Origin of the sequence: Caloramator australicus RC3 (assembly GCF_000297115.1) — a bacterium.
In the GTDB taxonomy this organism is placed as follows: Bacteria; Bacillota; Clostridia; order Clostridiales; family Caloramatoraceae; genus Caloramator; species Caloramator australicus.
Genome location: NZ_CAKP01000113.1, coordinates 1 through 57671, shown reverse-complemented (window position 1 = coordinate 57671; position 57671 = coordinate 1). Strand labels below are relative to the sequence as shown.

At 33.8% G+C, this 57671-nt stretch carries 60 protein-coding genes, 1 tRNA gene and 1 riboswitch (1 of these 62 running past the window's edge); of the genes, 49 read left to right on the top strand and 12 right to left on the bottom strand.

The window, feature by feature from the left end:
• The 9 genes from CAAU_RS11040 to CAAU_RS11000 all read left to right on the top strand — a co-directional run.
• Positions 1-425, top strand: the 3' portion of a protein-coding gene (locus CAAU_RS11040; RefSeq protein WP_008909522.1) for a branched-chain amino acid ABC transporter permease. Its footprint begins 454 nt before the window's first position; the window shows 425 of its 879 coding nt (coding positions 455-879); its start codon lies beyond the left edge, outside the window; the stop codon is at positions 423-425.
• A gap of 15 nt (positions 426-440) precedes the next feature.
• Entirely contained in the window at positions 441-1325 is an 885-nt protein-coding gene (locus tag CAAU_RS11035) for a branched-chain amino acid ABC transporter permease (RefSeq protein ID WP_008909521.1), read from the top strand.
• Positions 1326-2123: an ABC transporter ATP-binding protein gene (locus CAAU_RS11030; RefSeq protein ID WP_008909520.1), complete on the top strand. Its 798-nt coding sequence runs from the start codon at positions 1326-1328 to the stop codon at positions 2121-2123. It begins immediately after the preceding gene.
• Complete coding sequence (locus CAAU_RS11025) at positions 2116-2829, top strand: ABC transporter ATP-binding protein (protein ID WP_008909519.1); 714 nt, start codon at positions 2116-2118, stop codon at positions 2827-2829. The genes CAAU_RS11030 and CAAU_RS11025 overlap by 8 nt, the downstream gene beginning before the upstream one ends.
• Before the next feature lie 602 nt (positions 2830-3431).
• The gene (locus CAAU_RS11020) at positions 3432-5150 is read left to right on the top strand and encodes a hypothetical protein (protein ID WP_008909518.1); all 1719 of its coding nucleotides are present in this window, start codon (positions 3432-3434) and stop codon (positions 5148-5150) included.
• A 104-nt stretch (positions 5151-5254) separates the two neighbouring features.
• Positions 5255-6697, top strand: a complete 1443-nt coding sequence (locus CAAU_RS11015) for a hypothetical protein (protein ID WP_008909517.1) — start codon at positions 5255-5257, stop codon at positions 6695-6697.
• 15 nt (positions 6698-6712) lie between these two features.
• Complete coding sequence (locus CAAU_RS11010) at positions 6713-9211, top strand: Athe_2463 domain-containing protein (RefSeq protein ID WP_008909516.1); 2499 nt, start codon at positions 6713-6715, stop codon at positions 9209-9211.
• Between the two features lie 132 nt (positions 9212-9343).
• Entirely contained in the window at positions 9344-9793 is a 450-nt protein-coding gene (locus tag CAAU_RS11005) for a helix-turn-helix domain-containing protein (protein WP_008909514.1), read from the top strand.
• A gap of 147 nt (positions 9794-9940) precedes the next feature.
• The gene (locus CAAU_RS11000; RefSeq protein WP_008909513.1) at positions 9941-10135 is read left to right on the top strand and encodes a hypothetical protein; all 195 of its coding nucleotides are present in this window, start codon (positions 9941-9943) and stop codon (positions 10133-10135) included.
• 30 nt (positions 10136-10165) lie between these two features.
• On the opposite strand, the gene CAAU_RS10995 is transcribed toward CAAU_RS11000, so the two are convergent.
• Positions 10166-11320: a serine-tRNA(Ala) deacylase AlaX gene (locus CAAU_RS10995; protein ID WP_008909512.1), complete on the bottom strand. Its 1155-nt coding sequence runs from the start codon at positions 11318-11320 to the stop codon at positions 10166-10168.
• Between the two features lie 139 nt (positions 11321-11459).
• On the opposite strand from CAAU_RS10995, the gene CAAU_RS10990 reads away from it, so the two are divergent.
• The 14 genes from CAAU_RS10990 (at position 11460) to CAAU_RS10925 (ending at position 28511) form a co-directional block, all read left to right on the top strand.
• On the top strand, positions 11460-11765 hold the full coding sequence (locus CAAU_RS10990) for a MarR family winged helix-turn-helix transcriptional regulator (RefSeq protein ID WP_008909511.1): 306 nt from the start codon (positions 11460-11462) through the stop codon (positions 11763-11765).
• 226 nt (positions 11766-11991) lie between these two features.
• Positions 11992-12348 (top strand): carboxymuconolactone decarboxylase family protein, encoded by a 357-nt coding sequence (locus tag CAAU_RS10985; protein ID WP_008909510.1) that lies wholly within the window; start codon positions 11992-11994, stop codon positions 12346-12348.
• Positions 12349-12391: 43 nt separating this feature from the next.
• Positions 12392-14122: a dihydrolipoyl dehydrogenase gene (gene lpdA, locus CAAU_RS10980; protein ID WP_008909509.1), complete on the top strand. Its 1731-nt coding sequence runs from the start codon at positions 12392-12394 to the stop codon at positions 14120-14122.
• Positions 14115-15107, top strand: coding sequence for a lipoate--protein ligase (lplA, locus tag CAAU_RS10975; protein WP_008909508.1), 993 nt, complete (start codon positions 14115-14117; stop codon positions 15105-15107). The genes lpdA and lplA overlap by 8 nt, the downstream gene beginning before the upstream one ends.
• Before the next feature lie 166 nt (positions 15108-15273).
• Positions 15274-16830 (top strand): murein biosynthesis integral membrane protein MurJ, encoded by a 1557-nt coding sequence (gene murJ, locus CAAU_RS10970; protein WP_008909507.1) that lies wholly within the window; start codon positions 15274-15276, stop codon positions 16828-16830.
• A gap of 161 nt (positions 16831-16991) precedes the next feature.
• Entirely contained in the window at positions 16992-18908 is a 1917-nt protein-coding gene (locus tag CAAU_RS10965) for an OPT family oligopeptide transporter (protein ID WP_008909506.1), read from the top strand.
• 85 nt (positions 18909-18993) lie between these two features.
• Positions 18994-19347, top strand: a complete 354-nt coding sequence (locus tag CAAU_RS10960) for a PqqD family protein (RefSeq protein ID WP_008909505.1) — start codon at positions 18994-18996, stop codon at positions 19345-19347.
• Between the two features lie 12 nt (positions 19348-19359).
• A complete protein-coding gene (gene pepV, locus CAAU_RS10955; RefSeq protein ID WP_008909504.1) occupies positions 19360-20748 on the top strand; it encodes a dipeptidase PepV in 1389 nt (462 codons plus the stop codon).
• Between the two features lie 57 nt (positions 20749-20805).
• On the top strand, positions 20806-21771 hold the full coding sequence (locus tag CAAU_RS10950) for a dipeptidase (protein WP_008909503.1): 966 nt from the start codon (positions 20806-20808) through the stop codon (positions 21769-21771).
• A 156-nt stretch (positions 21772-21927) separates the two neighbouring features.
• Positions 21928-23838 carry an OPT family oligopeptide transporter gene (locus CAAU_RS10945; RefSeq protein ID WP_008909502.1) on the top strand — a complete coding sequence of 637 codons (1911 nt, stop codon included), beginning with the start codon at positions 21928-21930 and terminating at the stop codon, positions 23836-23838.
• 176 nt (positions 23839-24014) lie between these two features.
• On the top strand, positions 24015-25541 hold the full coding sequence (gene hutH / locus CAAU_RS10940) for a histidine ammonia-lyase (protein WP_008909501.1): 1527 nt from the start codon (positions 24015-24017) through the stop codon (positions 25539-25541).
• Positions 25542-25969: 428 nt separating this feature from the next.
• Positions 25970-26476 carry a GAF domain-containing protein gene (locus CAAU_RS10935; protein ID WP_008909499.1) on the top strand — a complete coding sequence of 169 codons (507 nt, stop codon included), beginning with the start codon at positions 25970-25972 and terminating at the stop codon, positions 26474-26476.
• Positions 26477-26486: 10 nt separating this feature from the next.
• Positions 26487-28205: an Eco57I restriction-modification methylase domain-containing protein gene (locus tag CAAU_RS10930; RefSeq protein WP_008909498.1), complete on the top strand. Its 1719-nt coding sequence runs from the start codon at positions 26487-26489 to the stop codon at positions 28203-28205.
• 81 nt (positions 28206-28286) lie between these two features.
• The gene (locus CAAU_RS10925) at positions 28287-28511 is read left to right on the top strand and encodes a glutaredoxin family protein (RefSeq protein WP_083852876.1); all 225 of its coding nucleotides are present in this window, start codon (positions 28287-28289) and stop codon (positions 28509-28511) included.
• 28 nt (positions 28512-28539) lie between these two features.
• Here the strand turns inward: CAAU_RS10925 and CAAU_RS14680 are convergent, their stop codons facing one another.
• Positions 28540-28680 carry a hypothetical protein gene (locus CAAU_RS14680; RefSeq protein WP_008909497.1) on the bottom strand — a complete coding sequence of 47 codons (141 nt, stop codon included), beginning with the start codon at positions 28678-28680 and terminating at the stop codon, positions 28540-28542.
• Positions 28681-28794: 114 nt separating this feature from the next.
• Here CAAU_RS14680 and CAAU_RS10920 point away from each other — a divergent pair, with 114 nt between their 5' ends.
• Both CAAU_RS10920 and CAAU_RS10915 read left to right on the top strand, forming a co-directional pair.
• A complete protein-coding gene (locus tag CAAU_RS10920; RefSeq protein ID WP_008909496.1) occupies positions 28795-29658 on the top strand; it encodes a DUF4438 domain-containing protein in 864 nt (287 codons plus the stop codon).
• An 11-nt stretch (positions 29659-29669) separates the two neighbouring features.
• On the top strand, positions 29670-30218 hold the full coding sequence (locus CAAU_RS10915) for a tetratricopeptide repeat protein (protein WP_040306550.1): 549 nt from the start codon (positions 29670-29672) through the stop codon (positions 30216-30218).
• Positions 30219-30227: 9 nt separating this feature from the next.
• Here CAAU_RS10915 and speE read toward each other — a convergent pair whose 3' ends face one another.
• On the bottom strand, positions 30228-31055 hold the full coding sequence (speE, locus tag CAAU_RS10910; protein ID WP_008909494.1) for a polyamine aminopropyltransferase: 828 nt from the start codon (positions 31053-31055) through the stop codon (positions 30228-30230).
• 137 nt (positions 31056-31192) lie between these two features.
• Positions 31193-31346, top strand: a riboswitch (yybP-ykoY riboswitch).
• A gap of 12 nt (positions 31347-31358) precedes the next feature.
• Between speE and CAAU_RS10905 the strand changes: the two genes are divergently transcribed.
• From CAAU_RS10905 to spoVAEA, 9 genes are all read left to right on the top strand, one after another.
• The gene (locus tag CAAU_RS10905) at positions 31359-32003 is read left to right on the top strand and encodes a TMEM165/GDT1 family protein (RefSeq protein WP_008909493.1); all 645 of its coding nucleotides are present in this window, start codon (positions 31359-31361) and stop codon (positions 32001-32003) included.
• A 414-nt stretch (positions 32004-32417) separates the two neighbouring features.
• A complete protein-coding gene (gene spoIIAA / locus CAAU_RS10900; RefSeq protein WP_040306549.1) occupies positions 32418-32753 on the top strand; it encodes an anti-sigma F factor antagonist in 336 nt (111 codons plus the stop codon).
• Positions 32754-32767: 14 nt separating this feature from the next.
• On the top strand, positions 32768-33193 hold the full coding sequence (spoIIAB, locus tag CAAU_RS10895) for an anti-sigma F factor (RefSeq protein WP_008909491.1): 426 nt from the start codon (positions 32768-32770) through the stop codon (positions 33191-33193).
• A 16-nt stretch (positions 33194-33209) separates the two neighbouring features.
• Complete coding sequence (gene sigF, locus CAAU_RS10890) at positions 33210-33962, top strand: RNA polymerase sporulation sigma factor SigF (protein ID WP_008909490.1); 753 nt, start codon at positions 33210-33212, stop codon at positions 33960-33962.
• Positions 33963-34039: 77 nt separating this feature from the next.
• Complete coding sequence (locus CAAU_RS14675; RefSeq protein ID WP_008909489.1) at positions 34040-34183, top strand: hypothetical protein; 144 nt, start codon at positions 34040-34042, stop codon at positions 34181-34183.
• A 4-nt stretch (positions 34184-34187) separates the two neighbouring features.
• Complete coding sequence (spoVAC, locus tag CAAU_RS10885) at positions 34188-34652, top strand: stage V sporulation protein AC (protein ID WP_008909488.1); 465 nt, start codon at positions 34188-34190, stop codon at positions 34650-34652.
• A 5-nt stretch (positions 34653-34657) separates the two neighbouring features.
• Positions 34658-35680, top strand: a complete 1023-nt coding sequence (spoVAD, locus tag CAAU_RS10880) for a stage V sporulation protein AD (protein WP_008909487.1) — start codon at positions 34658-34660, stop codon at positions 35678-35680.
• A complete protein-coding gene (gene spoVAE, locus CAAU_RS10875) occupies positions 35680-36036 on the top strand; it encodes a stage V sporulation protein AE (protein ID WP_040306560.1) in 357 nt (118 codons plus the stop codon). Before spoVAD ends, spoVAE begins: the two co-directional genes overlap by 1 nt.
• An 11-nt stretch (positions 36037-36047) precedes the next feature.
• On the top strand, positions 36048-36620 hold the full coding sequence (gene spoVAEA / locus CAAU_RS10870) for a stage V sporulation protein SpoVABEA (protein WP_008909485.1): 573 nt from the start codon (positions 36048-36050) through the stop codon (positions 36618-36620).
• A gap of 11 nt (positions 36621-36631) precedes the next feature.
• On the opposite strand, the gene CAAU_RS10865 is transcribed toward spoVAEA, so the two are convergent.
• On the bottom strand, positions 36632-38875 hold the full coding sequence (locus CAAU_RS10865; RefSeq protein WP_008909484.1) for a transglycosylase domain-containing protein: 2244 nt from the start codon (positions 38873-38875) through the stop codon (positions 36632-36634).
• A 292-nt stretch (positions 38876-39167) separates the two neighbouring features.
• Between CAAU_RS10865 and CAAU_RS10860 the strand changes: the two genes are divergently transcribed.
• Both CAAU_RS10860 and yunB read left to right on the top strand, forming a co-directional pair.
• Complete coding sequence (locus tag CAAU_RS10860; RefSeq protein ID WP_008909483.1) at positions 39168-40589, top strand: glycosyltransferase family 2 protein; 1422 nt, start codon at positions 39168-39170, stop codon at positions 40587-40589.
• A 74-nt stretch (positions 40590-40663) separates the two neighbouring features.
• The gene (yunB, locus tag CAAU_RS10855) at positions 40664-41338 is read left to right on the top strand and encodes a sporulation protein YunB (protein ID WP_008909482.1); all 675 of its coding nucleotides are present in this window, start codon (positions 40664-40666) and stop codon (positions 41336-41338) included.
• A gap of 15 nt (positions 41339-41353) precedes the next feature.
• Here the strand turns inward: yunB and CAAU_RS10850 are convergent, their stop codons facing one another.
• From CAAU_RS10850 to hpt, 3 genes are all read right to left on the bottom strand, one after another.
• A complete protein-coding gene (locus CAAU_RS10850) occupies positions 41354-42199 on the bottom strand; it encodes an NAD(P)/FAD-dependent oxidoreductase (protein ID WP_008909481.1) in 846 nt (281 codons plus the stop codon).
• Entirely contained in the window at positions 42199-42522 is a 324-nt protein-coding gene (trxA, locus tag CAAU_RS10845) for a thioredoxin (RefSeq protein ID WP_008909480.1), read from the bottom strand. Before trxA ends, CAAU_RS10850 begins: the two co-directional genes overlap by 1 nt.
• Positions 42523-42964: 442 nt before the next feature.
• Positions 42965-43492, bottom strand: coding sequence for a hypoxanthine phosphoribosyltransferase (gene hpt / locus CAAU_RS10840; RefSeq protein WP_008909478.1), 528 nt, complete (start codon positions 43490-43492; stop codon positions 42965-42967).
• A 122-nt stretch (positions 43493-43614) separates the two neighbouring features.
• Here hpt and hflX point away from each other — a divergent pair, with 122 nt between their 5' ends.
• On the top strand, positions 43615-45420 hold the full coding sequence (hflX, locus tag CAAU_RS10835) for a GTPase HflX (RefSeq protein ID WP_008909477.1): 1806 nt from the start codon (positions 43615-43617) through the stop codon (positions 45418-45420).
• 18 nt (positions 45421-45438) lie between these two features.
• On the opposite strand, the gene CAAU_RS10830 is transcribed toward hflX, so the two are convergent.
• On the bottom strand, positions 45439-47115 hold the full coding sequence (locus CAAU_RS10830; RefSeq protein WP_008909476.1) for a flavin monoamine oxidase family protein: 1677 nt from the start codon (positions 47113-47115) through the stop codon (positions 45439-45441).
• 107 nt (positions 47116-47222) lie between these two features.
• Here CAAU_RS10830 and CAAU_RS10825 point away from each other — a divergent pair.
• Together CAAU_RS10825 and CAAU_RS10820 are read left to right on the top strand one after the other, a co-directional pair.
• Positions 47223-47298 (top strand) — tRNA-Gln (locus CAAU_RS10825).
• Positions 47299-47402: 104 nt separating this feature from the next.
• Positions 47403-48692, top strand: coding sequence for an amidohydrolase (locus tag CAAU_RS10820; RefSeq protein ID WP_008909475.1), 1290 nt, complete (start codon positions 47403-47405; stop codon positions 48690-48692).
• On the opposite strand, the gene CAAU_RS10815 is transcribed toward CAAU_RS10820, so the two are convergent.
• Positions 48687-49697: an alkaline phosphatase family protein gene (locus CAAU_RS10815; RefSeq protein ID WP_008909474.1), complete on the bottom strand. Its 1011-nt coding sequence runs from the start codon at positions 49695-49697 to the stop codon at positions 48687-48689. The genes CAAU_RS10820 and CAAU_RS10815 overlap by 6 nt on opposite strands.
• Before the next feature lie 105 nt (positions 49698-49802).
• Here CAAU_RS10815 and rd point away from each other — a divergent pair, with 105 nt between their 5' ends.
• The 5 genes from rd (at position 49803) to pdxR (ending at position 53543) form a co-directional block, all read left to right on the top strand.
• Entirely contained in the window at positions 49803-49961 is a 159-nt protein-coding gene (gene rd, locus CAAU_RS10810; RefSeq protein ID WP_008909473.1) for a rubredoxin, read from the top strand.
• An 82-nt stretch (positions 49962-50043) separates the two neighbouring features.
• The gene (locus CAAU_RS10805; RefSeq protein WP_008909472.1) at positions 50044-50283 is read left to right on the top strand and encodes a hypothetical protein; all 240 of its coding nucleotides are present in this window, start codon (positions 50044-50046) and stop codon (positions 50281-50283) included.
• 85 nt (positions 50284-50368) lie between these two features.
• Positions 50369-51262, top strand: coding sequence for a nucleotidyltransferase domain-containing protein (locus CAAU_RS10800; protein ID WP_008909471.1), 894 nt, complete (start codon positions 50369-50371; stop codon positions 51260-51262).
• Positions 51263-51276: 14 nt separating this feature from the next.
• The gene (locus CAAU_RS10795; protein WP_008909470.1) at positions 51277-52122 is read left to right on the top strand and encodes a DegV family protein; all 846 of its coding nucleotides are present in this window, start codon (positions 51277-51279) and stop codon (positions 52120-52122) included.
• Between the two features lie 8 nt (positions 52123-52130).
• A complete protein-coding gene (gene pdxR, locus CAAU_RS10790; protein ID WP_008909469.1) occupies positions 52131-53543 on the top strand; it encodes a MocR-like pyridoxine biosynthesis transcription factor PdxR in 1413 nt (470 codons plus the stop codon).
• A 14-nt stretch (positions 53544-53557) separates the two neighbouring features.
• Here the strand turns inward: pdxR and CAAU_RS10785 are convergent, their stop codons facing one another.
• Positions 53558-53752 (bottom strand): DUF1858 domain-containing protein, encoded by a 195-nt coding sequence (locus CAAU_RS10785; protein WP_008909468.1) that lies wholly within the window; start codon positions 53750-53752, stop codon positions 53558-53560.
• A 125-nt stretch (positions 53753-53877) separates the two neighbouring features.
• Here CAAU_RS10785 and CAAU_RS10780 point away from each other — a divergent pair, with 125 nt between their 5' ends.
• Entirely contained in the window at positions 53878-54534 is a 657-nt protein-coding gene (locus CAAU_RS10780; protein ID WP_008909467.1) for a YigZ family protein, read from the top strand.
• Positions 54534-54908 carry a CoA-binding protein gene (locus CAAU_RS10775; RefSeq protein ID WP_008909466.1) on the top strand — a complete coding sequence of 125 codons (375 nt, stop codon included), beginning with the start codon at positions 54534-54536 and terminating at the stop codon, positions 54906-54908. The genes CAAU_RS10780 and CAAU_RS10775 overlap by 1 nt, the downstream gene beginning before the upstream one ends.
• An 11-nt stretch (positions 54909-54919) precedes the next feature.
• Here CAAU_RS10775 and CAAU_RS10770 read toward each other — a convergent pair whose 3' ends face one another.
• Positions 54920-55291, bottom strand: a complete 372-nt coding sequence (locus CAAU_RS10770) for a sulfite exporter TauE/SafE family protein (protein WP_008909465.1) — start codon at positions 55289-55291, stop codon at positions 54920-54922.
• Positions 55288-55647, bottom strand: coding sequence for a sulfite exporter TauE/SafE family protein (locus CAAU_RS10765; protein ID WP_008909464.1), 360 nt, complete (start codon positions 55645-55647; stop codon positions 55288-55290). Before CAAU_RS10765 ends, CAAU_RS10770 begins: the two co-directional genes overlap by 4 nt.
• 114 nt (positions 55648-55761) lie before the next feature.
• Here CAAU_RS10765 and nadE point away from each other — a divergent pair, with 114 nt between their 5' ends.
• From nadE to CAAU_RS10750, 3 genes are all read left to right on the top strand, one after another.
• Positions 55762-56493, top strand: a complete 732-nt coding sequence (gene nadE / locus CAAU_RS10760; RefSeq protein WP_008909463.1) for an NAD(+) synthase — start codon at positions 55762-55764, stop codon at positions 56491-56493.
• A gap of 43 nt (positions 56494-56536) precedes the next feature.
• Entirely contained in the window at positions 56537-57277 is a 741-nt protein-coding gene (locus CAAU_RS10755; protein WP_008909462.1) for a YebC/PmpR family DNA-binding transcriptional regulator, read from the top strand.
• A gap of 161 nt (positions 57278-57438) precedes the next feature.
• On the top strand, positions 57439-57671 hold a 233-nt coding region (locus CAAU_RS10750), incomplete at its 3' end, for a helix-turn-helix domain-containing protein (RefSeq protein WP_040306548.1).

The window sequence follows — 57671 nt, the reverse complement described above, 5'->3', positions numbered from 1 at the left end:
TTTTCTTAGTTTTATTGATCTACTTGATTGACCATACAAAAATAGGAAAGGCTATTCAGGCAACATCCTTTAACATGAAGGCTAGTGCCTTAATGGGGATAAATACGGATTTTATAATCCTTCTTGTTTTTGGGCTTGGAGGTTTTTTAGCAGGACTTGCAGGTGTTTTATTTGGAATGAAATATACAGTATATCCTCAGATTGGGAATATCACTTTAAAATCCTTTATTGCTGCTGTATTTGGAGGGCTTGGAAGTTTGCAGGGGGCAGTTATAGGCTCTGTTCTTTTAGGAATCATAGAAACAATAACGTCGGGTTATATATCCTCACAATATAGGGATTTAATAGCCTTTGTGCTTCTTATATTTATATTAGTTGTAAGACCCATGGGACTTATGGGCAAAGTTACAGAAGACAAGGCGTAAGAAGGAGGGATTTATATGCTGAGTTGGTATTATTTAAAGGGCATTATAATGCTTGCAGGAATTTATCTTCTGCCTGTATTAGGGCTATCCCTTTTAACAGGATTTACTGGACTTTTTTCCTTTGGACATGCAGGGTTTATGGCAATTGGTGGATATACAACTGCCTTTATGATGATGAAGCTTGAAGTTCCCTTTATTCCTGCCATTTTAATGGGAGGACTATTTGCTGCATTTTTTAGTTTTATCATAGGAAAGCTTACATTAAAGTTAAAGGGAGATTACTTCTGCATTGCAACTTTAGGTTTTGGAGAGGCAATAAGGCTTCTATTAGATAACATTCAATATTTTGGAGGAGCAAGGGGATGGCCTGGACTTCCACTTAAAACAACTTTGATAACTGTAATTATAATAGATATTATAGCAGTCATTCTTCTTAGAAATATTATAAGGTCAAGGCATGGAAGAAACATGATTGCGGTAAGGGAGGAGGAACTCGCATCCAGTATTATTGGAATTGATACCTTTAAATATAAGATGATTTCCCTTGTTATAAGTGCCTTCTACGCAGGAGTAGGCGGAGGACTTTTAGGAACTTATCTTGGATTTTTACAGCCTAAGATTTTCAGCCTCACAAGATCAACGGAACTTACGATTATAGTTATATTTGGTGGACTTGGAAGTTTAACCGGAAGTGTTGTTGGAACTATTCTTTTAATTGCCCTTCCTGAAATTTTAAGAAGTTTTGCAAATTGGAGATTGGTGGTTTACGGAGTTATAGTTGTATTTATTATGATTGCAAGGCCAGAAGGACTTATGGGGGGTAAGGAACTTAGTTTTGATGTTTTAAGGAATTTGTTTAGAAAAAGAGTTAAAGAAGCTAAGGCAGAGGGGGGCAAGTAAATGAATATATTGCAGGTTAATGGATTAACTAAGCAATTTGGGGGACTTACTGCAGTTAATGATGTTACCTTTGATGTTGAAAGGGGAAGTATTACTGGACTTATAGGGCCTAACGGAGCAGGAAAGACAACTATATTTAATTTGGTTACTGGGGTTTATAAGGTGACGGGAGGAAAAATAGTTTTTGATGGGAAAGAAATTCAAAATGAAGAAGCCTTTAAAATAGCCAATATGGGTATTACAAGGACATTCCAGAATATAAGGCTCTTTAAAAGGCTAACGGTATATGAAAATGTCCTTACTGCTTGTCAGTATAATGCCAATTATAGCCTATTTGAAGCGATGGTTTTTGGTTTAGTTCCTAAAAAGATTAAAAGGAATTCAAGGTTTTATAGGGAGGAAAAGCTTCTAAAGGAACAGGCAGAGGAGCTCATGGAGATTTTAGGGCTTCAGGATAGAAGAAATTTTATTGCCAACAATTTACCTTACGGATTTCAAAGAAGACTTGAGATTGCAAGGGCCCTTGCCCTAAGACCAAAGCTTCTACTACTTGACGAGCCTGCTGCGGGGATGAATCCTGAGGAGACGGAAAAGCTAACGGAACTTATAGCATTTATAAGGGATAAATTTGATCTTAGCGTTCTTTTGATTGAGCATCATATGGATCTTGTTATGGAGATATGCGATAAAATTGTGGTTTTAAACTTTGGATGCAAGCTTGCCGAGGGAACCCCTAAAGAAATTCAACAAAATCCAGAGGTTCAAAAGGCTTACCTAGGGGGTGGTAATAATGCTTAAGGTGAAAAATTTGCATGTATATTATGGAGGTATACATGCCCTTAAGGGAATCAATGTTGAGGTGAATCAAGGGGAGATAGTAACCATAATCGGTTCAAATGGTGCTGGAAAGTCAACGCTTTTAAATACTATAACCGGTATTGTAAAACCAAAGGAGGGAGAGATTTTTTATAAGGGTGAAAAATTGTCCCTTATTCCTCATAAGATTGTAGCTAAAGGAATTTGTCAGGTTCCTGAAGGAAGGCTTGTGTTTGCAAATCTAACTGTAAAGGATAATCTGCTTTTGGGGGCTTATCTTAGAAAGGATAAGGCAGAGATAAATAAGGATCTTCAAAATGTTTATGAGATTTTTCCAAGGCTCAAGGAAAGGGAAAAGCAGATGGCAGGAACGTTATCAGGAGGAGAGCAGCAGATGCTGGCAATAGGAAGGGCCCTTATGGGAAGGCCTGAAATTATGCTTCTTGATGAGCCTTCATTAGGCCTTGCACCGCTGCTTGTGGATACAATTTTCAAGATAATTTTGGATATAAAGAAGATGGGAAAAACAATTCTTCTTGTTGAACAAAACGCCTTTAAAGCCCTTGAAATTGCCGACAGAGCCTATGTCCTTGAACAGGGGAGAATAACCCTTGAGGGAGGTGCAAAGGATATTGCATCAGATCCAAAAGTTCAGGAGGCTTACCTTGGAAAGAGGGTGGTAGGATAACTAATAGTTATATGCTATTTTTAAGGTATTGTGATATAATATTAATATAAGCATATTTATGATCGTTATTTTGGTAGTGGTATCAGCGAGACAGCATTGTTTGTAATAAATAATGATGATAGCATAAATGCTATGTTTGACAATCAGTTTTACTGGATAAGAATAGACGAATCAATTTATAATAGATATAATATTTTCCAGCTAGTCCCAAATTCTGATAATTTAAAAGTAAAAAAATATTTAAGGTAGGTTATACAATTCAAGCTATTACTATAAACAACAATCTTATTCAATGGGGAAAATATACAGATACATATAGACCTGATAATATTAATCCATTATATGGTGATAGTATATTTAAAAATTATATAAATTTATCTGATGTTTATGCTGTTAATCTAAGTTTAGTTAAAAATACTGCATTAACACAAAACAGCGATAAATATTTTATATATATTTCAGATGGAGAAGGTAATGATTTTTCAAAACCATTTGGAGATTATTATTCCATAGGAAACCTAGATAATACCTTAAAAGATTACTTAGTAAACAATAATTTTACAATAATAGCAGTAACACCTCAAGCAAATTGGGATTATAAGATGACAGAAACAAACCAACAAATTAGTTTAAGAGATTTAGTCAATTCGTCACCAAAAGGTGGACAATTATTTGATGTTGGGCAATTAAATGAAGCATTTCAATACATTGAATCAACATTAGTAACGGAAAAAGATGAACCACAACCTGGGACCATCATTGCAAACGAAGATACTGTAATTTATGATTTATGGTATGACGATTACGAAAAAGACATCAAAAATGCTGACAGATTTAGATATATACATGACGAAACTTTCTATAACAATAGCCAAGGGAAAATTTCATTCGATAATCAATGGCTATCTTCTCCAGTAACTATATTTGATAAAGTTGGTAAATATCTAATAAGTTATCAGGCTCAAGATAATCCAGAATCGACACCAGGCTTTGAGGGCTATAGAAAATGGAGCATAGACGAAAATCAAGCAATAGTTTATGTTCATAGAAGACCTATCGCAAATTTCACAGCAAAAATAAGTGGCAATTCAATTATATATACAGAAAACAGCTATGATTTAGATCATATTGCGGATGCTGATAAAGGTATTGTTAATAAACTATGGAAATGGAGAAAGCAAGGCGAAATTATATGGAGAACCGGACAACCAACCATAATAAACGATGGTGAAACAATAATTGTTAGGCTTGCTGTTCAAGACAGGGAAGGGGTTTGGAGTAATCCAAAGATAGTTGTTTTAACAAAGAATTCATCAATAACAAACAATCCACCAGTTGCAGATTTTATATTAGAATATTCAAATATGGTAAAAGGCGGCTCAAATAATATTTATGATTATTCTTACGACATAGATGGAGATTTAATAACACAAAGAGAATGGACAATCTATGATAGTAACAACAATATAATTTATCAAAGTTCAGTAATGCCAAACTTATCAACCTTAAATAAAGGTAACTATAAAATACAGCTTAGAGTTAAAGATGCAAGTTTATGGAGTGAACCTTGTGTAAGAAACTTAACAGTAGTTATAAATAATAAACCGATAGCAAACTTTTCGTTGGGAGCAATTCAATATACAAATAGTTCTATAAATGTAACAGATACATCATATGATCCAGATGGGGACCCAATAATAGAAAGAGAATGGAGGATAACTTATTTAGGTGATGGAACAAGTAAAACTTTTAAAGATAAATTACCAAAGACATTAGAAGAAGCAGGATTTACAAAAGACGGGCAATATAAATTTGAATTAAGAGTAATGGATGACCCAACAAGAAGAAACTCAATATTGCAAAGATTATGGTCAGATTGGAAAGCAACAACGATAACAGTTGATGTTGACTTAAAATTAACTGCATGGACAGAAAAGATTATTTCTAAAGATACAACAATGAAAACATCAGATTATAAAGCAGGGCAAGCTGTAATAGTAAAAGCAAAGACTGAAGGATATGCATACAAAGTTGACGCATACTTAATATTGAATACAACAAGGCCAGTAACCAATTTAGTTCCAGATGATGTTTTACAAAATCCATTACAATATCAGATGACATGGCATACAAAATATATGCAAGGTGAAGGATATGATGCAAATATGATAATTCCATTGAATACACCATTATCAAGCACATATAAAGTAAGAGTAAGGGCATACAGAAAAAAAGCAGATGGAACAGATAAAATAGTAACGGTTGATTTGCCTATAAATGTTAATGGAGTTATGGAGTTTAAATCCGAGATAATCAAGTAATCTTGATTATCTCTGTTATTTTGTTTAATAAAATTTGACAAATTCAAAAAAATAGTTAATAATAAATTTAAAAATATAAAATCTAAAAAAGGAGAGGATATAAAATGAAAAAAATATTATCTTTAATGTTAATGTTTTTAATGATACTAGGTATAACACCAAAAATACAAGCAAAACAGAACATTTTAATAACAGCCAATACAAGTTATACGATAGGGCAAACAACAAAGATATATGTTCAAACACCAAGTAATAAAGGATTGCTGCAATATAGAGCAATACTAAAGGGAAATGGAATAAGCAAAGAATTGTTAGGAAATAAAATAACAGGATATTATACTGTGCCAGTTTATGGGACAACAAAGTATCCAATAACGTTGAATACAAAAGGATTAAAAGCAGGAAAATATACAATAACCATTTACGTTAAACAAAAAGGTAAGGTAATTAGCACAACTACAAAAACAATAGAGCTAAAACAGCAAGAAAAAATTATTACAGGGAAGGAATTTATAGAAGGTATATACACAACGCTAAATATAAAGCTTGATGGCAAAAGCATAATAGATAAAGCAAAGGATGATTATATAATTCCTGCAGGACTAGACATAACAAAACCGATAAAGAGAGAGGACGCGGCACAAATATTGTTCAATGTGATTAATACATATCAAGAAGTAAAGGATAAGATAGTGCCAGTGAGCATGGAAGTTAAAAGTGGTCGAGAAGTAGAGCTATGGAGATATAAACAAGAATGGTGGGATCGAGAGAATGATTTCGAAAGAATAATATCCACTGTCCCATACGATGTAGATATGCAGAATTTTCAGATGATAACTTATACATACAAAAATGGCCACAAAGTAGTAAAATACAGCTGGAATGCTATTAGAAATGGGAGAAAGGTAATGGAAGCATGGAATATTGATAAGACAAAGCCATTAGCCTGTCCGTCATTAAACGATGAATTTTATAATTTACTAATCATGCAAGGCAGAATGATGCCAGAGGATCAAGTAAGGTTTAGATTACTATACAAGGACTATAATCAAATATCAACAAACAGAAGGGAAGCGGTAGAGAAAATAGCAGATTTAGGATTAATGAATGGATACTTTATACCAACAAAAGGAGATAAGCCAATCTATGGAATATATGATTGGAAGACAAATAAAAAGCTAATCGAATTTAATCCAAAATATGATCCAAGTAAGAATCTTGTATATTTTTATCCCCAAAATGTTTTAAAAGAAACAGAATTTACCGATATTAAAAACAGATTAAAGAACGAAAGCCTAAGACTATGTGATGACGAATTAAGATTTAATTTTATAACCGATTATGAGTTGAGATTTCATCATAAGAATCCAATTTTAAGAATATATGATGTAAGAACAGTTTATTATTTTAAAAATATAATTAATACAACAAAAAATGACAAGGAGCTTATTATATATAACATATTAACTATTGACGGGTATTTAGGTAATTCGTTTGAATCAAAACAATTACAAAAAACATATTTTATCCCATACCCATTACCATAAGAAAGGTGAGTGCAGATGAAAAAAAGAATTATTTATTCATCATTAGTGATAGCAATGTTTTTGCTATCACTAATTTATCCGATGAACATAAAAGTTAAAGCAGCAGTAGATAAGACATATTATCAAGGATATGTAAATGGTGGTGGAGGATATAAAACATATACAGAGATATCTGCAAATTGGTTTTTCTCAATGAAGCAACAATACAAAGCCATTTCATGGGGGAGGCCCTTTAACTGCGAAATATATGAAGATAAAGGATTAATAGTATATGGGGAGCCACATGGAGAATGGAAGGATGTAGCAGGAGGATATTGCAGGAATGGTAGTAGAGTAGGAGAATACAGGTATTTGGGCTATACAGTAGACGGAAGTGAATTATCAAATTCAGCTTTTCCTACAGATGATGAAAGTTCAAACACAAATTTAGCAACAAGGAATTGGATAAGATACCCTTGGAACGACCCAGAAATAAGAAGTCAATTTGGTGTTAGCAGTAATTATGCGACTATATATAATTCTTTAAAAACAAAAATAGGTGATGTTTTAAATTCTATACCTGATTTTAGAGAATCAAACTATGGTAAAACAGTATCAGACACAGGTAAAGCAGGAGGAATAGGAGTATTAGATTGGGGAATATTCCAAAGTGGACTTGGAGATAGTAGAGGGAGCTTTAGAATGTTTCATAAAACAAGCAGTGGTAAATACTATTACATGACATTTGAAGGAATAATCCAAAAGAAGAACTATCCTCCATTAAAAGTAACAGTAACTCCAGAAAAGACAAGCTATGTTATGAAGAAAGATGAGGACCAAGTGAAAATAAAAATAACTGTGACGGGAACGTTACAAGATAACTATTCAATACTAGATGCAGTAGACCAAATAGTAAATTACACAAGAAATGATGTTCAAAGCTACGCACTATCATTAGCAGGGAAAAATATAGACGGAAGAGAATACGCCCCCACAAATAAAATAAACAATAGCAACAATATTGAATTTACACGGACATTCACGCTTACGTTATACAGAAAAGATTTGCAAGATGGTAATAACACTTTAACCTATACCGGAAAAGCAATTGTAAGATTTCCAAACAGCAATATCAATGCAACAGCACCTACAACAATAAATGTGAACATAAATGTAGAGGGGAAAGAACCAGGAGAACCATCAATAACAGCACAAGCCGACCCAACAAACGCGAAAACAGGGGGAACTGTTACTGTAAAAGTAAAAGTTAATGGCGAAGTTAACGGATATAGTGGAAGTCCAAAAATAACCAAACTAACATTAAGAGCAAAACGACAGGAAGACACTACATGGCAGACATATGACAAAACAGGAGAAAATACAAGTGTTTCAAATACATTTACGTTTAATATAAACACGAACGACAATGAATTTACGCAATATTTTAATTGTGAATTCATTGTTACATATGCCGATAATACAACAAAGAAAAAAAGTGTAGATGTATCAACGGTATTTATAAAGGACAATCCACCTCCTCCTCAGGAAACAAATACACCACCAAAAGCATATATATCGGCTCCATCGTATGTAGTTATGGGGGATGACGTATATATTAGCGGTGGTGGAACAGATGCAGAAGATGGCTTAAATGTATCTACATCATGGGGAGTTTTCCCATCAACATATAACGGAACTTTATCAGATAATGGTGGATATGTATATTTTTCTAGTACAGGCTTATATAGCGTAGGAATAACAGTAGCTGATAGTAAAGGACTTACTGATTCAGCATATACAAACATTACAGTAGTGCCACCATATCCAAATATATATTTTAAAACAACAGGAACACTTAAGGAAAATAGGAAAGTAACGATAGATGCTTCATCAAGTAATGGAGGTTCATCAAGGTATCCGATAAACTGGACGAGTGCAGTATGGCAAATTACACCTTTATCAGACGGATTAACGCAAAATGATATAAAAGTTGTTCAAAGTTTAAATGGAAGTCAAAAGCTTGATATGTTATTTAAAAAAGCAGGGAGATACTATGTAAAATTAACCGTAACAAATACAGCAGGTTATAGCTCAAGCAAAGATATGGTATTAGATATCAAACCTGATGATAAGCCATTGGCCGACTTTAACATAATAAAAACAGTTATAAGGGATCCTGCAACAGGGACAGCAACGATAAGTATTCAAGATTCATCATATAGTCCAGATGGAGATATTATAGCTAAGAGAGTATGGTTTTATGCATATGATAGCGATAATGACGGTGATTTTGATGAGGAAACATGGTATGTCTTAAACAATGGAGCATGGCAAGCAATAGGGAAATATAATGATATAAAAAACCTAAATATAGATACAATTAACGATGGAAATTTACCTGCAATAGAAATTAAATCAAACAAAGTAGGTAAGTATATGGTAGAGCTTATAACAAGAGAAGAATTTGGGCAAGAAACTTTGCCACAGTTTATAACAATTGAAGATAAAAAAACAGATAATACTTTTGACCATTAACATAAATACAAGGGGATTGTTCAATCCCCTTATATTTATGAAAACAAAAGAAAATTATAAATGGCTTGAAAAAATATTAAATTTATAATAATATAAAAATAATAAATCAATAAATAAAAAAGGAGGATATGCATGGATTTATGTCCAAAGTGTAATAGCAATATAAAAAAAGAAAAAATTTATTTAAAAGAAAACAAAAAGTTAATTGAAGTATATACATGCGAAAAATGCGGATATAGATATATGCCTGATGACAGATTTGAAGAAATATTATCATATTTGAAGTATTCAAAAATTGATTATAATGCTATAATAAGAGAAGAATTCTCAAATTATGTAGTAATATCTAGAGTAAAAGAAATAAGGAAAAATAGAGGGATAAAATTAAAAGAATTAGCACAACGTTTAGGAGTATCCTCACAAAGAATGTATCAAATAGAAACTATGGGAGAGAATTTGACTATTGTAAATGCGTTAAAATTAGCAAAAGCACTAAATTGTGAAGTAGGCGAATTATTTCAGTTAGTGAAAAAGGATGAATTGACATCCGACATGGTGATAGTAAAGAAATTAGAGAATTAATACATGAAAACATACTGCTAAAATAGTAGTATGTTTTTTTATTTATAAAATTGAGTGATAAAAAAAATTTAGTCCTAACGGGCTAGTAGTTTCAAGGTCTTTAAATTATGCTCTAGGCTATAAGCATATGGTTTGGAAGGTGATGTTATGAATACAGCTAAAAAACTTCTATTTGATTTAATTAAAGATATACCTGATGATGATGTTATGGAAATTATAGATTTTATAACTTTTTTAAAGATGAAGCATGATAAAAAGATATTCAATGACCTTATAAAATCAAGCGAATCAAGTATAGATTTTTGGGATAACGACATTGATGATGAGGTGTGGAAAATATAAGAGAATCCCCGAGGTAGGGATTCTCTTAAATTATCTGCCTAAAAATGCGATAAAATCATTAAGATCGTTTATCCTTTCAAAACTTCCCTGAGCAAATTTTGGGCTTCCACCGCCTCGACCATTAAACTTTGGAAGTTCTTCTTTGAATATTTTGCCGCAGTTTATGTCGAGGCTACCGTTGTGGGCAAGGACAACCTTTTTATCTTTTAAAGATGCAAGGATAACTAAGTTATCCTTTAGAGATGTTATTTTGCTTGCAATTGTTTGAACCTCTTCAAAGGATTTATCTTCAAATATTTTTACTATTTTATTTTCTTTAGATTCATTTAAAAGCTCCTTTGCTATGTATTCTGCGTTTAATTCTTTTAAGGAATTTAGCTGCCTTGTAAGGTTTTTTATTTCGCTTTGGAGGGAGTCAAATTTTAATAAAATCTCTGATTGAGGAACAGAAAGGTTCTTAATAAGGCTATTTATAATAATATTCTTTTCTTGAAAATCCTTTAATAGCCTTTTTCCGCATTTAAAATATATCCTTGTCATGTTTTTGTATTTTTCTGTTTTAAGTATTTTTAGCATTCCTATTTCCCCAAGGCTCTTTACATGGGTGCCACAGCAGGGGGAATAATCAATTCCTTCTATTTCTACTATCCTTATGTCAACGTCTGTTGGTGGTAGTTTTCTTAATGGGAGTTTTCTTGCTTCATCTAGATTAACTATGTAGGATTTTACTGGGATATTTTTAAATATAAGCTCATTAACCCTGTTTTCAACATTTAAAACTATTTCTTCATTTATGTTTTCAAGGCCTATGTCGATGGTCAAATAGTCATCACCAAGGTGAAAGCTGTTAGTTGGAGCATTATACATTTCTAGAAAGACTGCCGACAAAAGGTGCTGCCCAGTGTGGTTCTGCATGTGGTCAAATCTTCTTTCAAAATCTATTTTGCAAGTTACGATGTCTTTGTTTATTTTTTCTTTTACTACATGATATATTTTTTTATCCTCTTCTACTAAATCTACAACTTCAATGCCATCAATCCAGCCAAAATCTCTTGGCTGTCCTCCACCCTCAGGATAAAAGGCGGTTTCTGATAGCTCAATTAAATAAAGGCCGTCCTTTTCTATTTGATGTATTATTTTTGCCTCCCATTCGGACATGTAGGGATTTTGGTAATAGAGCCTCATATGAACATCTCCTTTATATTATTATAGAATTATTACTAATAATTATTATAATATAATATAATGGAATTTTTATTTTAAGTCTAATATAATTTCATAATAGAAAGTTATTGTTAATAATGTTTGCTAAGGAGGCATGCTAATGTTTGATTTAGATACTTGTGTATGCTTTTCAACTAATAAGGTTGCTAAAAAGCTAGCTGATACCTTCAATGAAAGATTATTACCTTTTGGAGTTACACGAGTTCAATGGACTGCTATGTATTTTTTATTAAGGGATGGTAGGATGAGTCAAAAAGAATTATCAGACAAAATGAATATAAAGGAGTCTACAACAGTTCGGCTTGTAGATAGAATGGAGAAAGATGGATTTATAGTGAGATTTAAAGATAGCAATGATAGAAGGATTACTTATATTGAACTTACTGAAAAAGGGAAAAAAGGATAGAAGAACTTTTACCTGAAGGTGAAAAAATGAGCCAATTAGCTTCAAGGGGAATTAGCGATGAAGAGATAGAAATATTCAAAAAGGTTTTAGATAAATTTATGGAAAATTTAGAGAATGTATGAATATGTAATATGTTTGTCAAAAAATAATCAAATTTTTTATTGATTTTTTGCATAATACTTGCTATACTAATAATTAGAATAGCAAGTAATTAGGAGGGGTAACAATGGGAAAAAATCCAAGGGAAATGTTAAATGAGTTTATGGGTGGACTTCAAGTTGTTTCAAAGTCTAATGGAGAGCAAGTAGGAGCTTTTATGAATCTTCTTGGTGCAGCATATAAACCAAATGCTGTTGATGTTAAGACAAAGGAATTAATTAGTGTTGGTATTGCTGCATACAATAGATGTGAATACTGTATTGTGTTCCATGTTTATAAAGCTCTTGAAGCTGGAGCTACTCCTGAAGAAATTATGGAAGCTGCAATGGTGGCCGTAGCATTTGGTGGAGGACCTTCAATGGCCTATACAGTAACGCTTGTTAAGGATTCAATTGAAGAGTTTAGGAAGGATTTTAATAAGTAATTTAAAAGGCAGCATTGCTGCCTTTTTGTATGGGGGAATTTATATGAAGGTAACACTTGAAAGGTATTTAGGACATGAAAATGAGGCACAGGTTGTTAAAATTTATAAAAAAGTTGGGGATAGTATTGAAACAGGAGATGTTTTAATAGAAGTTGAAGGAAATAAAGCAGCTATTCCCATAATACCAGGAGTAAAAGGTATTATAGAATCGATTTATGTAAATGAAGGCGATATAATTACTAAGGATTCAGTTATTGCAATTATTAAAGAAGATTATTCTAATAAAGACACAAAAGAAATAAAGACTAAATCGGAAGAAAATTTTGCTTTTGATTATTTTGCAACTATACTAAAACCAAAAGAGGAAGAATTAAAATGCGATATAGCAATAATCGGAGGAGGACCAGGTGGTTATGTTGCTGCAATTTATGCAGCACAAAATGGTAAGAATGTAGTCTTAATTGAAAAGGATAAACTTGGAGGAACTTGTTTAAACAGAGGGTGTATTCCAACTAAAGCTTTGGTTCGTTCAGCTGAAGTGTATAAAATTATAAAAAATGCAGATAAATTTGGTTGTTTACTACAAAATCCAAGTGTTGATATTAAAAAGGTTATAGAACGAAAAAATAAAGTTGTAAATGAACTTAATTCTGGGATTAAATATCTAATGAAGAAGAATAATGTAACGGTTTTAGAGGGGTTAGGAAGCTTTGTTGATAAAGAAACTATTCATGTAAAAGGGAATTCCAGAGAATACATAGTAAAAGCACAAAATATAATAATAGCTACGGGTTCAAAACCATATATTCCACAAATAGAAGGTATTAATGAAATTAACAATAACAACATAATTACTAGTGATGAAGCTTTAGAGATAAAAGACCTTTCTAAAAAAATGATAATAATCGGTGGCGGAGTTATAGGAATGGAGTTCGCATTTATATTTGCAAATTTTGGTGTTGATGTTTCTATAATTGAATATTTTGATAATTGTCTTGCAAATCTTGATGATGATGTTATTGCAGAAATTAGTAGAAATGCTATTGAAAAAGGTATAAAAATTTATACTGGATCGAAGGTGGAAGAGGTATATAAAACTGAGGATAATGAATTAATAGTAGGCTTTCTACAGAAGGGTGAAAGAAAATATCTAAGGGGAGATAAGATACTTTTAGCTGTCGGAAGAAAACCTTATATCGATGAACTAGGAATTGAAAAATTAGGTATTGAATTGAATGATAACAAAAGGGGAATAAAGGTAAATTCAAAAATGCAAACTAACATATCTAATATATATGCTATAGGTGATGTGACAGATAGAATCTTACTGGCTCATGTCGCTTCTCATCAAGGGATTGTTGCGGTTGATAATATACTTGGCAAAGAAAAAGAAATGGATTATGCAAATGTTCCATCAGCAATATTCACAGAGCCGGAAATTGCAACAGTTGGGATAAATGAGAGGGAAGCTATAAGTAAGGGCATTGAAATAAAAGTTTCTAAAATTCCTTTTGCTTCAAATGGCAAAGCGTTAACCTATGGAGATAACAGAGGTTTTATAAAGCTTATAGAGGATATACATAATAAGAAAATTATAGGAGCTACTATAATAGGAATACATGCTACAGATCTTATTGCAAACATAACATTGGCGATAAAAAAGAATCTTTGTCCAGAAGACATTATTGAAACTATATATGCACACCCTACAACTTCTGAAATAATACATGAGGCTGCATTAGGACTTGAGAAGGGAGCAATTCACTTTGCATAGAAATATTAAACCTAAAATCGTATTTTCAAAGATATATGATCCATGGTTCAACTTAGCTCTTGAAGAAGCTATTTTGAACTCAATAAATAAAGGAGAAATTTTTTTATATATATGGCAAAATGACAAAACCGTTATTATTGGGAAGAATCAAAATCCATGGAAAGAGTGCAATATTACTACACTAAAAAGGAATGGTGGGAAAATTGCAAGACGTATTACTGGAGGAGGAGCGGTCTATCATGATCTTGGGAATGTAAATTTTTCTTTTTTAGTCGATAAAGAGCAATATGATCAAACTAAACAATTTAATCTAATATTAAATGCAATAAAAAAGCTAGGTATTAACGCAGAACTTTCAGGAAGAAATGATATTATTGCAAATGGAAGGAAATTTTCAGGTAACGCATTTTATGTCGATGAGCACGTAGGACTTCACCATGGAACAATTTTAGTTAATACTGATATATCAAGAATGATAAGATATCTAAACGTATCAAAAGAAAAAATCATTTCAAAGGGAATAGATTCAGTAAAAGCTAGGGTCGTTAATTTGAAAGATATTAAACCTGAAATAACTGTAGAAGCAATAATAAATAGGCTGATAGAAGAATTTAAAAATGTTTATGGTAATAATATTGAAATTGTAGATCCTATTGCATTTAATATAGAAAAATTTTATGAAAAACATTCATCTTGGGAATGGATTTATGGAGAAACACCGGATTTTAATATAAGTTTTTCAAAAAGGTTTATATGGGGCGAGATAGAATTTAATTTGCAACTTGAAAAGGGTAAAATTGTGAAGTCATACGTTTATTCTGATGCTATAGAGACTCAAGTTATTGAAAAAATTAATTTAGCCATTAAAGATTTAGATTTTAATTTTGATACTATTAATGAAAGTTTAAGAAAGATTGATATCGACGCAGATGGGAAAGAACTTATTAATAATATTATTGATTGGCTCAGCAACATAAATATTTAAGTGGCAGAGAATTATTCTCTGCTTTTTTGTTTTTATTTTATTCCTAACTTAATTCTATCCCTTGATATATAACAATCTCAAGTGGTAAAATAACTGAGGGGTTTAATTTACATGAAAAAAGAAACTTAAATCTTAAGTGCCAGGCACTTTAGAAAGGAGTAGAAGAATGTCGAAGAAGAATATAGGCAGGGCAACGGCTATAGTTATGCTCATGCTTTTTTTAAGCAGAATATTAGGGTTTGTAAGGGAAATGATTGTTGCAAAGGTTTATGGAAGAAGCTATGTCACCGATGCGTTTTTTGCAGCCTTTACAATTCCTGATGTTATGTTTTACCTTTTGGTAGGTGGGGCATTAAGTTCAGGGTTTATGCCAGTTTTTACTCAATATATTGCCAAGGAAGATGATGATAACGCCTGGAGGGCAGCAAACACGTTTATTACTGTTGCAATTATTTTTATTATAATATTCAATATTTTAGGAATTACATTTGCCAAGTTTCTTGTGCCTTTAGTTGCTGTTGGAAGCTTAAATAGCAGGGAAATGTTTGATTTAACAGTTAAGCTTACAAGGATAATGTTTACGGCTGTAACCTTTACAGTTCTTGCAGGTCTTACGAGGGGGATTTTAAACTCATATAATATTTTTACATCACCATCTGTAGGCCCGGTTTTATATAATGTTGGGATGATCCTTGGTGCAGCTTTATTAGGAAATAGATTTGGAATTTTTGGGCTTGCAGCAGGAGTTATTTTTGGTGCTCTTTTAAACTTTTTAGTTCAGGTTCCTGACTTTTTAAAAGTTGGGAAAAGGTTTAGATTCCAGCTCGATTTAAAACATGAGGGATATAAAAGGATGCTTCAGCTTATGGGACCTGCAATCATTGGTCTTTCGATATCTCAGCTTAACCTTGTGGTAAATCAAAATATCGCTTCAGTTTTAGGCGAGGGAAGTATAACTGCCTTAAGATACGCAAATAGGCTTATGCTTTTGCCTCTTGGAATTTTCGCTATGGGAATTGCAACAACAATATTTCCAAGCTTAAATATGCATATTGCAAGGGGAGAATATGATAAATTTAAAGAAACCTTTTCCCTCGGAATGAGGATGGTAATGTTTATAACTATCCCTTCTGCAATTGGTATGATTGCTTTAAATGTTCCTATAATAAGGCTTTTATTTAAGACTGGAAAATTTGGCGAGCAGGACGTTTTAGTTACTGCCTATGCCCTTGCCTTTTACAGCTTTGCTGTAGTCGGACAATCGGCAGTTCAGATATCGACAAGAGGGTTTTATTCTCTGCAGGATACAAAAACACCTGTTAAGGTAGGGGCCTTAACGGTTTTAGTTAATATACTTTTGAACTTAATGTTTGTTATGTTCTTTAAACAGCTTGCAATAGGTGGAATTGCCCTTTCTTATTCTATATCAAGTATATTAAATATGATTCTGCTTCAAAGGGGACTTTCTAAAAAGCTAAATGGATTAAAGGAAAAGGAAATAATAATATCCACTGTAAAATCAATTGGAGCATCGATAGTTATGGGGATTGCCACCCTTGTAACATACAAATTTCTTGAATATAATTTTGGAATAGAATCAAAACTTATGCAGCTTATAGGAGTTGGTGGTGCTGTTTTCGTTGGAATAGTTGTTTATGCTTTAGTTGCAGTTATATTAAAGATGGATGAGGTAAAGTTTATGGTTAAGATGGTTAAAAAATAACGATCAAGGCATTGGGGGATTAAACTCCGATGCCTTTTTCTTTGGTATTAAAAATTAAAATAGGGTTAATATAATAATAGACAAAAATGTAAAATAAACGACATTGTGAAGAATGAATAAGACTTATTATATTTTGGTAAAAGTTTATAAGGAGGGATAGTATGTCAGAAAAGAAAGGGCTTTCACACGGAGCCTATGGTGGAGTAAGTGGAGATGAATATATTCCTTTTATTCCTGCAAGTGAGGCTATGCCTGAGGCCACAATAGTTTCTATTTTACTCGGAGTTTTGTTTGCGATAGTTTTTGGAGCTGCAAATACATACCTTGGGCTTAAGGTTGGTATGACTATTGCAGCCGGTATTCCTGCAGCAATATTAGGAACTGGGCTTTTAAGGGGAATTTTTAGAAGAAATAATATCCTTGAAGCTAACATGGTTCAGGGGATTGCTGCAATGGGAGAGTCGATTGCAGGTGGAGTAATTTTCACATTACCTGCGATAATAATCTGGGGATTTGAGCTAAAGCTTTCAACTATTGTTTTCGTTACATTGCTTGGAGGTCTTGTTGGTATATTATTTGTAGTTCCTTTAAGAAGATACTTATTAGTTGAAGAACACGGGAAATTAATCTATCCTGAATCGATGGCTGCTGCTGAAGTTTTAGTTACAGGAAGTCAAGGAGGAGCTGGTTTTAGAACTGTCATGACAGGATTATTTGGTGGAGGACTTTATAAGCTCCTTTCAGGAGGATTTAGATTTTGGCTTGAGGAACCTGAATGGACTATAAGGCCACTTCAAGGAACTATATTTGGTGTTGATGCCATGGCATCCCTTGTTGGAGTCGGATATATCGTCGGTATGGAGGCAGCCCTTTATATGTTTGCTGGGGCTATTGTTGCTTGGCTTGGATTAATACCTCTTATAAAATATATAGGTGCAGGGCTTACAACACCTCTTTTCCCTGCAACAGTTCCTATTTCAGAAATGAATGCTTGGCAGATTTGGAGTAAATATATAAGATACATTGGTGCTGGTGCCGTTGCAGCTGGGGGATTTATAAGCCTTGGAAGATCTTTACCAACTATTATAAACTCCTTCAGATCAGCGATATCAGGAATAGGTGCAAAGGGTGCAGCACAAAAAAGAACTGAAATGGATGTTCCTATGACCTATGTTATAATTGGAGCCTTCTTGGTATTTTTCCTTGCATGGTTTATTCCAGTTGTAAAGACTGGTCCAATAGGGGCACTTCTTGCTGTATTTTTCTCCTTCTTCTTTGCAGTAGTTTCAGCAAGGATAGTTGGTCTTGTAGGGGCATCCAATAATCCTGTCTCCGGTATGACAATTGCAACTTTGCTCTTTATAACATCCGTTCTAAGATTTACTGGATATACAGGGGATGCAGGAATGATAACAGCTCTTGTTGCCGGTGCTATCGTTTGTGTTGCAATTGCAGTAGCTGGCGGTGCAGCACAGAGCTTAAAGACAACCTTTATCATAGGTGGAACTCCAAAGTATGTTGAGATAGGTATGTATATAGGTCTTGCTATTGCATCGGTTTTTGTTGGAATGGTTGTTCTTATGCTCAACAGAATTTATGGCATAGGTTCAGAACAAATAGCAGCACCCCAGGCGACATTAATGTCGATGGTTGTTAAGGGAGTTATGACAGGACAGCTTCCTTGGGCTCTTGTAATAGTAGGTGCAGTGTTTGGAGTTATGACTGCCCTAATGGGTATTCCGATACTTCCAGTTGCCCTTGGGCTATATCTTCCAATACATTTAAGCGCAGGAATATTAGTTGGAGGGCTTATAAGGCTATTTGTTGAAAATAGATTTAAGGATAACGAGAAAGTTCAAAAGGAACAAATAGAAAAGGGAGTTTTGCTGGCATCGGGGCTTGTTGCTGGTGATGCACTGATGGGAATTTTGGTGGCAGCCTTTGCAGGACTTGGCATAGATATAGCCTTTGGAGGAAGGATTGCTCCACTTATCACAGGAAGTCCATGGACTGCAGCAATTGTTCTTTTAATTTTCTCCTTCTGGGTATATAGTTTTTCTACAAAAAGAGAAGGTTAAAAATTTCTTTTAAATATTGTAATAGTAAGTTATAATTAAAGGAGAAGCTTTTGCTTCTCCTTTAATTTACTGGGCAGGTGATTTTATGGCAAAGCAAAAGAAGGATGATAATTTTTTACTTTATATCCCAAGGAAAAAACATCTTACATTTGAAAAAAGGGATGGAAAAATTTATTTAATATTTTACCATAACAAGCCCATCGAAAAATTTTTAAGATGGCTTGTTAAAAAGCCTGCGGTAAGCGATATTGAGCTTGATGGATTAGGTTCAAGGGTATGGGAACTTATCGATGGGGAAAATACTGTTTATGACATAGGACAAAAGCTTTTAGAGGAATTTGGAAAAGAGGCTGAACCAGTTTATGAAAGGCTTATTATGTATTTAAGATATTTAAACAGACGTGGCTGGATTGCCTTTGAAAGAGGAAAACAAGAATAAGGGGGAATCAATATGGATCTTAATTTAAAAATTGAAGGTATGAGGGATGAGATTATAAGGTCAACGCAAGAAATTTTAAAGATTAAAAGCGTTGAGGATACTCCAAAGGAAGGAATGCCCTTTGGTGAAGGTGTTGCAAAATCCTTAGAATATGCTTTGAATTTATCTATGGAGCTTGGATTTAAAGCTGTTAACATGGATGGATATGTTGGATATGCTGAATATGGCGAAGGAGAAGATTACATAGCAGTATTAGGACATTTAGATGTTGTTCCAGAAGGAGATGGATGGCATTATCCACCTTACGGTGCAGAAATACACGATGGGAAAATATATGCAAGGGGTGCCCTTGATGATAAGGGACCAATGATTGCTGCTTTATATGGATTAAAGGCTATTAAGGATTTAAATTTACCCCTTTCAAAGAGGATAAGAATAATATTTGGAACTAATGAAGAAACAGGTTCTAACGATATCCCATATTATTTAAAATCAGAAAAGCCTCCAGTTGCTGGCTTTACACCTGATGCTGAATTTCCATTAATACATGCTGAAAAAGGATTAACTGTGTTTAATATAGTAAAGGAACTTGAGAAAAAGGGAAATGGTGATATAAGGATAGAATACATAAAGGGCGGACAAAGAGCTAATATGGTGCCGGATTACTGCGAAGCAGGAATTGCTGCAAAGGATAAAGGAGCGATAATTGAGAAGGCTGAAGATTTTATAAGAAGAACCGGATTTGAAGTTAAAGTTGAAGAAAAGGAAGATAAACTAATAGTTAAGGCCTTTGGCGTTTCAGCCCATGGAAGCGTTCCAGAACATGGGAAAAATGCAATAATGATTATGTTTGCCTTCCTTGGAGAGATTAATTTAACAGATAGCGATATTAAGGATTTTATAGACTTTATGAATAAATTTGTTGGTTTTGAAACAAAGGGTGAATCCTTTGGATGCTACTTAAAGGATGAAACAGGGGAACTTTCTTTTAACGTTGGTGTTATTAATATGAATGAAGATAAAGTTACTATGGCCCTTAACTTAAGATATCCCTGCACATATAAGCTTGAGGATATGATGAATCCATTTAACAAAAGAATTGAAGGAACAGGAATAAAGGTGGAAGATCTTGCTCATCAGGAACCCCTTTATTTTGCAAAGGATCATGAGTTAGTTCAAAAGCTTATGAAGGTTTATAGGGAATTTGTTAATGATAACAGCGAGCCTTTGGCAATAGGCGGTGGAACCTATGCAAAGGAAATGCCAAACACACTTGCATTTGGACCACTTTTCCCAGGAAAGCCAGACGTAATTCATCAAGCAAATGAATATATTGAAATTGAGGATCTTATAACAATTACAAAGATTTATGCAAAGGCAATGTATGAATTAGCAAGATAAGCAGGGTTATTCCCTGCTTATCTTGCTAATTCTCTTAAATTTTGGGGGGTAGGAAATATGTTTATATTTGATGCGCATTCTGATATTTTAGTGGATATAACCGTAAAAAGGCAAAATGGTGAAAGGGATGTTTTTAGAAAGTATCATTATGAAAAATTAAAAAGGGGTGGGATAGGCGGTTTAATTGCTGTTGTTTGGATAGATAAAATGAATATGGATCCATTAGATAGGATGAATGAAATTATTAATGAAGGTTTAAAGGAATTGAAGGATATTAAAGATATTGCGGAAGTTGTTCTAAAATATGAGGATTTTGAAAGGATAAGACAGGAAGGCAAGATGCAGGTTGTCTTAGGATGTGAGGGCCTTTTGGGAATAAAGGGAGATATTCATTATTTAGATCTCTTGTATGAAATAGGAATAAGACATGCAAGTTTAACGTGGAATGAGGAAAATGAATTGGGAACAGGGGTTAAGGGAGATCCAAAAAGAGGTCTAACAAGGCTTGGACAAGTTGCTGTCAAAAAACTTGAAGAACTTGGGATTTTAATCGATGTTTCCCATGCTAATGAAAAAACATTTTGGGATATATGCGAAATTACAACAGGGCCAATAATAGCATCCCATTCAAATGCTTATTCTCTTTGCCCTCATCCAAGAAATTTAAAGGATGATCAGATAAAGGCTATTGCAGAAAAAGGAGGAGTCATTGGTATTAATGCATGGCCGGATTTTGTAGATGAATTTAATGCGACGATTGAAGGTTTTATTGAGCATATAGACTATATGGTTGAAAAGGCAGGAATAGATCACGTTGCCCTTGGATTTGATTTTTGCGACTTTCTAAGTTTTGATGCTACATCGAGCTTTTCTGAAGAAAATAAAGCAACTAAAGGGCTTGAAGATGCGTCAAAATCCAAAGATGCGATTGATTTGCTTTTAAAAAGAGGTTACAAACATGAAGATATTGAGAAGATAGCGTATAAAAATATTGAAAAGGTTTTTAAAGTGAGCATCTCATAATGAGGTGCTTTTTTTTATTCAAAAAATGACAAATAGGATATAAAAAAATATAAAAAATTAAAATTTTTTTAAAAGCAAAGAAGGAATTTTTAGAATTATGTAGAATTTATATATTTGTGCGACAAAATATAACAAATTTCTAAAGGAGGGGGAACCATGGCGGAAAACAAAGGGCTTTCTGCAGGAGCTTATGGCGGAGTTTCAGGTGATGATTATGTTCCATATGTTCCTGTAAGCAAGGCTATGCCAGAAATGACAGTTCTTTCAATCTTTATTGGTATTATTTTTGCAATCGTATTTGGAGCAGCAAACACTTACCTTGGACTTAAGGTCGGTATGACAATTGCTGCAGGTATTCCTGGTGCTATTTTGGCTACTGGAATACTTAAAGGTATTTTAAAAAGAAACAATATCCTTGAAGCTAATATGATTCAAGCGATGGCTTCAATGGGAGAATCCTTAGCAGGTGGTCTTATTTTTATAATTCCTGCGGTTATAATTTTTGGTGATAAGCTAACCATTGGAACAATTACTGTTGTTGCAATTTTAGGTAGCCTTTTAGGTATTTTATTCGTTGTTCCTTTAAGAAGATATTTAATAGTTGAGGAACATGGAAAACTTATTTATCCTGAAGGTATGGCAGCTGCTGAAGTTTTAGTTTCTTCAAGCGCTGGTGGTTCAGGATTTAAGACGATGATGACAGGTGTTGCAGGCGGTGGAATATTCAAGTTCTTGTCAGAAGGGTTACTTCTTTGGAAGTATGAACCTGAATGGACTATAAAGCCTTTACAAGGGACAATATTTGGTGCTGACGTTACAGCAGCTTTAATTGGTGTTGGTTATATCGTTGGCATTGAAATCGGTATGTATATGTTTGCAGGAGCACTCGTTGCTTGGCTTGGGCTAATTCCTCTTATTAAGTATATCGGTGCGGGGCTTACTGAACCTTTATTCCCATCAGCAGCTCTAATTAAAGACATGGATGCTTGGGCTATATGGAGTAAATATATAAGATACGTTGGTGCTGGTGCGGTTATTGCAGGTGGATTTATAAGCATCGCTAAAGCTATGCCAACGATAGCAAGATCCTTTAAGTCAGCTATGTCAGGTATTGGTGCAAAGGCAAGCCAAAAGAGAACAGATGTTGACGTTCCTATGACTTATGTAATAGCAGGTGCAATATTTGTATTTATAATGGCTTGGTTATTCCCAATGACTAATGTTCCAGTTGCTGGTGCAATATTTGTAATTATATTTGCCTTCTTCTTCTCAGTTGTATCAGCAAGACTAGTTGGTATGATAGGAACTTCAAATAATCCAATTTCAGGTATGACAATTTCATCACTTTTATTTATAACAGGTATTTTAAAGCTCACTGGACATGCTGATAATAAGGCAATGGTTGCTGCTATTATTGCAGGTGGTATTGTTTGTGTTGCAATTGCAATAGCTGGAGGAACAGCTCAAAGCTTAAAGACAACATTTATAATAGGTGGAACTCCAAAGAATCTTGAAATTGGTATGTTCCTTGCATCTGCAGCATCTGCAGCTGCTATAGGTTATGTTATACTAATGCTCAACTCAGCTTACGGAATTGGTTCAAAGGAAATTCCAGCTCCACAGGCAACTATGATGTCAATGGTTGTTAAAGGAATTATGACTTCACAGCTTCCATGGACATTGGTTCTTGCAGGTATTTCCTTTGGAGTAATGTGTGAACTTATGGGCATTCCAATACTTCCATTTGCCCTTGGACTTTATCTTCCAATCCATTTAAGTGCAGGTGTAGTAATTGGTGGTATTGTAAGGGCAATTGTAGATAAGAAGTTTAAGGACAATGAAGAGGTTCTAAAGGAAAAGACAGAAAAGGGAGTTCTTTTAGCCTCTGGTATGGTTGCTGGAGAATCCTTAGTAGGAATACTTCTTGCAGTTTTTGCGATGGTTGGAGTAAACATTGGAATAGGAGAAAAGATACTTCCAGCAATTACTTCAAGCCCATGGACCTCAGCTGTTATGGGACTTGTATTGTGCTATTGGATTTACAGCTTTGTTGTGAAAAAGGATTAATCTATGAGTCCTTAAGAAGTTAAATACTTCTTAAGGACTTTTTTATGTTTTTAAATAATATTCAGATAAAATTTGACAAAATATTTTATATATTTATATATTTCGAAAAAGTTAAATAAATGTTATAATAATTATGTAAAATTTTTAGTTTGGTAACTTTTTAGGGGGGTAAAATAATGAACAAGGTTGTGATCGACGGACACCATTTAACTATTCAGGATGTCGTAAATGTTGCAAGAAATGGTTATTATGTTGAGCTTTCAGATGATGCTAAATTAAGGGTAGAAAAGGCAAGGGCTTTAGTCGACAAGTTTGTTCAAGATGAAAGGGTAGAGTATGGAATTACAACCGGCTTTGGAAAGTTTGCCGAGGTTGTAATTTCAAAGGAGGATGCAAAAAGGCTTCAAAGAAATCTCATTGTTTCCCATGCTTGTGCAGTTGGAGATGAATTTGACACAGAAATAGTAAGGGCCATAATGCTTTTAAGAGCTAATGCACTTTCAAAGGGACATTCTGGAGTTAGATTATCAACCCTTCAAACTCTCATAGATATGTTAAACAAAGGAGTCCATCCTGTTATATATGAAAAGGGATCCTTAGGTGCCAGCGGAGACCTTGCACCTTTATCCCACATGGTTCTTGTAATGATTGGGGAAGGCGAGGCATATTATCAAGGCGAAAGATTAAGTGGAGAAGAGGCTTTAAAAAGAGCAGGACTTGAAAAGGTTGAGCTTGTTGAAAAGGAAGGATTAGCTCTAATAAACGGAACTCAAGTTATGACGGCAATTGGGGCTTTAGCTGTTTATGATGCCATAAACCTTGCAAAAGCTTCGGACATTATAGCATCCATGACAGTTGAAGCACTAAGGGGAATTACTGATGCTTATTATCATAGGGTTCATGAGGTAAGACCACAGATAGGACAGCTAAAATGCTCAAGGAACCTATTAAGGATTTTAGAGGGAAGCAGTTTAACAACAAGGCAGGGTGAACTAAGAGTTCAGGATGCCTATACATTAAGATGTATTCCACAGATACATGGAGCAAGTAAAGATGCTATAGAATATGTAAAAAGAGTTATAGAAATAGAAATAAATTCCGCAACAGATAATCCTTTGATTTTTGAAGATGAGATGAGGGTAATTTCAGGAGGTAATTTCCATGGACAGCCTGTTGCCCTTGCAATGGACTTTTTAGGAATCGCAGTATCAGAGCTTGCCAATGTGTCGGAAAGAAGAATAGAAAGGCTTGTAAATTATCAGTTAAACGATCTTCCAGCCTTTTTAACTAAAAAGGGCGGACTTAACTCAGGATTTATGATTGCACAATATTCAGCAGCTTCTTTGGTTTCTGAGAATAAGGTTCTTGCACATCCAGCATCAGTTGACTCAATTCCGTCCTCAGCAAATCAAGAGGATCATGTGAGTATGGGAACTACTGCTGCAAGGAAGGCAAGAAGCATTATTTATAATGTATCGAGGGTATTAGGAATTGAATACCTTGCTGCAGCTCAGGCTATAGATTTTAGAGGTGATTTTAAACTTGGTAGGGGAACTGAAGTTGCATATAAGCTAATTAGAAAGGAAATAGAACATCTTGATGAGGATAGAGTAATGTATATTGATATTAATAAGGCAAGTCGACTTGTAGATAGTGGAACTCTTGTTAAAGAAGTAGAGGATAAAATAGGAGAGATAGAATAGGTGCCTGGCACTTAAGATTTTTTATGAGGGTGCAAATTATTTGCACCCTTCAGACTGTTGAAAAAGTTATTTTATGATAAGCCCCGTGAAGGATTTCCCCGGCATTCGCTCATTTCGCTAAGCAATTCTAAGCTTTTCTTTGTTTTCAAAAGTCCTACCCTCGTGAGCCGACATCCGTGTCGGCCACTCGGCTCTGCACGTCCGTGTGCAGAATTACGGACTTTTGGAAAGTCGAAAAGCAAGAATTGCTAGAGCTTATGAGAGATGCCTTTTTGAAATCCTATCACGGGGCTCTTGCAAAGTATAAAGTTCATAGAAGATTTGTCTACAATCTGGAGGTTGCAAATAATTTGCACCCTTTTATTTTGGAGTTGAAGGTATTTTTGTATAATGATATATTAATATAAAAAGCGATTGGAGGCGATAATATGTTAAATAATAATAAGATAGTTGCTGATTCAAAAGAAAATTTTTATAAGATGCTAATATATAGAATTGAAAGTTACTTATCTGCTGAAAAGGATGTTTTAGCAAACTTATGCAACGTTGCGGCACTATTATATGATAATTTAGAGGATATAAATTGGGCGGGATTTTATTTGATGAAGGATGGGGAGCTTGTTTTAGGTCCCTTTGGCGGCAAAGCTGCCTGCACGAGGATAAAAATAGGTAAGGGTGTTTGTGGAAGTGCAGCAAGGGATAGAAGGACATATATTGTGCCAAATGTCCATGAGTTTGAAGGGCATATAGCCTGCGATAGTGCATCAAATTCTGAGATTGTAGTTCCGATTATAAAAGATGATGTGCTCTATGGGGTTTTGGATATTGACAGTCCTAAGTTCAATAGGTTTGATGATATTGATAAGATTTTTTTGGAAAAGCTGGTTAAAAAGCTAAATAAATACTTAGATTGGAAGGAAGTTACGAGAATATAAAGGAGGATATATGCTTAAAGAATTTTTAGATGACTTAGACAAAGCCTATCAAAGCTTAATTAATGGAATAATTGATTTAAGCATATTTGATAAATGGGGAGAAAGCTTAGGAGATACATATCAAAGATTAAAGAACAAGGAAGAAAAAAAGAAAATGGGAAGCGTTTATACTCCCTATGAGGTTATAAAGTATATGGTGGATTCCTCTTTAAGTTTTGAAGATTATAGAAAGAATCCAAATTTAAAAATTTTAGATCCCTCCTGCGGGGGAGGATTTTTTTTGATTTATGTTTATGAAAAATTATTGGGATATGCAGAAAAACTAAATATTAAAAATGCAAAGGAACATGTTGTAAATAATAATATCTATGGGATGGACCTTGATGATGTAGCTTTAAAGATAACTATTTTAGAGGTTTATAAAAGAAGCAGAATTATGCCTAAAAATATAGTCTGTGGAGATTTTTTATTCGATGTTCAGGATGAATTTGATGTAATAATCGGTAATCCCCCCTACATGGGACATAAAGTTCTTCTTAAAGATTATAGAGAAAGGCTAAGAGAAAATTTTGGTGATGTTTTTTATGACAAGGGGGATCTTTCCTATTGCTTTATTAAAAAATCCCTTGAAAGTTTAATGGACGGAGGAAAATTAATATTTTTTATTTCAAGATACCTCTTAGAAGCGCAACATGCCTCCGGCATAAGGAATTTTATTTTAAACAATTCTTCAATAGAAAAAATTATAGATTTTTATGGTATTAGGGTTTTTAAAAATGCAGGTATAGATAACATAATTATTTACCTTATAAAGGCTGAAAGAAAAACAATAGAGTATTTTAAATTTTTGCCAGATTCTAAAAAAAATATTGATGATATTTTTGATGATATAGATAAAAAAACAAGTTTATATACAAAAAGAGTTGAAATTTTAAAGGATGAGTTATCTAATGACGGTTGGATTTTTTTAAATAGCTTAGGAAAAAGCATAATAAAGAAAATAAAAGGAGTAAATTTATATGAAATTGCAGAGTGCTTTCAAGGGATAATAACCGGATGCGATGATGCCTTTGTTTTAACTTGGGAGGAAGCAAAAAAGCTTAAAATAGAAGATAAATTATTAAAGCCCTGGATAAAAGGGAAAAATATAGAGAAATTTAAAATAATTAACCCAGATAAATGCTTAATATATTCTAATTTAATTGATGATGAAAAAGGATATAGAAATGCTTTAATGCATATAGAAAAATATAAGGAAAAGCTGATTAAAAGAAGAGAGTGCCAAAAGGGAGTCAGAAGGTGGTATGAGCTTCAGTGGGGAAGAAGCATGGATTTGTTTGAGGGCAAAAAAATTATATTTCCTTATAAAGCGGCAAGCAATAAGTTCGCCATAGACTTTGGAAGTTATTTTAGCGCTGATGTTTATGGATTAAAACTTTTAGGTTTATATGAATCATTATATTCCTATGAGTTTTTGGTGGGTATTTTAAACAGCTCAATATATGAATTTTATATAAAAACCCACCTTAAAAAGCTTGGAGATAATTTATATGAGTATTATCCTTATAATCTTTTAAGGATTAAAATACCAGAATATATAAAAGATGTAGAGAATGAAGTATTAAAGTATGGGAATGCTAATATTAAAATAATAGATAAGATACTTAAAGAATATTTTAAAATAACGGATAAAGAATTTAATGAAGTAAAATTTTGGTTAAGTGGTTGATTTTTTTAGAATGGTGAAATATAATGTTAATAGAAAGAAGTATACCCTATATAGGTATAATTTAATAAAGGAGGAATAAATATGGCAGTAATAGTTTATACTACTCCTACATGACCATGGTGCACAAGGGTAAAGGATTACCTAAGACAGAGAAACGTTCCATTTACTGAAAAAAATGTTGCTGCAGATAGAGCAGCAGCTATGGAGATGGTTAAAAAATCCGGACAAATGGGAGTTCCTGTTATCGATATCAATGGAAGAATTATTGTAGGATTTGACAAGGAAGCCATAGATAGAGCCCTATAATTAAAAGGACTGCATTTTTGCAGTCCTTTTATCTTGTATCGTTTCTTCTATAACCAAAGGTTTCTCTAAATTTTTCATCTATAAGATCAATTCCAGGACCTATCTTATATCTTTTGGATGCTGTTGGAAGTTCCTTGCCTAATATCCATTTCTTGCTCTTTCTTACCATTATTTCACCTCCGATAGGAGTTTCTAATAAAATTATGTGTAGTTTATAAAAAATTATCCTATCTTAATTTATATTTGTTATAATATAATTAGCTTGAATTTTGGGGGGATTAACATGATAAGAACAAATTTTGAAAGGACTGTCCTTCAATCGGTTCAAGGTAAAATTCATCATCCTGTTAATGCAACTCCATTTAGAGTTGATGTTAACGGAAAGGCACATGTTTTGCCTGCAACAGGTGGAATAACCTATAATGTAAAGGTGGGAGATCCTGTTTATGGATGGTCTGGAGATCACGTTGAACCAGGAGTTTCGATTAGGAATGAGGACAAGAATGAAAATGGGGCTCTAATGATTTTTGCCTGCATTGGAAATGAGGCAAGGGTTGTAACAGGTGATGCAAAAGGTGCTAAAGGATTTGTTATTGGAAAACACGGAGGAATTGACCATGTTTTAATTCAATTCAAAGAGGAAGACTTAGAGAAGATGTCAGTCGATGACAAGATTTTAATTAAAGCATGGGGACAGGGACTCAAGCTTTTGGATTATCCCGATGTTGAAGTTATGAATGTTGATCCACGGCTATTTTTAAATATTCCTATAAGGGAGGAAGATGGCAAACTTAAAGTTCCTGTTGTTGCAGAGGTTCCTGCTTATCTTATGGGGTCAGGAATAGGTGCTGCTACTGCATTTTCAGGGGATTATGATATAATGACGGAGGATATGGAGGAAATTAAAAGACTTGGACTTGATAAATTAAAATTTGGTGACTTAGTCCTATTAAGAGATTGCGATAATACCTATGGAAGAGGATATTTAAAGGGAGCTGTAAGCATAGGTGTTGTTATCCACAGCGACTGCATTAAGATGGGGCACGGACCTGGTATTACAACCATATTAACCTGTAAGTATGATAAAATAGAAGGATATATGGATGAAAATGCCAACATAATAAACTACATAGATTATATTAAGTAGGAGGATTAAATTTGGTGGACAAAAAAGCATTTAGAAGCATGATTTTGCTTTTGTTTATTATAGTTTTATTGATTGGATTTTCAGGATACTTGAATTTTTTACCTTCAACTATTAAAAGTATAATTTTAGTTTTGTTCGTTTTGCTGTTTATTTTTTATGAATCAAGAAGGCCTGTAAAAAGCCTTAAAGACATAAATAGGGTATATCAAAGAAGAAGTCTATTTAGCAGGAAAAAAGCCATAGAAACATTAGAGGAGGGCTTACAATTAGAAAGTTTAAAGGATAATGAAAAATTGTTTTTATCCATGCAATTAGCTTTAGAATATTATAAAGTGAAGGACTACGAAAAGGCATGTGAAGCCTTTAAAAGGGTTGTTGATGAGGTTTTAAGGACGGATTATATTAAAATTGAAGAAAAATTTTTAATAAAATTAGTTGGATCTTATATTTTAAATAATAAAAGGGAAGAAGCACAGAAAATATATAACAGGCTTTTAGCATTAGGAAAATGCGATAAAAGCAAGGTAGTTGAAGATATGTTAAAAAATAGGCCCTCTTAATAAGAGGGCTTATTTTACTAATTCTTGGATATATTTTGGTAATACGAAGCATGCTTTGTGAATTTCAGGAGTATAGTATTTTGTATCTAATTCTGGAATTTTTGTTGTATCAACTTGTGTTGGGTCATATTTTTTGGATCCTATTGTGAAACTCCAATATCCTCCTGGGTATGTAGGAATAGCAGCCATAAATAGCTTTGTTACTGGGAATATGTTTCTTGCATCGTTGAATACCTTCTTTACTGTTTCAGGTAAATAGAATGGAGTTTCAGTTTGAGCAACAAATATACCATCCTCTGTTAATGCGTTGTATATGTCTTTATAGAAGTTTCCACCGAATAGTCCCTCAGCAATGCTGAAAGGGTCTGTTGAGTCTACTATTATAACATCAAATTCATTTTTATGTTCTTTAACGTATTGTATACCGTCACCAACGAATATTTCACATCTTGGATCATCAAGGGCACAGCTTATTTCAGGAAGATATTTTTTGCATTCTTCTATAACATCTCCGTCGATTTCGCATAGAACAGCCTTTTCAACGCTTGGGTGCTTTAGTATTTCTCTAATTGCACCGCCATCTCCACCGCCAACAACCAAAACCTTCTTTGGATTTGGATGTGTAAAGAGAGGAATGTGTGTAATCATTTCATGATAAACGAACTCATCTTTTATTGTTGTCTGAACTATACCGTCAAGAACGAGCATTCTTCCAAATACATCTGTGTCAACTATTGCAAGGTCTTGATACTGCGTCTTTTTTCTAACAAGGGTTTCTTTTACTTTATAAGTCATAGCAGCGCCTTCGATTTGCATTTCCTTAAGCCACATTTCCATATTTTCATTTTCCTCCCTCTGTTAATCTATACAATATAGGATTTTAACATTTATTTTATTGCTTATCAAGAGAAACCTTATAAAATTATTATATTTACTTTTAAGGAAAAATATATTATAATATTTCCAGAAGTTAAATCTATGTTAAAGGGGAGTAGCTGCCCGAAAGGGTTGATAAAGTCAACATACTGGCCTTTGGCCTGGCTTTATCGGCGTAATGCAAGCGAGACCTTTAACACAATGCTCTGGCATTGTGTTAAAGGTCTTTTTTATTTTGTAAAAAATAATGACAGGAGGGATAGTATGGCACTTATCAAAACGTTATTTTTTGTCCTTATTGCTGAAATGGGAGATAAAACCCAGCTTCTTGCAGCAGCTCTTGCAAGTAAATATAAAGTAAGGGATGCTGCAGTTGGAATTTTTATTGCTACTGTTTTATTAAATATTATTGCTGTTTTGTTGGGTAGCAGCATAGGGAATCTTATTCCGATGAATTTAGTTCAGATTATCGCAGGAGTGTTATTTTTAGCCTTTGGATTTATGACTTTGAGGGATGAAGAGAAAGAAGAGGAGGAAATCAAGGAGACTAAATTTAAACTGCCTAATTTTATTGTTGTCGCTTTGGCTTTTTTCCTTGCTGAACTTGGCGATAAAACTCAAATCATGGCCTTTACCCTTGCAGCACAGTTAAAGAGTCCTATATCAGTTTTAATAGGTTCTGTAATAGGCATGTTTATAGCCGACAGTATAGGGTTTTTATTTGGAAGGTTTGCAGTTCAAAAAATGCCTGAGCATTATATAAAAATTGGTGTAGGAATTATCTTCATTGTATTTGGACTTTTAACACTATATCAATCAGTAACCTTTTTACAAAATCCTGCTATTTTGGGGTTGGTAATTGTAGTTATCTTTTTGGCAGTTTATCTTATGAAATTTAGAAAGAAGTAATAATTTACCCTTTTGGGTAAATTATTTCAGACTGTTGAAAAAGTTATTTTTTGATAAGCCCCGTGAAGGATTTCCCTGGCATTCGCTCATTTCGCCAAGCAATTCTAAGCTTTTCTTTGTTTTCAAAAGTCCTACCCTCGTGAGCCGACATCCTTGTCGGCCACTCGGCTCTGCACGTCCGTGTGCAGAATTACGGACTTTTGAAAAGTCGAAAATCAAGAATTGCTAGAGCTCATGAGAGATGCCTCTTTGAAATCCATTCACGGGGCTCTTGCAAAATTTGAACACCAAAGAGGGTTTGCCTACAATATGTAATAATTTACCCTTTTGGGTAAATTATTTTTTGAAAAAAGAAGGAAATTAATGGTTTTTATAGAATATATATACTGTAAGTTTTTATTTGGGGGGATTTGGATGCAGCTTATTTTTGAAAGAAAAGATGATGTTCTTATAGTAAAGCTTATGGGGGAGCTTGATCATCATTCAGCTGAGGAAGTTAGAATAAAAATTGATAATAAAATAGATGAAACTGGGCTTAATAAGGTGATTTTTGATTTTTCTGGAGTAAACTTTATGGACAGCTCGGGAATTGGAGTAATAATAGGAAGATACAAAAAAGTTAAAGATTTTAATGGAAAAGTTGCTATAATTAACTTAAGGCCCCATATTAAAAAGATATTTGAACTTGGGGGGATTTTTAAAATTATTAAAGAATATGATAACTTACAAAAAGCTTTATTGGAATTTTAAAAGGGGGATGTAAAATGTTTCAAAATGAAATGAAATTAGAATTCCCAAGTAAATCTCAAAATGAAGCCTTTGCAAGAATTGTTGTGGCTGCCTTTGCATCACAACTTGATCCTACTATAGAGGAGCTTTCTGATGTTAAGACTGCGGTTTCTGAGGCTGTAACTAATGCTATTATTCATGGATATGAAAATACGCAAGGAACAGTTGTTTTAAAGTGCAAAATAGAGGGAAGAAAATTAACTGTTGAGGTTATCGATTATGGAAAGGGGATAGAAGATGTTGAGCTTGCAAGACAGCCCCTTTATACATCAAGGCCAGAACTTGAAAGGTCTGGAATGGGATTTACTGTTATGGAAACTTTTATGGATTCCCTTGAGGTAGAATCAGAACCTGGAAAGGGAACGAGAGTTATTATGACAAAAGAGTTTAAACAATTATGATTTTGGGGGAATTCATATGCAGAACGATTCGCCCACAAAATTGATGGATAATCAAGAGGAAGTTTATCAATTGATACTTAGAAGTCAAAATGGGGATAAAGAAGCCCAGGATATTTTAGTTAAAAATAATTTAGGATTAGTTAACCTTGTTATAAAAAGATTCGTAAATATGGGATTTGAATATGAGGATCTTTTTCAGATTGGATGTATAGGCCTTGTTAAGGCTATTAAAAACTTTAAAGTAGAACAAAATGTAAAATTTTCAACCTATGCAGTTCCGATGATTTTGGGCGAAGTTAGAAGGCATTTGAGGGATGATGGGTTTATTAAATTTAGTAGGAGTATGAAGGATACTGCAAAAAAAGTTAAGCACACCAAGGAAAAGCTTTTTAAGGAATTGGGAAGGGAAGCAACGATTGAAGAAATTGCTCAGGAGCTTTGTATAACTACTGAAGATGTGCTTTTGAGCCTTGAGAGCATCAGCGGTCCTGAATATTTATATGATACAATTCATCAGGATGATGGCTCACCGATACTTTTGATAGATAGGATAAGTGAAGATGAGAATTCAGAAGAGGATCACATCGATAAAATTGCCTTAAAGGACGTTATAGATAAACTTGAACCTAAACAAAGACAAGTAATAATCTTGAGATATTTTAAAGATCTAACCCAAAGTCAAGTTGCCAAAATGCTTGGGATATCCCAGGTGCAGGTTTCAAGGATTGAAAAAAAGGTTTTGAATTACATAAAAGAGTCGTTAAAGTAACCTGGCAATGGCCAGGTTTATTTTTTGTATTTTTTTTTTATGGATGGGAAAAATATTTAGTAGTCGGAGGTGGTTTTATGTTTAATAATCATAAAAAAAGCGATGTATCAACGGTAAGGCAAAAGGAGGATAAACTTTTAAGGTTTGATTATGATAAAAATAAAATAGACCTTAACTCCTTTATAGTAGGAGAAAATGAAAAGATAAAGGAAGTAAGGTGATAGCATGGAAAAACGCAAGGAAAATGAAATAAAAAATATATATCAGCAGTTAGTTCAGAAAAAAGTTCCCCAATCATCTCTTATCAAGGATGCTATTTTTGCCTTTGTAGTTGGAGGTCTTATTTGTGATGTGGGTCAGTTTTTTATGAATTTGTTTTTATCCTTTGGAATTTCAAAAGATGACGTTGGATATTATGTAGCTACAGTCATGGTTTTTTTAGGTGCATTTTTAACTGGATTAGGGGTTTATGATAACATAGGAAAGTATGCCGGAGCAGGATCTATCGTTCCAATTACTGGCTTTGCTAATTCAATAGTATCTCCTGCAATGGAATATAAAAGGGAAGGATATATTTTTGGGGTAGGTTCTAAGATGTTCGTAATCGCAGGACCTATTTTAGTTTATGGAATTTCTTCATCTATTATTGTTGGTATAATTTATTATCTTGTTAAAATGCTTGCGAGGTGAAGCATATGGCAGAAAAAAAGATAGGCCTTCATACTATAAAGCTAAAAAATCCGCCGTCTATTTTATCTACTGCAACTATAGTAGGACCTAAGGAAGGAGAGGGCCCTTTAAAGGATTATTTTGATATCGTTTTAGAGGACGACCTTTTTGGTGAAAAGTCATGGGAGAAGGCAGAGTCAAAAATGCTGCGAGAAGCAGTAAGGCTTGCTATGAATAAAATAAACTTATCGCCAGACCAGGTTGATTACTTTTTTGCAGGGGACCTTCTTAATCAAATAATTTCTTCAAGCTTTGCTGCAAGAGAACTTGGCATCCCCTTTTTTGGTCTATACGGTGCATGTTCTACCTTAACTGAGGCTATGAGCCTTGCTGCAATGATGGTGGATGGAGGCTTTGCTGATATTACAATTGCAGCAACCTCAAGTCACTTTTCATCAGCAGAAAGACAGTTTAGGTTCCCCTTAGAACATGGGAATCAAAGACCGCCAACATCCCAGTGGACAGTTACCGGAGCAGGAGCAGTAGTTTTAGGCAGTAAAGGCGGCGGACCTTATATTACTTATATTACCACAGGAAGAGTTGTAGATTTCGGTATAAAGGATGCCAATAATATGGGGGCGGCGATGGCACCGGCTGCAGCTGATACTATCTTAAGACATCTTAAGGATACTGGATTTACTGCAGCAGATTATGACCTTATAATGACCGGAGACTTGGCTAAAATTGGAAGAGAAATTGCAGCTGATATAATAAAGCAAAATGGATATGATATCACAACAAAATTTACAGATGCTGGGATAGAGATATTTGATCTTACAACCCAAGATGTTCATGCAGGAGGAAGTGGATGTGGTTGTTCTGCATCTGTATTTGGGGGATATTTATATAAGCAATTAATAAATGGAAATCTGAATAGGATAATGATAGTATCTACAGGAGCTCTTTTAAGCCCAACCAGCACCCAACAGGGTGAATCCATTCCGGGAATAGCACATGCTATAACAATTGAAAGGAGTCTTATGCCATGATGGATTATATATGGGCCTTTTTAGTTGGAGGAAGTATCTGCTTGATTGCTCAAATACTTATGGATAAAACTAATTTAACTCCTGCGAGGATTTTGGTTTATTTTGTTACTGCGGGTGTAATATTAGGTGCTATTGGAGTATATGAACCCCTTGTTAAATTAGGTAAAGCGGGAGCAACAGTCCCTTTACCTGGATTTGGATACAGCCTTGCTAAAGGTGCAATTAGAGAGGTTGAAAAGTATGGGTTAATTGGAGCTTTTACAGGAGGAGTCAAGGCAACGTCTGCTGGAATTGCTGCTGCAATTTTTTTTGGATATATTATGGCTCTATTGTTTAATCCAAAGACAAAAAATTAGGAGTTGATTAAATGAAAAAAAGAGTAATAATAGTTACGGATGGAGACTTAATGGCCCAAAGGGCTATAGAAACAGCAGCACAAAATATTGGTGCAAGGGTAATATCACGATCAGCTGGAAATCCAACTATATTATCGGGAGAGGAAATAGTCGATCTTATCAAGGAAGCAAAGCATGATCCTGTAATTGTGATGGTAGATGACAGGGGCAACACCCATAAGGGTGATGGTGAAAAGGCGATGGAGTATATTCTAAATTCAAATGAAGTTGAAGTAATTGGAGCAGTTGCAGTAGCTTCAAATACCAGTAAGGTAACTGGGGTTGAAGTGGATGTTTCAATAGATAGAAATGGTAATGTTACTCATCAGGCGGTTGATAAGGATGGTAACCCAAAGGATGATAAGATAATTAAGGGAGATACGGTGGATGTTTTAAGTAGATTTGATATTCCAGTAGTAGGAGTAGGAGATCCAGGCAAGATGGAAGGTTCAGACGATGTTGAATTTGGTGCGCCGATAATTACAAAGGCATTAGAAGAGGTAATTAAGCTTTATGAGCTGAAAAATAAATTAAACAAGCAATAGGCCTAAAAGGCCTATTGCTTGGGTTGTGTTGGATTGGTTTGCTGCGGGTTTTGACCCTCTTGAGGAGGGGATTGGTTTTGGTCGGTGGGATTACTTGTTGGATTTTGTGTTTCTTGATTTTGCCCCCCATTATCCTGTGGATTACTGGGATTTTCCGGCGTTGTTATATCTGGTTCAGGGACGATATTTACATGGTAATCACACAATTCAACAGGTTGAGTTCCTTCTATAAACATCTCAGTAACAACTCTATTTCCCCTTGGATCATTAAAACATAAATCTGTCGGATATTTTCCTGAATCTAAACATACCTTTTCATATACTATTCCACTTGGCCTTTCAAAATCAACTACTTTTAAGCCTTCATGGGCTCTTTTCATTATTTCTCCCCATAATTTTGCTGCAAGGGAGCTTTTAAGTCCAGGAATAGATGTGTTGGGCTTATCGTGGCCTATCCATACAGCACCGGAATAATATGGCGTTACACCGCAGAACCAAACGTTAGTATAGTCTGAAGTGGTTCCTGTTTTTCCTGCAACAGGCATTGAACCAAACCTTGCCCTTCCACCTGTTCCGTAAGGTTTTCTAACAACATCCTTCATCATATCAAGCATAATATAAGCAGCTTGACTTGATATTGATCTTGATTGTGTAGAGGTTCTTTCCACAATTATGTTATTGTATCTATCAGTAACCTTTGTGTAAAGGATAGGTTCTGAGTAAATTCCTTTATTTCCAAATACTCCATAGGCTGCAGCCATTTCAATTGGGTAGACTCCCTCTGTAAGACCACCAAGGGAAAGTGGTGCTACGTATTTGTCAGAGTTTTTTATGGTTGATATATGAAATTTATTTTGCAGATAATCAACGGATGTTCCAATTCCTAATTGGAGTAAAAGTTTAGCTGCTACAACGTTTATAGAACGCGTAATTGCTTCTCTTACCGTTACATTTCCTCTATAGGAATTATCGTAGTTTTTAGGTTCCCATCCTCCTGTTGCAGCCAAAAGCTCTTGCGAGAAGGGACTATCTTCAACAACGGTTGCAGCTGTTGCAAAATGTGTATCGATAGCTGGAGCATAAACTGATAGTGGCTTTATTGCTGAACCTGGCTGCCTTTTTACGTCTGTTGCCCTATTCATGGATCTTAATGGATGAGGTCCACGTCCGCCAACTATCGCCCTCACTTCACCTGTAGAATAGTCCATTATAACTGCAGCTGCTTGAGGTTGTGAAACTTTTGGAGAATTTTCTGTTGAAGCATAGGGTTTTAAATTAAATTGTTTAAATAAACTATCGTCATTGATTACAGCTTCTGCGGCTTCTTGAATTTTGGTGTCTATTGTAAGATATATGTTATATCCTCCAGTTCTTAACCTTTGCTTTGCTTCACTTTCTGTTATATTTAGCTTGTCTGCCATATCCTTTGCAATTTCATCAATTGCGGGTTCTATAAACCACTGATATTTCATTGTGTTTGGGGATTCCTTACTTTTAAAAACAAGTTTTTGGTTTATTGCTTCATCGTATTGCTCTTGAGTAATATACCCCTGTTGTAGCATTTTTTTAAGAACTGTTTGCTGCCTATCTAAATATGTTTTTGGATTTTCCTGATTTTTTTTGCTGTAGGGATAGTATTTATATGGGCTTTGAGTAAGTCCTGCAATTAAAGCAGCTTCAGCAATTGTAAGTTCGTTTACATCCTTTCCAAAGTAAAACATTGAAGCAGCTTGGACGCCATAGGCACTTCCGCCAAGATATATTGTATTTAAGTAGCCCTCAAGAATTTGATCCTTGCTAAGTTTCCTTTCCAGCTGAATTGCAAGATACATTTCTTGAAGTTTTCTTGAGAAATCCTTTTTTGGTGATAAAGCGATGTTTTTAATAAGCTGTTGTGTTATTGTCGATGCACCTTGAGCTTTAGACATTGTTTTAATGTCATACCATAAAGCTCCAAATATTCTCTTTGGATCGATTCCATGATGTCTATAAAATCTTTCGTCCTCAATTGCAATAAAGGCATGCTGAACGTGTTTTGGTATTTTTTTAAGGGGGACTATTGTTCGGTTTTGAACATCTGAAAAGTCCTCTATAAAGTTTCCATCTTTGTCATATATTTTGCTACTTTGCTTTAAGTTATCAAGTATGTTTGCGTCAATTTCAGGAGCAGATTTTATAACTGCAATTGCGACTCCAATCCCTGCTGCAAAAATAAAAAGGAATATAAAAAGGAATATTATCAACAATATATTCAATACGCCTCTTTTTTGTTTTTTCGTTTACTTTTCCTTTTTTCAGCCATAGTAAACCTCCTTGAATGCAAAAGCTTGATTAAAATAATTATAACAAATGTGGACATTTTTATCCACATACATTATTTTGGACATTTTATTACCATTTTGTAAATAAATTATAAACATTGCGAAGGCAGACTTTTGAAGGATTAAAGAAGGGCTTATAATATGATATGGAGTCTTGAATTAGTATAATTAAATAAAGGTTAAACAAAAAATATTAACAGACAGAATAAGTTATGGAGGAATTAACATGAAGGGAATAGTTTATAATTTAACCTTTTTCTTTCAAGTAAGCGTTTTTATTGTTACATTGTATTATCTTATTATATCGTTATTTGGACTTTATAGAAAAAAGGATAATAGTTCAAATTCAGAACCTGAAAAATCCTTTGCTCTTATAGTTGCTGCCCATAATGAAGAAATGGTTATAGGTAATATTGTGGATAGCCTCAAAATGCTTGATTATCCAAAGGAGTTATATGATATATATGTTATAGCAGATAACTGCTCCGATAATACAGCAAATATTGCAAGAAAGCACGGTGCGATAGTTTATGAAAGGTTTGACACTACAAAAAAGGGTAAAGGATACGCCCTTGAATGGATGTTTAACATTTTGTTCCAAATGGATAAGAAATACGATGCGGTTGTAGTTTTTGATGCCGATAATTTAGCATCTAAGAACTTTCTTAAAGAACTCAATAGAAAATTAAAAGAGGGGTATAAGGTCGTTCAGGGATACATAGACAGCAAAAACCCTCATGACTCTTGGATATCAGAATCCTATTCAATATCCTTTTGGACTGCCAACAGACTTTTCCAGCTTGCAAGGGCAAATTTAGGATTATCTAATCAAATTGGTGGAACAGGATTTTGCATAGATATGGAAGTTTTAAAGGAGATTGGATGGGGTGCTACATGTCTTACTGAAGACTTAGAATTTACATGTAAATTGGTTTTAAATGGTCAGAAGGTAGGCTGGGCTCATAGTGCAGTTGTTTATGACGAAAAACCTTTAACTTTAAAGCAATCTTGGAGGCAAAGAAAAAGATGGATGCAAGGATTTGCTGATGTAGCTTCGAGATTTTTCTTTAAGTTAATGAAAAAAGCCATTAAAGACAGAGATTTTGTAGCCTTTGACTGTGCTTTATATACTATTCAGCCATTCATGATAGTTGCACTTGGGTTATCAACAATTTTAACCTTCCTTCAAAGCTATAGCGCAGATGGGATGAATATTTTTATAATAAGTTATTTATTCTCGCCAATTGTTTGGAAATTGCTTTCGGTATTTCAATTCTTATTTACACCCTTTGTAATGTTTTTAGAAAATAAATTGTCTAAGAAGTTATTAGTTTATTTTTCGCTTTATTCATTGAATATATTCTTATTTGACTATATGTTTGATCCTGATTCAAAGCTTATATATATAATGCTTGCCCATACGATATTTTTAGGTTCATTTATACTAATTTTAGCTAAGTTTGAAGGCAAGACAGCTTTAAAGGTATTTTTATGGTATTTACTATATGGAGTTTATACATTAACATGGCTTCCGATAACAATTCAAGGAATTATAGATAAGAATAAAAAGGAATGGGCTCATACGCAGCACACAAGACAAATCAGCATACATGAGATTGAAAATCTTGATAGCCAATCAGTAGCATAAAGGACGCATTGCGTCCTTTAATATTTTTTTTGAGAAAAACATATAATTAAATAGCAATATTAGGGTTGATTTATATGAAGAAAAGATATAGGACTATTAAAATAAAACTAATATTATATTTGGTGCTTTTTTTAACTTTAGCGACTTTGTTTTTGATTTATCTTAATTATTTTTTAAGGCCGACCTTGCTCGCCTATTGTGATCAGGAGGCTAGAAGAACAGCGGTAGAAACCATAAACAATACGGTTAAATTTGAGTTTGGGAATAAGATATCTTATGACGATATTATGTCGGTTAAAACTGATAAGGATGGAAATGTTGTTATGATTCAGGCGAATACGGTGGAATTAAATATTTTAGGTTCCCAAATAGCTCTTGAGGTTCAGAAAAGAATTGGCGATATAAAGGAAAGAAGGGTGGAAATTCCACTTGCTGTTTTAACAGGGATAGAGATTTTATCAAATTATGGCCCAAGGATACCCTTTAAAATGAGACCGGTAGGTTCTGTGTTAACTTCCTATAGGACTGAATTTTCATCGGCAGGAATCAACCAAACAAGGCATATTGTTTACTTAGATGTATCTGCAACAGTTCAGGTTATTATTCCCCTTGCAAGGAACAGTGTTACTGTAACTTCCAGCATTCCTATTGCTGAGAGCATAATAGTAGGAAAGGTTCCGGATACTTATGCTGAGATAAAAACAGAAAATCCACCTAAGGATATTCAAGAGTATAATATTAAAAAATGATGAGGAAGTTCCTCATCATTTTTTTTGATCAAGGTATTCAGCAGCATTTAATGCAGCTATTTGTCCTTCCCCTATAGCTTTTGCTACTTGGTAGGGCTTACCCGTTATGTCTCCGGCGGCAAATAGCCCTTTAATGTTTGTTTCCATCCTTTTATCTACAAGAACATGGGGGCCGTCAACCTCAAGGCCAGGCACAAGGCTTGTAAGGGGTAGGCTGTCCTTTAATACAAAGAATCCATCTGCTTCTATTGCGTTGTTTTTAAGTATTAATTTTTCAGCCTTTAAGGATCCTTCAAATTTTATAGGACTGTCATTAATTATTTCAACATTTTCTTTTAATTTGAAGTTACCTTTAAACATTGGGATAAAATATACCCTTTGACAAACTTCAGCTAAAAAATTAGCCTCTTCAACGGACTCATGATTATATCCAACTACGGCTACAACCTTTCCTTTATATAAAGGGGCATCACAGGTTGCACAGTAGCTTACCCCGTTTCCAAGGAATGTATCTTCGTTTTCTATAGATTTTTTAAAATCGACGCCTGTAGCAAGGATAACTGATTTTGCTTCATAAAAATCGTTTTCTGCTTGAATTGAAAAATAGTTGCCCATAGCATAAACTGCGATTACGGTTTTATTTATTATTGTAGCATTAGTTAACTTTAGATGCTCGTTAAGCCTTTCCATTAAATCCTTTCCAGATATTTCTGGCAAGCCAGGGTAATTAGGAATAGAGGGGCTAAGCAAAACTTTTTTGCTATCGCCCCCGAATATAACAACGCTTTTGTTTCTGGCAAAGGCATTAACAGCAGCTGAAATGCCAGCCGGGCCTTTGCCTATTATAGCTACATCAAACATTATAGTCCTAAAGCTCCTTTAATAGCGCTTTCAATTTGAGCTGCTGGCCTAAATCCTACTATTTTACCCAATGGCTTACCATCTTTGAATAGAACAAGGGTAGGGATGCTTGAAATACCGTAAAGTGAAGCAGTCATAGGATTTTCATCTACGTTTAGCTTTGCAACAACAAGGTTATCTTTAAGGTTTTCAGCAACTTCTTCAACAACTGGTGCTATCATTCTGCAAGGTCCACACCATTCAGCCCAAAAGTCTACTAATACAGCTTTATCTGAGTTTAAAACCTTTTCATTGAAATCAGCATCTGTTACATGAATTACCATAATATATTCCTCCTCTATATTTAGCTTTCTTTACTCACTATACCCCAGGGGGGTGTCTACACTATTATAATATTACTATAATTTAATTTTGTCAACATTATTTTTAAAATTTCAAATTAAAAGGCACCGGACGGTGCCCCAGATTGTAGACAAACCCTCTTTGGTTTTCAGACTTTGCAAGAGCCCTGGAAGGATTAGAAAAGGCATCTCTCATAAGCTTTAGCAATTCTTGCTTTTCGACTTTTCAAAAGTCCGTAATTCTGCACACGGACGTGCAGAGCCGAGTGGCCGACACGGATGTCGGCTCATGAGGGTAGGACTTTTGAAAACAAAGAAAAGCTTAGAATTGCTTAGCGAAATGAGCGAATGCCAGGGAAATCCTTCACAGGGCTTATCAAAAATAACTTTTTCAACAGTCTGAGTCACCGGACGGTGCCCCTAATTATTCCCAATTGAATATATAAGGTTTATTTCTGTAATAATCGCCATAGTTTAATCCGTAGCCAACAACGAAAACATCGGGAATTGTAAAACAGCAGTAATCAGGAACAAGTTCAACTTTTCTTCTTTCTGGCTTGTCGAGTAACACGCAGGACTTTACACTTGCAGGGTTTTTAGATTTGATATATTCCATAACGAATTTCATAGTTATGCCTGTATCAACGATATCATCAACTATTAAAACATCGTAGCCTTCTACATCGTCTGCTATATCTTGAACTATCTTTACTTGACCGCTGCTGGTTTCACCATGTCCATAACTAGATGTTGCCATAAACCCTATTTTAACAGGAACATCTATATGTCTTACAAGGTCTGCAGTGAATATAAAACTACCTCTAAGTAGTGACAAAACATAAAGTTTTTTTCCTTTATAGTCTTCGGAAATTTTTTTGCCAAGTTCAGAAACTTTTTGTGCAATTTCATCTGAACTTATTAAAATGTTTTCTTTTTTATTTATTAACTCCATCCTATTCCCTCCATTAACGAAGATTGTTATCATTTAATATAAGTTAAAGTTAATGTTTTGTCAAGGCGTCTTGGTTGTTTCTAGCAATATATTAATGTATAATTATTTAGCGAGGTGATGATATGATAAGAGGTAATTTAGAAGGAGTAAAAAAATCTTATATAAATGAATTAGAGGCTTTGTTTGAAATTGATTTAGATAAAAATTTAATAATTTCTAAGGATATCCTAAATGTTTTATCAAGGATTTCTTGGGAATTAAAAAGAGAAATTTCTATATATATAAATAGACGGGGTAAAATAGTAGATATAGCAATTGGTGATAGTGAAACTGTAAATCTTGAAGAAATATTTGAAAAACGAAAAGAAGGAGGCCTATCTGGGATAAGATGTATCCATACCCATCCATCAGGGCAGGGGGAACTTTCAGTTGTAGATATAACGGCACTGGTTAGTTTACGATTTGATATGATGGTAGCCGTTGGAGTTAATGAAGGAAAACCTATAGATTTTTCGATAGGCCTTATAAGTGTTATTGATGGAATGCTCTCTAAAAGAGCTGATATATTAGGTCCCTATGAAGCAGGGATTATTGAGTCGATTGATGCATTAAAACTTATTAGGGAAGTTGAGGAAAAATTAGAGGAAAGAGTATTTATCCTGGAGGAAAAAGCTAAGGAAAAGGTTATATTGGTTGCAGCAGGAAACGATGATTTATATACCGTTGAAGAGTCATTAGAGGAGCTTAAAGAACTTGCTGAAACCGCAGGAGCAGAGGTGGTTTTTAAATTATATCAGAAAAAAAGTAAAATTGATCCTGCCACATATATAGGAAGTGGTAAGGCAAGGGAGATTAGCCTTTTAAGACAAAGCCTAATGGCTGATGCGGTGATTTTTGACGATCAATTAAGCCCTGCACAGATAAGAAATCTTGAAGAAATTTTAGGATGTAAAGTTATAGATAGAACAGCCTTAATCCTTGATATTTTTGCCCAAAGGGCAAAGTCGAAGGAAGGAAAGCTTCAGGTTGAACTTGCACAGCTAAAATATAGATTGCCAAGATTAACAGGCTTTGGAGCCATGCTCTCGAGAACAGGTGGAGGAATTGGAACAAGGGGACCTGGAGAAAAGAAGCTGGAAATCGACAAAAGGCATATAATGAGAAGGATCAATGATTTGGAAAAGGAGTTGGAGGCTGTAAGAAATACAAGGCAGGTTCAAAGGGAAAAGAGGCTTTCTAATGAAATTCCTGTAGTTTCAATAGTAGGTTATACTAATGCAGGAAAATCTACTTTAAGAAATAAGCTTTGTGAAATTGCAGGGGTTGATAAGGAAAAGGTTTTTGAAGCAAACATGCTCTTTGCAACCCTTGATACTACAACAAGGCTTGTTAATCTTCCTAACGGTAAAGACGTTTTAATTTCAGATACAGTTGGGTTTATAAGGAAGCTTCCCCATGAACTTGTTGAGGCCTTTAAATCCACCCTTGAGGAGATAATTTATAGCGATCTTATCTTACATGTAGTTGATGCTTCAAATAAAAATGCTGAAGCTCAAATAAAGGTCGTAAATTCAGTTTTAGAGGAAATAGGAGCGGGAGATAAAAGAAAAATTCTTGTTTTAAATAAGATGGATATTGCTGATTGTGAAAGTTTAGAGATTTTAAGGGGTAAATTTAAGGATGTTGTTGAAATATCGGCTGTTGAAGGAACCAATTTAGATGTCCTTCTAAAGGTTATTCAAGATAATGTTTACAAGGATATGATAAGGGCAAAACTATTGATTCCATATTCTGATACTAAAGTTGTTTCTTATCTGCATCAAAATAACTGCATTGAAAAGGAAGAATATACAGAAGAGGGGATACTTGTATGTATAAATACCACTAAAGATGTTTATGGTAGGATAAAGGAATTTGAAGTAGAATAGGCACAGAATTTTCTGTGCCTATTTATCATTATCCCTTATAAGTTTAGCTATATTGTTGGCAACTAGCATCCCTGATTGAAGGGCACCCTGCATCCATCCGTGCTTAGTTGAAACATGCTCACCTGCAAAATGAACCCTTCCATTCATTTCTGGGGTTGTAGAATCATAAAGGAATAGTTCTTTTTGATTTGGAAGCATAAAGCAAACTCCTCCCCATATAAAGGGAACCTCTGACCAAAGGATGTAGGTATAATCTATCAAATTATTATCCATATATCCTTCTGGAAGTTTGTGTATTTTTTCTATAGATCTTATTATTTCTGTAATCCTTAAGTTTTCGTATTCTTTTCCAAGTCTTACGGCATTTTGATTCCAGTTGTAGGAGGCAAGTAGTGTTCCGGGCTCTTTATATGATGTATTTTCTTTTAGTTTATACTTAAATAATTCACCTTTAATAGGAACTAAATGATCTGAGGGATAAACTGTTAATATTGTAATAAGATCTGTTAATGTTGTTCCACTTAAGGGGTTGTTTTTATCCCTCTCCCAAAATCTTTCCTTTAGATAGAGGAAGGTTTTTTGGCCTATTTCATAATTAAGTTCATTTATTGCCTGCATTTTTCTAACGGTAAATGGTGGGTTGACTTTTATTCTTCTTAGGCTTGAAAAGGGAATAGCACAAATCACAAAATCAAAATCGTTATAAAAATAGCTGTTGTCGTTAAGGTCTAATATTTCCAAAATTATTTTTCTACCATCGTAAGGGGACTGGATTATAGAATTAACAAGGCTATGAAGTCTAAAATTAACTTTTCCAGGACCTTTAGAATTTATAAGTTGATTATAAAAGGCAAGGGGAAGATTTATTATTCCTCCTTTAATAGTGTAGGTATATAAAAAGTCTAATGTATAGTATTCTGCTAAAATTTCAATGAGGCTTATATTAATAAGATCCCCCTCTAGGGCAGATATATTGCTAATTAAAGAAATAGCATTTTGGGAAAGGCCAACATTTTCATATCCTTGTCTTAAGGAAATGCTTTGAATTTCTTTTATTTTTTTAGAATAATCCCTCTTAATTTGCAAAAGTTCCTTTCTTTCTTCCTTTGAAAGGCTAAAGAAATATTTTTTATATAGTTTTCCGATTAGTTCATCTGGAGTTCTTTTTTTCTCCCTATCAGGAAGATCAAATTGTGGATATATATTTTCCATTATGCTAACTGGATTATTAATTGCATATGAATTTCTAACAAAAAATAAAGAGGATGTGCTTTTACTTATAAAGGGGATGGTTCTGAGTTTAAATTCATTAATATAGTGCCATGTTGTTTCGTGGGAGGGTGGAATGCGCATAGGACCAAGCTCGCCATATTGATTTTTGGACTTGTCAAAAAAGTGGGTTTTAACTCTTCCTCCTATTCTGTTTGAGGCTTCAAAAATAGTAATGTCGCATCCTATTTTATTAAGTTCATAGGCAGCACAAAGTCCTGAAAGGCCTGCGCCTATAATGGCTACTTTAAATTTTTTCCCTTGCTCTTTGGATGCGATTTTTTCAATGTTTGGTGGAGGTGAAAGAAGCTTTATTATTTCATGAAAATCCTCCTCACGATTATCTGATTTTAGGAAAAATCTTAAAATAGCATGCCTTTCAACATCAGTAGGATTTGGAACTTGATATGGAACTTCATTTTTCATTATATCACCATAGGGATTTTTATTAATTTATATGAATAAAAATATTAAATTAATGATATAATTGATATTGAAATTTTAAAAAAAGTTGCTATAATAATAAGTGATGATGCCGAGTAGCCAAGTTGGTAAGGCACCTGACTCTGGATCAGGCAATCGTGGGTTCGAGTCCTACCTCGGCAGCCAGTGGGGTGGTAAATAACCACCCCTAAATTTTTTTTGTTTTATTTTAATTGAAAATTCTGAATATAACGAATATAATTATATAAAAGCCAAAAAGGAGGGTTATGATGAAAAGATTATTAATAGAGAATATAAAAGTAATTACAATGGAAGGAGATTATATTATCCCTAAAGGATATATTTATATTGAAGATAACAAGATAGTAAAGGTTAAAGAAGGAGTTTATGAAGGAGAAAGGGATAATTTTGAGGTTATAGATGGAAAGGGCTGTGTAGCACTACCAGGTTTTATAAATTGCCATACTCATATTCCTATGACCCTCCTTAGGGGCTATGGAGAGGGGCTGCCCCTAATGAGATGGTTAAATGAAAAAATCTGGCCCTTTGAAGCTAGGTTAACTGAGGAAGATATATATAACGGTGCCCTCTTAGGAATTATAGAAATGATAAAAAGCGGAACTACATCATTTGTAGATATGTATTTTAGAGAGGATACAATTGCAAAGGCCTGCAGAAGGGCAAACATCAGGGGATTTTTAGGAAGCCCAATAATTGGGGATATGTGGGAAAGGCAGATCGATGAGACGCTAAGTTTATATGATGAATTTAAAGAGGATGATTTAATCAAGATATTTATTGCTCCCCATTCACCATACACATGTTCCTTTGAAACTTTAAAAAAGGTTGGGGAAATAGCAAGAAACTACAAATTACCTATTCATATTCACATTGCTGAAACCAAGGATGAGGTAAACATAATAAGGGAAAAGTATAATAAAACTCCATTTGAGGTTTGTAAAGATGCCGGACTTTATGATGAAAACAAAGTTATTGCAGCCCACTGTGTTTACTTAAATGATGATGATATTATTATGGTTAAGAATTATGATTTTACTGTGGTATATAACCCCCAAAGCAATATGAAGCTTGCAAGCGGTGTAGCACCTATTGTAAAGATGATGGAAAATGGAATTAATGTAGCTTTAGGGACTGATGGAGCATCCAGCAATAATAATCTCAATATGATAGATGAAATGAAATCTGCATCCCTTCTTCAAAAACTCAGCTTCAATGATGCTACAGCATTAAGCGCCTATGATACTTTAAAGCTTGCAACGGTAAATGCAGCAAAGGCTATAGGTATGGAGGATAAACTTGGAAAAATTAAGGAGGGTTTTTTGGCAGATATAATATTAATCGATTTTAATAAACCTCACCTTAACCCTCCAACGGATATATATTCAAATATTGTTTATGCTGCTAACGGTTCTGAAATAAAGACAGTGATAATTAACGGTAAAGTGGTTCTAAAGGATTATAAGCTTCTTGATATAAAGGAGAATGAAACCATCTTAAATGCTAACCAATCCTTTATTAAGGTTATTGAAAGATTATAATAAATTCCTTAAGTAATAAAATAATTTTGTTATCGTGATGCTAATAAAAGCGGTAAAAGATACAAAAATTAAGGGGAATCTCTTGTTTAGCTTTATAATTCTATTATCCATAACTAAATTGACTGATAAATTGTCGTTGCCCTGTATAAGGGATGTTCCTGTCATAAAAGAATTTTTAGGAATATTTAAAAGGTCACAGATTGTTGGGGCAACATCAAGCTGAGATACCCAATCCTTTGGGACTAAGTTTAGTTTCTCGATGTCATTATCAATGATTATAAGTGGAATTTCGATACACCGAACATTGCCATCACCATGGCCCCCTTCATCCTTATGGCCATGGTCTGATGTTACAATTAATGTATAATTTTTATCTTTAATATGTTTCCATAGAAATTCAATATTATTATCGACATTTTCGCAAGATTTTTCGTATTCTGGTGATAAGGCACCGTGCCTATGTCCTGCTTTATCAACCTCCATTGGATGAACTAATAATATGTCAGGGTTATATTTATCTATAATATTTATTGCATTGCTAAAAACCCTTGAATCATTGTTAAAATAGGTATATCTGTAATTAAATGAATAAGGAAAGAGCTCAATAAACCAGTAGTAACCTGATAGGGCTGTTTTATAACCCGACCTTTTAGCAAGAAGAAAAATGTCAGGAATTAAAGAAGGGACAGGATGAAAGTTTCTTGTTATTCCGTTTATATTAGTTGGCGAGCCTGTAAAAATTCTTTCGTAACCTGGTCTTGATAAAGTTGGAGGAAAAGCTTTTGAATTATAAAGGATTCCATTTTTGTAGTCTATCATATTTAATAAAAATGGCATATACTTAATGGAATCTAAGCGCAGCCCATCTACAAGAACAATGCATATTTTTCTATTTGTTTTTTTAAAAGTTATATTATTTAAGGCTTTTAGCTGAGTTTTAATCAAAAAATTATGTAACATAAAAAATATTGTAACAAAAATAAAAATTTGGGTTAAGATTTTCATATTATCACCTATAAATAGTTTGAGAAAAAAATAAATAATAATGTTGGAAAATATAAATAAATGGGTTATAATATGGAAAAGAACTATTAATAAGGAGGTATTTTTATGGACAAATATTTATGCCCAGCATGTGGCTATGTTTATGATCCAGCAAATGGTGATCCGGATAACGGAGTAGCTCCAGGAACAAGGTTTGAGGATATTCCTGAAGATTGGGTATGCCCACTTTGTGGACTTCCAAAATCGGAATTTGAAAAGATGTAATATACACCCCCAATTTAGGGGGTGTATTTTTTTATGTTGTAAGGGAAAATTATTGATAGAAATGTGAAAAGGGGTGTTTAAGATGTTGATTTGTCCAGTTTGCAATGGATTGGTTGATTATAATAAGAAATGTCCTTTATGTGGAAATAGGATGGAGATTTTAGATAGGATTGAGAATTATTATGACAGTTATTCTGCAGACCTGCCGTATGAGATTACAGATCTTAACGATGGCGATCCAAGCTATATTTGTAAGCATATAATTTTATGTCCAAGTTGTGGTTATAGGGATGTAGAGGGTATTTATAATATTCAAAAATAATAATACTTTACAATGATTTGATAATAATTATATAATAAATTAAACATTATTTTTTTTATTTTAAAATTTTATGGGGGAGGGTAATGTGACTAATTTAATAAAATCCTATCAGGAGGCATACGATAAGGCATTTAGTAAGTTAAAAAATAATTCTAATGTTATTGCTATAATTGTTTATGGGAGCATTGTATCTGGCGATATCTGGGAGGAATCGGATATAGATTTCTTTGTAATAACCAAGGAACAAAATAAACTAATGAATTTATACAGCAAAATCAATGATGTCCCTATTCAGGTTAATTATATATCAAAGGAAACTTTTATTAAGTCTTATACCAACCTATTAAAGGGAGGAACCTTCCATAAAGCCTTTTTTACAGGAAAATTAGTTTATTGCTTAGATGATGAGATTAAGGATCTATTTAATTCAATAAGGTTTTACTATGATAGGGATAGGAATATTAGAAATCTTGAGATATTATGTAATATATTTAACTGTTTACATTATTCAAGAAAATACTACTTTACAGGAAAATATGAAACTTCCTTTCAATGGATAGTAGATCTTATTACAAATTTTGCTAGACTACAGTTAAATGTAAAGGGATATATAACCGATAAGGATATTTTATCATTTGCTGTTGGTATGGATGGGGAAGTAGATAAGCTTTTTAATATATTAAACACACCAAAAACTTTAAAGGAAAAGATATATACCGTTCTTGATTTTATTGAAAAATATCTTGATCAAAATATTTCTAATCTTGCCATGCCCATAATTGAATTTTTAAAGGAAAAAAAGCAGTTTTTATCAATTCATGATATTAAAAATTCTCCTGAATTTAAGCAGCTAAATGGAGACTTGAATTACCTTTTGGATTATTTAGCACAAAAGGGCTTAATAAATCAGTCCTTGAGAAGTTTTACAACATATGGAGAAGAGGAGCTCATTGAGGAGCTTGTTTATTATGTTTATTAATTTGGAGGTGGATTATGAAAAAAATAAAAATAATTGCTGATAGCGGTTGTGACCTTGAAAGGAGCTATGCAGAAGAACTTGGAGTTTATATTATCCCTATGATAGTTTATTTTGATGATGAGGCTTATTACGATAGAGTAACTATGACAACGGAGGAGTTTTATGAAAAGCTAAAAACCTTTAAGGGTCTTCCAAAGACTACTCAGATAACACCAGCAAGATTTATAGAAGAATTTAAAAAGTTTATAGATGAGGGTTATCATATAATATATATTAGTTTTTCTTCAGGCCTTTCAGGAACATATCAATCTGCCCTTGTTGCAAGAGAGGAACTTGGGGAAGAGAATATAGATGTTATTGATTCAAAGGGTGCTTCTGTTGGGTATGGCCTTATGGTTAGGGAGGCTGCCTTAATGCTCAAGGAAGGAAAAACAAGGGAAGAAATAATAGATAGAGTAACTTTCATGAGGGATAGGATGGAGTATATTTTTGCCGTTGGAAATCTTGAGATGTTAAAAAGAGGAGGAAGAATATCAAGTTCTAAGGCTCTTATTGGCAATTTGCTCAATATAAAGCCTATTCTACAGTTTGACAATGGATATATAGTTCCCTATGATAAAGTAAGGGGAGAAAAGGCAATTATAAAGAAGATGATCGAAACGATGCAGGAGAGAGGTTATGAAATAGAAAAACAAGTAATAGGTTTAAATTATTCAAGAAATTTAGATTTTTGTATGCAAATTAAGGAAGAAATAGAAAGGACATTTAACGTTAAAGAATTTGTTATATCGGAGATTGGTCCAACAATAGGGAGCCATGTTGGTGAAGGAACTACTTCAGTTTTCTTTATGAGAAAATAGGTGGTCTTATGAAATTTTATGAAAATATAAAGCTTGATGAGTTTTCTAGTGAGCCGAAATATATTCAGCTTTATGAGATTTTAAAAAATTTAATTGAGGAAGGTGCCATAAAACCTGATGAAAAGCTTCCTACAATAAGGGAACTTTCTAAAAAACTTAGCGTGAATACCGTTACAGTTGTTAATGCATATAAGCTTTTAGAACAAAAGGGATATATCTATACAAAGGTGGGAAGTGGGACTTTTGTATCTAAACAAAATGATGAAAAAATACAAGTTTTTTCAGAAAATCCTTTAGCAACAAATATTAAAAGGGAAGAAATAAACTTAGGAATAAATTTTTCTACATTGACACCGCAAAGCAGTCTTTTTCCTGTTGAGGATTTTAAATTTGTCATAAATAGAATTTTAGATAGGGATGGAGCTAGTGCCTTTAATTATGTTGAGCCTCAAGGATATTTCCCGCTAAGGGAGTCCATTTGGAAATATTTAAGAGAATGCGGAGTTGAATGTGAAATAGATAATATAAGCATCGTTTCAGGTGCCCAACAGGGAATAGACCTTGTGGCAAAGGTGCTGGTTAATTTTAATGATGCTATTGTGGTTGAAAGTCCTACCTATACAGGTGCAGCAGCGATATTTAAAAATAGGGGAGCAAATATTATCGAAATCCCGATTAAAGAGGATGGATTGGATCTTGATGAACTTGAGGATGTATTAAAAAAGCAAAGAGTTAAACTTATATACGTAATGCCTAATTATCAAAACCCTACGTCTATAACTTATAGTCTTGAAAAGAAATTGGAACTTATAAACTTGGCATTAAAATATAATACATATATTTTGGAGGATGATTTTTTAACTGAAATCAACTTTTCCAAAAAGCCTAATGAACCTTTAAAGACTCTTGATTTTTGTGATAGAGTTATTTTTATTAAAAGTTTTTCAAAAATTTTTATGCCAGGACTTAGACTTGCAGTGATAGTATCTCCTTTTAATATATCTAGAAATTTAGTTTTTGCAAAACAAAATACGGACATTTCAACATCAGGTTTAATTCAAAGGGCCTTTGATTTATATCTTAGGGAAGGTTTGTGGACAAGACATTTAAACAATCTTAAGGATATTTATTATAAAAGATATTGCTTAATGAAGGAAAAATTAAGCGAGATAAAGGATATAAGATTTAAAGATCCTAAGGGTGGAATTCATTTTTGGATTGAATCTGAATTGGATGCAACGATAATAGCTTATAACGCAAAGAAAAGGGGCATTGCGATTGCTCCTGGTAGGGCCTTCTATTTCGACTCAAGAAGCAGTAACAATTTTAGACTAAGTTTTGCCCAAACTGATTATGATGATATAACAAATGGAATAAATATTTTGAAAGAGATTTTTGATGAAATAAAAATGCCAGGGTAATCCCTGGCAATTTATTAGCCTTTTATAGCTTCGTTTAGATCCTTTAACATAGCATCTAGATTGATACCATGTGCCATAGCGCCTTGCTCTAGAGTTTCGTATCTAGCTGCTATGCAACCTAAACAGCCCATTCCGTATTTAGCAAAAACTTGAGCTGTTTGAGGATATTTTTGAACTATTTCAATTATACCCATATCTTTTGTAATCATAGGGTCAAACCTCCTTAAATAAAATTTAAGCTTAATTTATCTTAACATATATTTTTAAAAAATACAACTATATTAGTCAACATTATAACTTATCATTTACCAAAAATTTGTTTTGAGGTGAGAGGATGTTTAAGGAAGATTGGACAGTTTTAAGACAAGTTGAGGTTTCCTTTGAGGAAAAGAAGTCTTTATTTATTTGTAACATAAAGAGGATAAAAAACGAAGAAGAGGCCATGGATTTTATAAATTCTATAAAAGAAAAATATAAGGATGCAACCCATAATGTATATGCCTATATAACTAATAATGGCATATCTATGAGGTATTCTGACGATGGTGAGCCCCAAGGAACAGCTGGACCACCGGTTCTTGAGGTTTTAAAAAGGGAAAATCTTAATGACGTTGCAGTTGTTGTGACAAGGTATTTTGGCGGAACTTTATTAGGTGCAGGAGGACTTGTAAGGGCATATAGCGCCTCCTGCAAACAAGGGGTGGATGCTGCAGGTAAGGTAAAAAGAAAAATGGGAATAAAGTTTTCTATGATTGTAGACTATGAAAAATATGGCAAGATAAATTATTATCTTCAAAGTAAAAATATAAAAATTTTAGATATAGAATACATGGAAAATATACGGATACAGGGTGTGTGTTTGGAAGAAGAATTTGAAAAAATTCATTCTGATATAATTGAAATAATGGGGGGAAATGATATAATTAAAGTTACAGACAATAATTTAGTATTTGTAAATGAAGCAGAAAGGATTATGGAGGTGCAAGAATAATGAATATTAATGAATTTAAAGAAAAGAAGATTTGGGCTGTTGTTGGCAGCGTATCTAACAAGGAAAAGTTTGCTTACAAAATCTATAATTTTCTAAAAAATAAGGGGTATAGGGTATATGCTGTGGATCCAAAGGGACTAGACGTAGATGGTGAAAAATCATATAAATCACTATTAGACTTACCAGAGGTTCCTGAAGCTGTAGATATGGTTATAAATCCAGCATTAGGTGGAACTTATGTGGATGAAGCAAATAAATTAAATATTAAATATATATGGTTCCAACCAGGTGCAGAAAGCCAAGAACTAATAGAAAAGTCAAAGGGTCTTGGAATGGAAGTTGTTTACGGACATTGCGTTATGAAAGAGTTCTAAAGGGCTTACCGTCAGCTTTGACGGTGAGCCTTTTCTTTTCTGCTTAAATAAATTTCATAGGCTCCCATAAAGAGAAGAAAAACACCAAACATTTTCTTTAAAAGGCTTGAGCCTAAACTTACGGCAAGAATGGAGCCTATGATTGAACCAATGATACCAAAAATTATAAGAGTTTTTAAAACGTTTTTTTCTATGTTGCCCTGTTTAATATGGGTATATAAAGCAACAATTGCCGTAGGGATAAAAATAAGAAGATTAGTGCTTTGGGCAATTTGCTGCTTAACATTTAAAAATATAATTAAAGCAGGTATTAAAATTGTCCCTCCTCCAATTCCCATTCCGCTAATAATTCCAGAAATTAAGCTAATTATAAAAATAATCACTTAAAGAACACCATCCTTATTCCAGCGATTATCATAAAAATTCCAAAGATTAGCTTTAAAGTTCCATCTGTAAATTTATTAAGTATTTTTGCACCTATATATCCCCCGATTATATTGGCTATCACAACTTTAAGGGTTAAATTCCAGTCTACAAGGGATTTTGAAATATAAAAAATTGAGCTTATTATAGAAAGGGGAAGGATTATTGCAATAGCTGTTGCATGTGCTTTATGCTGTTCTATTTTAAGGACATGGTTCATGGCAGGGACTAATAAAGTTCCACCGCCAGCACCAAACAGCCCATTACAAATTCCTGTTAAAAGGCCTATTATATAAATTTTTATCTTATCCCTCATTTATATCACCTATAGTTTAGTTTTTTAATTATTGATGTTTTTATACCTTACAATATTGAAAGTTATTCATTAATATGCTAATATCTTAAAAGAAAGCTTCAGGGAGGTATTAGGATGTTTGATGTTGAAAGGGTTGCCAATGAGCTGATTGAATGGTTAAAGGATAGGGTCAAAGAAGCAAATGCAAAGGGAATTGTCCTTGGGCTTAGCGGTGGGGTTGATTCTGCCGTTGTAGCTGCTGCTGCAAAAAAAGCTTTCCCTGATGATACCTTAGGTATTATTATGCCTTGCTATAGCAATCCTCAGGATGAAAAGGATGCTCTGTTGCTTGCTGATAGATTAAACATAAGATATAAGAAAGTAGTTTTAGATGAAGTTTATGATTCACTTTTAAGGGCTGTAGGTTCAACAGGAAATGAAAACAGACTTGCCCTTGCAAATATTAAACCAAGGCTAAGGATGACTACGCTTTACTATCATGCTGCACTTTTAAATTATCTTGTTGCAGGAACAGGTAATAAAAGTGAGCTTACTGTTGGATATTTTACTAAATATGGCGATAGCGGAGTTGATATTCTCCCACTTGCATCCTTTGTTAAGCATGAGGTTTGGGAACTTGCGAGATACTTTAATGTTCCTGAAGAGATTATAAACAAAGCTCCAAGTGCAGGACTTTGGGAAAACCAAACAGACGAAAAGGAAATGGGTATAACTTATAAAGAACTTGATGAATATATATTAACAGGTAAAGCTACAGAAAGAGTTAGAAATATTGTCGATGAATTAAATAGAAAGAGCCAGCATAAAAGGGAAATGCCTAAAATATTTGTCCCAAGTAGCAAGTGATGTAAAAGAATAATGGTAATTTAACTTAGAAGGGGGAATAAATATGGCAGGACATTCAAAATGGGCGAATATTAAACATAGAAAAGGTAAGCAAGACGCTCTTAGAGGAAAACTTTTTACAAAAATTGGTAAAGAAATTCAGGTTGCGGTTAAGGAAGGTGGACCAAATCCTGAGGCAAATTCAAGATTAAGGGATGTTATCGCTAAGGCAAAGGCTAACAATATGCCTATGGAAAACATCCAAAGGGCTATTAAAAGGGCAACAGGGGAGCTAAAAGATGTAACATATGAAGAAATCATTTATGAAGGATATGGCCCAAATGGTGTTGCTGTTATTGTTCAAGCATTAACAGATAACAGGAATAGAACTGCAGGTGATGTAAGACATATATTTGAAAAATTTGGTGGTAACTTAGGGGCAACAGGCTGCGTTTCCTTCTTGTTTGAGAAAAAGGGGCTTATAATAGTAGAAAAGGAAGAGGGAATTGATGAAGATTCTCTAATGATGATGGCCCTTGATGCTGGTGCTGAAGATTTTTCCTCTGAAGAGGATGCTTATGAAATTACAACTTCTCCTGAGGATTTTTCAAAGGTAAGGGAAGCTTTAGAAAACAATGGAATAAAACTTGCTTCAGCTGAAGTATCGATGATACCAAGCACTTATGTAGCATTAGATGGTGAGGCTGCAGAAAAGTTTGAAAAACTTTTAGACAGATTAGAAGAAAATGATGATGTTCAAAACGTGTGGCATAATGCAGAGTTCCCAGAAGGATGGGGAGAATAAAGGAGCTGATTATCAGCTCCTTTTTAAAAAAGGAGAGAGTTATGAAAAGAATTTTAACTAAAGAGTAACAGAAGTCGCCCACTTCTATAAGTGGGTGATGAATGTTGATTGATAAATTCTTTTTTATGATATAATCAGTATTACAGGAAGGAGGTGTAATTTTGCTAAAGGCTTATAAATACAGGATATATCCAACAAAAGAACAAGAAGAATATTTTGCTAAAGTATTTGGTTGTGTAAGATTTATATACAACAAAATGCTACATGACAAAATAGAATACTATAAAAAAACAGGAGAAATGCTAAACAATACACCTGCACAATATAAAAAAGAATATTCTTTTCTAAAAGAAGTAGATAGTCTTGCACTTTCCAACGCACAACTTAATTTAGA

Excerpts from the sequence above, each read along its gene's own strand:
- CAAU_RS11035 (WP_008909521.1), top strand. The coding sequence starts at position 441 with ATGCTGAGTTGGTATTATTTAAAGGGCATTATAATGCTTGCAGGAATT.
- CAAU_RS11030 (WP_008909520.1), top strand. The coding sequence starts at position 1,326 with ATGAATATATTGCAGGTTAATGGATTAACTAAGCAATTTGGGGGACTT.
- CAAU_RS11025 (WP_008909519.1), top strand. The coding sequence starts at position 2,116 with ATGCTTAAGGTGAAAAATTTGCATGTATATTATGGAGGTATACATGCC.
- CAAU_RS11020 (WP_008909518.1), top strand. The coding sequence starts at position 3,432 with ATGACAGAAACAAACCAACAAATTAGTTTAAGAGATTTAGTCAATTCG.
- CAAU_RS11015 (WP_008909517.1), top strand. The coding sequence starts at position 5,255 with ATGAAAAAAATATTATCTTTAATGTTAATGTTTTTAATGATACTAGGT.
- CAAU_RS11010 (WP_008909516.1), top strand. The coding sequence starts at position 6,713 with ATGAAAAAAAGAATTATTTATTCATCATTAGTGATAGCAATGTTTTTG.
- CAAU_RS11005 (WP_008909514.1), top strand. The coding sequence starts at position 9,344 with ATGGATTTATGTCCAAAGTGTAATAGCAATATAAAAAAAGAAAAAATT.
- CAAU_RS11000 (WP_008909513.1), top strand. The coding sequence starts at position 9,941 with ATGAATACAGCTAAAAAACTTCTATTTGATTTAATTAAAGATATACCT.
- CAAU_RS10995 (WP_008909512.1), bottom strand. The coding sequence starts at position 11,320 with ATGAGGCTCTATTACCAAAATCCCTACATGTCCGAATGGGAGGCAAAA.
- CAAU_RS10990 (WP_008909511.1), top strand. The coding sequence starts at position 11,460 with ATGTTTGATTTAGATACTTGTGTATGCTTTTCAACTAATAAGGTTGCT.
- CAAU_RS10985 (WP_008909510.1), top strand. The coding sequence starts at position 11,992 with ATGGGAAAAAATCCAAGGGAAATGTTAAATGAGTTTATGGGTGGACTT.
- lpdA (WP_008909509.1), top strand. The coding sequence starts at position 12,392 with ATGAAGGTAACACTTGAAAGGTATTTAGGACATGAAAATGAGGCACAG.
- murJ (WP_008909507.1), top strand. The coding sequence starts at position 15,274 with ATGTCGAAGAAGAATATAGGCAGGGCAACGGCTATAGTTATGCTCATG.
- CAAU_RS10965 (WP_008909506.1), top strand. The coding sequence starts at position 16,992 with ATGTCAGAAAAGAAAGGGCTTTCACACGGAGCCTATGGTGGAGTAAGT.
- CAAU_RS10960 (WP_008909505.1), top strand. The coding sequence starts at position 18,994 with ATGGCAAAGCAAAAGAAGGATGATAATTTTTTACTTTATATCCCAAGG.
- pepV (WP_008909504.1), top strand. The coding sequence starts at position 19,360 with ATGGATCTTAATTTAAAAATTGAAGGTATGAGGGATGAGATTATAAGG.
- CAAU_RS10950 (WP_008909503.1), top strand. The coding sequence starts at position 20,806 with ATGTTTATATTTGATGCGCATTCTGATATTTTAGTGGATATAACCGTA.
- CAAU_RS10945 (WP_008909502.1), top strand. The coding sequence starts at position 21,928 with ATGGCGGAAAACAAAGGGCTTTCTGCAGGAGCTTATGGCGGAGTTTCA.
- hutH (WP_008909501.1), top strand. The coding sequence starts at position 24,015 with ATGAACAAGGTTGTGATCGACGGACACCATTTAACTATTCAGGATGTC.
- CAAU_RS10935 (WP_008909499.1), top strand. The coding sequence starts at position 25,970 with ATGTTAAATAATAATAAGATAGTTGCTGATTCAAAAGAAAATTTTTAT.
- CAAU_RS10930 (WP_008909498.1), top strand. The coding sequence starts at position 26,487 with ATGCTTAAAGAATTTTTAGATGACTTAGACAAAGCCTATCAAAGCTTA.
- CAAU_RS14680 (WP_008909497.1), bottom strand. The coding sequence starts at position 28,680 with ATGGTAAGAAAGAGCAAGAAATGGATATTAGGCAAGGAACTTCCAACA.
- CAAU_RS10920 (WP_008909496.1), top strand. The coding sequence starts at position 28,795 with ATGATAAGAACAAATTTTGAAAGGACTGTCCTTCAATCGGTTCAAGGT.
- speE (WP_008909494.1), bottom strand. The coding sequence starts at position 31,055 with ATGGAAATGTGGCTTAAGGAAATGCAAATCGAAGGCGCTGCTATGACT.
- CAAU_RS10905 (WP_008909493.1), top strand. The coding sequence starts at position 31,359 with ATGGCACTTATCAAAACGTTATTTTTTGTCCTTATTGCTGAAATGGGA.
- spoIIAA (WP_040306549.1), top strand. The coding sequence starts at position 32,418 with ATGCAGCTTATTTTTGAAAGAAAAGATGATGTTCTTATAGTAAAGCTT.
- spoIIAB (WP_008909491.1), top strand. The coding sequence starts at position 32,768 with ATGTTTCAAAATGAAATGAAATTAGAATTCCCAAGTAAATCTCAAAAT.
- sigF (WP_008909490.1), top strand. The coding sequence starts at position 33,210 with ATGCAGAACGATTCGCCCACAAAATTGATGGATAATCAAGAGGAAGTT.
- CAAU_RS14675 (WP_008909489.1), top strand. The coding sequence starts at position 34,040 with ATGTTTAATAATCATAAAAAAAGCGATGTATCAACGGTAAGGCAAAAG.
- spoVAC (WP_008909488.1), top strand. The coding sequence starts at position 34,188 with ATGGAAAAACGCAAGGAAAATGAAATAAAAAATATATATCAGCAGTTA.
- spoVAD (WP_008909487.1), top strand. The coding sequence starts at position 34,658 with ATGGCAGAAAAAAAGATAGGCCTTCATACTATAAAGCTAAAAAATCCG.
- spoVAE (WP_040306560.1), top strand. The coding sequence starts at position 35,680 with ATGGATTATATATGGGCCTTTTTAGTTGGAGGAAGTATCTGCTTGATT.
- spoVAEA (WP_008909485.1), top strand. The coding sequence starts at position 36,048 with ATGAAAAAAAGAGTAATAATAGTTACGGATGGAGACTTAATGGCCCAA.
- CAAU_RS10860 (WP_008909483.1), top strand. The coding sequence starts at position 39,168 with ATGAAGGGAATAGTTTATAATTTAACCTTTTTCTTTCAAGTAAGCGTT.
- yunB (WP_008909482.1), top strand. The coding sequence starts at position 40,664 with ATGAAGAAAAGATATAGGACTATTAAAATAAAACTAATATTATATTTG.
- CAAU_RS10850 (WP_008909481.1), bottom strand. The coding sequence starts at position 42,199 with ATGTTTGATGTAGCTATAATAGGCAAAGGCCCGGCTGGCATTTCAGCT.
- trxA (WP_008909480.1), bottom strand. The coding sequence starts at position 42,522 with ATGGTAATTCATGTAACAGATGCTGATTTCAATGAAAAGGTTTTAAAC.
- hpt (WP_008909478.1), bottom strand. The coding sequence starts at position 43,492 with ATGGAGTTAATAAATAAAAAAGAAAACATTTTAATAAGTTCAGATGAA.
- hflX (WP_008909477.1), top strand. The coding sequence starts at position 43,615 with ATGATAAGAGGTAATTTAGAAGGAGTAAAAAAATCTTATATAAATGAA.
- CAAU_RS10830 (WP_008909476.1), bottom strand. The coding sequence starts at position 47,115 with ATGAAAAATGAAGTTCCATATCAAGTTCCAAATCCTACTGATGTTGAA.
- CAAU_RS10820 (WP_008909475.1), top strand. The coding sequence starts at position 47,403 with ATGAAAAGATTATTAATAGAGAATATAAAAGTAATTACAATGGAAGGA.
- CAAU_RS10815 (WP_008909474.1), bottom strand. The coding sequence starts at position 49,697 with ATGAAAATCTTAACCCAAATTTTTATTTTTGTTACAATATTTTTTATG.
- rd (WP_008909473.1), top strand. The coding sequence starts at position 49,803 with ATGGACAAATATTTATGCCCAGCATGTGGCTATGTTTATGATCCAGCA.
- CAAU_RS10805 (WP_008909472.1), top strand. The coding sequence starts at position 50,044 with ATGTTGATTTGTCCAGTTTGCAATGGATTGGTTGATTATAATAAGAAA.
- CAAU_RS10795 (WP_008909470.1), top strand. The coding sequence starts at position 51,277 with ATGAAAAAAATAAAAATAATTGCTGATAGCGGTTGTGACCTTGAAAGG.
- pdxR (WP_008909469.1), top strand. The coding sequence starts at position 52,131 with ATGAAATTTTATGAAAATATAAAGCTTGATGAGTTTTCTAGTGAGCCG.
- CAAU_RS10785 (WP_008909468.1), bottom strand. The coding sequence starts at position 53,752 with ATGATTACAAAAGATATGGGTATAATTGAAATAGTTCAAAAATATCCT.
- CAAU_RS10780 (WP_008909467.1), top strand. The coding sequence starts at position 53,878 with ATGTTTAAGGAAGATTGGACAGTTTTAAGACAAGTTGAGGTTTCCTTT.
- CAAU_RS10775 (WP_008909466.1), top strand. The coding sequence starts at position 54,534 with ATGAATATTAATGAATTTAAAGAAAAGAAGATTTGGGCTGTTGTTGGC.
- CAAU_RS10765 (WP_008909464.1), bottom strand. The coding sequence starts at position 55,647 with ATGAGGGATAAGATAAAAATTTATATAATAGGCCTTTTAACAGGAATT.
- nadE (WP_008909463.1), top strand. The coding sequence starts at position 55,762 with ATGTTTGATGTTGAAAGGGTTGCCAATGAGCTGATTGAATGGTTAAAG.
- CAAU_RS10755 (WP_008909462.1), top strand. The coding sequence starts at position 56,537 with ATGGCAGGACATTCAAAATGGGCGAATATTAAACATAGAAAAGGTAAG.